The following is a 56,554-nucleotide window of genomic DNA, read 5'->3' on the forward strand; positions in this document are numbered from 1 at the left end:
GTGGGTCGGCTGCTCGCGCCGGGGGGGGGCGTGGTGGAGCACTTTGATCGGTTCGTGCTGCCGAGCATTACCGAGGTTGAGTATCGGCTGGGTGATCGTAGCCATATTTGTACGGTTAGCGCGCTGACGCCGATCACCGACACTCGGACTCGGCTGACGGCGGTGATCAGCTTTCGGTTGCCGTTGCCTTCGGTGGTGGTCTCGCCCGTGCTTGGGCCGCTGGCGCGGGCGATCTTCAAGCAGGACGCGCGGGTGTTGGAGCGACAGGCGCGGAATGTGGCGGTGTTTGGGGGGGAGAGCTTTGCGTCGAGTGAGGTTGATGCGCTGGGGCCTCAGATCATGAGGTTGCTGCGGAACGCTGAGCGGGGGGATCGGGCCGAGCTGGCGGAGCCGCATGAGCATCGGTTTTTCATGTCGGTCTAGTGGTGGCTGGACTGATGGAGCTGTCGCTGTTTTTCTGTTCACGCTGAACGGATATGGATGTACAGGACCTTCGGGCAGGGGGCAGCTTCCGCGCTAAATAGGCCACCTGTTCAGTCTGAACACATGTATAGTTCCGGGCCGCTAGCAGGTATCTGAACGTTGTTAAAGAAGGTCAAACTATACAAACAAGCAGGTACAGGACCTTCGGGCAGGGGTCAGCCGCCGGGGGCGACGATCAGTGGCGGTCCCGGGCGCGGATTCGTGTGGCTCGCGCCAAAGTGCTTCACAGCCCAGTAGACCCGCGCCGCCCGCAGCTTGCTCATGCCGTCCTCGCAGCACATCCGCTCGAGCAGCCGGTCCGCGTCATCGCGGTGACTCCGGGGCAGCAAGTTCTCGCGCATGAGCTGATACAGCGCGTCATGAACCAGCGACCCACGCATGAAGTCCAGCGTATCCCGGGTCGGCCCGCTCGGTCCGTCCCACGCGTACTGGGCCTTGATGTAGATGCGCCCGTCGGCGTCGAGCACCACGTAGTCGTCCGCGACCGCCAGCCGCCGCGGCGGCACGATCCCGGTGTCGACGTCATAAGGCCGGTGGAGCTTGTACTTGTACCGACGGTGATGCTCGGGCTTTCTCAGATCCCACAGGTGAATGGCATTTATCCGACGCTGACTGGCCATGGCCCCGAGTCTAATACGTCCGCGTGATTCGTGGATAGCTCGATCTGTCATCAGCTCGGGTCAGGCTTCTGACCCGCTTGCAAGAGCTGTTATCAGCTCGGGTCAGGCTTCTGACCCGCTTGCAGGCGGCATTCGTAGACTGGTTCAGCGTGGGCAGCGGGCTGTTTCAGCTCGGGTCAGGCTTCTGATCCGCTTGCAGGCAGCGAACTGTCACCGCGCCTCGCGGGCCACGCTGATCAGCTGCTCGCGCAACCACGCGTGGCCAGGGTCGCTGCGATGCAGCTCATGCCACCCTAGGTGCAGCACGACGGGGGGCAGCTCGATCGGCGGCTCGAGCACGCGCAGCGGATGGACCTCGACAAACCGGGCCGCGATCCGCGACGGCAAGGTCGCCACGCGCTGGGTCCCAACCAGCAAGTACGGCACGCTCGAGAACGTCGGCACTTGCACGCTCACCCGTCGGCTCAGCCCCTGCTCGGCGAGCGTGCGATCCACGACGCCGCCCGGTCGCTCGCCCGGGGCGACCAACACATGTTCGAGCTTCACGTAGCGCGACAGCGACAGCCGACGACTCGCGTGCTCCGCCCAGACCACACAGGAGTAGGTGTCCTCGTGGAGCGGCGTCCAGACCACCCCCGCGGCGCTGCGAAACCGCGGCGAGACGTACAGATCCAGGCTCCCCGCCTCGAGCTCGCGCCGGCTCTGGACCGACAGCTGCCGCACGACCACGTCGACCCCCGGCGCTCGCTCGGCCAGGCCCCCCATCCACGGCCCGAGCAGCGTCAGCTGGCTGTAGTCCATGGCCGCGATCTGAAAGCTCCGCTGCGCGGTCAGGGGATCAAAGCGCGCGCGCGGCTCGAGCAGCCCGCCGAGATCGCCCAGCGCTCGGCGCAGCGGGGCGGCCAGCTCGCGCGCGCGGCGAGTTGGACGCATGCCCCGCCCGGTGCGCACGAACAGCTCGTCGTCAAACAGCTCGCGCAGCTTGGCCAGCGAGCGACTGACCGCCGACTGACTCAGTCGCAGGCGCCGTGCAGCCGCGCTCACGCTCTCCTCGGTGAGCAACAGATCGAGGATCACGAGCAGGTTGAGGTCGATCTGGGTGAGTTGCGTCTGAGTCATGGTCACTATGATAGTAATGCATTGGACGCACGACGCGTCGGCGCCAGACTCGGGGACATGCCCAACACCCTCTCGCTGATTCGCACCGCCAACGGATTGCTCTCACCGGTGGTCCCCCGGGTCTCGGCCAGGATCGCCGCGCACTTGTTCACGACCCCGCGGCGCCACGCGCCTCCGGTGCGCGAGTTGATCAGCGAGCAACAGGGCGAGCGGCTGACCATCGCTGGCGGACCCGACTTCGAGCAGCTCTCGGCGCTGCGCTTTGGTCGGGGCCCGCGGATCCTCGCGATCCACGGCTGGGAGGGGCGGGCGACCCAGTGGGGCCCGCTCGCCGAGCAGCTCGATCGCGCGGGCTTCGAGCTGGTCGCGATCGACGGGCCAGCCCACGGGCAGTCGCCGGGTCGCCACGCACACCCGATCGCGTTCGCCAACGCGCTGCTCGCCGCGGATCGGCAGCTCGGTCCGTTCGCCGCGGTAATCGGACACTCGATGGGCGTGCCTGCGGTCGCGGTCGCGCTCAGTCGCGGGCTTCGGGCCGAGCAGGCCGTGCTGATCGCGGGCCCCTCCAACGTCGAGGGCGTACTCGGTCGGTTCGCGGCGATGTTGGGTCTGGCTCCGGCGGCGACGCGGCAGTTCGAGACCCGCATCCAGGGCATCGTCGGCGCGCCAGCCGAGCAGCTCTCGATCGCCACGCTCGGTCGGCAGCTGCGTCAGCCGGCGTTGGTGATTCACAGCAAGGACGATCGGGAGATCCCGTTCGCCGACGCGCTGGACCACGCTCGACACTGGCAAAACGCGACGCTGCACGCCGTCAATGGGCTGGGCCATCGTCGGATCGTCCGCGACGAGGGCGTGATCGAGGCGATCGTCGCCACGGTCGCGGCGGCCCAGCGGGTTCGCAGCTCAGCGCGCTGCTGATCCGTCCTCGAAGATCTCCACCCACCGCGAGCGCATCAGGCCCATGCGCAAGATGTCCAGGCGCTCCGCCGCGCCCTGCAGCTCCTGCAAGAACACGCCCTCCAGCGCAAACCCAAACTGACTGTTCAAGTTCAGGTTCCGCACGTTGACATCAGTTGAATAGATATAGACCTTCTCGTACGCCAAGATCTTGAACGCGTAATACAAGAACGCAAACGTCGCCCGCTTGCCGATCCCCATGCCCTGCAGCTCGCGGTGACCCACGAGCTTGCGCATCTCGAGCCGCCGCGCGTGCTCGTCGAGGTTCTCGGCGCCAATGATCCCGACCGGCTCGCCCTCGTACTCGATACAAAAGTACCGACACGCCGCGCTGGCAAAGTGAGCCGCGAGCCGCTCGGTCCCCGCGGGTCCGTCGGGGCCTGCCGTGGTCGTGGGGTAGGGCGTCACAAAGCTCGATCGAACCCCCGGCTCGGCCAACCACTCGCTGACGCGATCGAGCAGGCCGTCGTCGAGCGGGCGCAGCACCACGCTGCGATCGACCTGCAGCAGCTGCTCGTCGGCCCAGCGATCGCTGATGTTGCTGACGTCGAAGATCCGGCTGTAGAAGTGGTCCTGCTTGCTGGGTTGGTTCTCCTGGTGCGACACGTGGCCGAGCAGGTGCGTGGCGATCGTCACGATGTCGCCCTTGGGCACGCCATAGTTGACCAGCTCGTTGAAGAAGCCCTTGGTCACCAGCTTGAGCATCTGCTCTTGCTGGCGCCGCTCGACGTGCTCGAGATCCGATTTGTCCGTGGTCATGGTCCCCCCGCAGCGGAGCCACGATAACACCCCCGGTCTCTCAGTCGTGCGCGGTGACGCGCTTGGCGAGGGCGAGCAGCGTGTCGACCGGCGCGTTGTCGTGATAGTCGTCGTTGACCCACGCGTAGTGCAGCACGCCGCCGGGCCCGATCACATGGGTGGCCCCAAACTTGAATGGATTGGGCCCGGTCTTGCCCTGGCGCGCGCCGTAGATCCTGGCCTTCAGCGCCGCCCACAAGACCCTGGGTCGGAGGATGCCAAACCACTGGCCCTGCTTGACGCGGATGACCTCGTGGCTGGCCATGGTCTTGTCGACCAGCACCAGGTAGGGGATTTTTCGCTCGGCCACGAACTCGCGCGCGTACTGGCGGCCCCCGGTGCCAATCGCGATCAGCCGCGCGCCTGTAGCCTCGAAGTCGCCGTAGAAGTCCCGCAGCGCGCCGGCGTAGTGGCGGCACAAAATGCACCCGAAGTGACGCAGGTGGATGAGCACGACCGGACGCTCGGACCAGAGCTCGCCGAGCGTGTAGGTGTTGTCGTCCGCGTCGACCAGCGTGATGCTGGCCAGCGCGCTGGGCACCTCGGGCCTGCGGTCGACCTCCGCCACGAGCGCACGCTAGCACGCGGTGTCCGGCGAGCGACAGATGCCAGAGTTTGCGGTCCGCCGGTCAGCGAGGGGCCTAAATCAAAGGCCTGAATCAAGCGCCTAAATCACAGGATAGTGCAGGCGCATGGACAGCGCCCCAAGCTCGATCGACACCCCGTCGTCGAGCTGCACGGGCTCGGTGATGGCTCGGCCGCCAACCCGACACAGCCCCGCTTCGACCGGCGTGAGCACAGCTGGAGCCCCCGGCCCGAGCCAGTCGAGCTTGGCCACGATCCGCGCCTCGCCCCACGCTGCCCCGCCGCCGATCCCGGCCAGCGCGACGGTGCCGGTCTGCTCGCCGATCGTGTGACTGCCCGGTACGATGATCTCGCTGCTGCGCTCGAGATCGAGGGTCGCGGCGACCGGCAGCTCGTACTCGTTGTGAAGGATCTCGGCCAGCATCCGCGCTGCGACGCCGCCGGTCGCGGGTCGCTGCTCGGGGTCCTTGGCCAACATGGCGTGGACGACGGCGCGGGCGTCGTCGCTGAGCATGCGCCCCTGCGGGTGCTCCTGAATCGGGACCAGGTCCTTCTTGACGTGGGCCCCCAACCACCGGATCGGCTTTTGTGACAAGCGCAGGACCACGCTGGCCCAGGGCTCGTCGGGGAAGTAGGGCACGCGCCCGGTCAGCAGCTCGTAGAGCACCACGCCGAGGCTGTAGACGTCGCTCGCGGGGGTCAGGATCCCGGACTCGACCTGCTCGGGCTGGGCGTAGTGCGGGGTGCCGATCAGCATGTGGCCGATGGTGGCCTGCTCGCCCACGGTCACGCTGGGATCCCAGGCCCGCGCGAGCCCAAAGTCGATGACCTTGAGCTGCTCGGTGCGGCGCGTGGCCCCAGCGCGGCGCCGACAGATCCACAGGTTCTCGGGCTTGACGTCGCGGTGCACGATGCCCTGTCGGTGCGCCTCGTCGAGACCGACGCAGGCCTGGTAGATCAGGCCAAGCGCGCGCTCGGGCAACATGGGCTCGTCGAAGTCGTGCAGCTGCAGCAGCGTGCTGCCGTCGAGCAGCTCCATGACCATGTACCAGCGCTCGTCGGAGCCCATCCCGTGATCGAGGATGTGGACGACGTTGGGGTTGTGCAGCGACTGCAGCGCCCGGATCTCACGCAGCGCCCGGATCGCGGTGGTCTCCGAGCTGAGCGGCACCCGCGAGATCTTGAGCGCGATCACTCGATCGCCGTAGCTGGGGTGCTGGGCCGCGAACACCCGCGCGTAGCTGCCCCGACCGAGCACGGCGAGGATCTCGAAGTCGTCGTAGCGGTCCCCGGCGCGGAGCTCGAGCTCTTCAATGATCACTTGAGCCATGGCGGGGAATTCGATCAGTCAGTCAGGTGAGCGGGCGTCGGGGGATAGTCGAGCCCCATGCGCGTGCCGGCCACGTCGAAGTAGGTGCCCGGCACCAGCAGCACCGGACGCTCGAGCAGGTGGCCGTTGACCCACACGGTCCCGTGTGGCTCGGTCGGAGATAGCACAGCGTGGTGGCCAGGCCCGAGCCAGCGCAGCGTGGCGTGGACCCGGGCCGGCCCGCCGGCGGGGATCTCGATCGCGCAAGCCTTGGTGTTGCCGAGCTCGTAGCCGCCGGGGATCAACAGCTGGCTGGGGTTGGACCCGTCGGGCCGGGCGGTGCGGAGCAGCGTGGCGACCGGCGTGGCGTAGATCGTGTGCAGGATCCAGGCGAGGTGCTCGGCCGCGACCCCACCTCGGGCGGGCCGATGCTCGGGCTGCTTGGCCAGCATCCAGTGCAGCGTGGCGCGGACCGGCTCGGGCAGCTGCTGGCCGATCGGGTAGTGATCGATCGGGACCAGCTCGCGCTTGACATGGGCCGCCAGCCAACCGAGTGGATCATCGCGCAGACGCTCGCGCGCGTGGTCGAGCGGCTCATCGGCGAACAGGTGACTGTGCGCGCACAGCAGCTCGTAGAGGATCGTGCCGAGGCTGTAGATGTCGCTGGCGGGGACCAGCACACCAGACGCGACCTGCTCCGGCTGGGCGTAGTGCGGGGTGCCGATCAGCATGTGACCGACGGTGGCGTCGGTGCCCATGGTCGAGCCGGGGTCCCACGCGCGGGCGAGCCCGAAGTCGATGACCTTGCAGGTGTGCGTGCCCGCGCTGATCCACATGTTCTCGGGCTTGAGATCGCGGTGCACGATGCCCATCTCGTGGGCCTCGTCGAGCCCGACGCAGGCCTCGTAGATCATGCGGATCGCCCGGGCGGGGTGCATGGGCTCGGCGAAGTCATAGTGGTCGAGCAGGGTCTGACCCTCGAGCAGCTCCATGACCATGAACCACCGCTCGTCCTCGCCCATGCCGTTGTCGAGGATGTGCACGACGTAGGGATTGCGCAGGTTCTGGAGGATCCTGATCTCGCGCAGCGCCCGGATCGCCATGGCCTCCTCGGTGATCGGCGTGCGCGACAGCTTGAGCGCGATCGGTTCCGGGAACTGCGGCGAGCGGGCCGCGAACACCCGGGCGAAGCCGCCGCGACCAAGGACCTTCAGGATCTCGAATTCACCGTAGCGATCGCCCGGTTGCAGCTCGAGTTCGTCGATGATCGCGTTCATCACACAGACGCAGGGCGCCTGCGCGACAATACCCCAGCTCCGATCAGATCGGCCCCAGCTTTTGATATTCGCTGGGTGTCATGCCCATGTGCCGCGCGAACGCCCGCGAGAACGAGGGGTGATCCGCAAACCCGACGCTGAGCGCGACCTCGAGGATTGGGAGCTCGGTGGTCCGCAGCTTCCGCGCGGCGTGGCACAGCCGCAGGGTCCGCAGATACGCCCCGGGCGTCATCCCAACCACCTGCGAGAACTGCCGCAAGAAGTGGTACTTCGACAGGCCCGCGACCTCCGCGAGCTCGTCGAGGGTCACGTTCGCCGCGCCCTCGCTGGTCTCGAGGTTGCGGATGAACTCGACCGAGCGGGCGATCTTGCGGTGGCCGACGCGGTTGGTCGAGCGCAACATCGGCTGGCGAAGATTGGAGAATTCCTCGAACGCGAGCAGCACGACCTCGTGCAGGGCCGAGTCGATCGAGAGATCGGGCGGAGCCGCTGGCGCGGGCGCGTGCACGTGCGCGGTGGCGTCGTCGGGCAGCTCGATCTCGGGATCCGCCGGGGTGCCCGGGTGAGGGTACAGGCGGCTGCCGTGGTGCTCGCGGACCAGGCCCAGCAAGTCCACGAGCCGGGCGATCAGCTCGGCGTGGGGGCCGGCCTTGATCACGGTGAACTCGGGCGTGGCGGTGGGCGCCCCGAGCTCGGCGGCGAGCTGCTCGACGACCTCACGGTCGACGTACAGGCTGAGGTACTCGAGCTCCTGGTTGCCGGTCTGGTTGCCGGTGTGAACCTGCTGCGGGTTGATGAGCACGACCTCACCCGCGGAGAAGCGCTCGGTCTTGCCGCTGACCTGGCACTCTTCTTCGCCCTGGAGCTGCGCGCAGATCAGGTACTCGTCGTGAAAGTGAGGGCTCAGCGGCAGCGCCGAGTTTGGCCCCCACGCGTGGTAGAGCGTGAACCCGGCGCCACCATAGAACGCAGCGCGAAGGTCGAGGCGGGACATCGACCCTACCTTTACCCAAATCGCGGGCAGCGACCAGATGGTCCAACCGCCCCACCGTCGGAGCCCACCAGACCCGCGATGTCCGCGCGAATTCGGCAAGACGCCGCAATCGGCGACATGTCCGTGGCTGCGGCGCCCTCGTACACTTGGGGCGTGAGCCGAGATCCCCAGCATTCCCGCGCGCTCGAGTTGCTCGAAATCCTCCACCGCGAGGAGTCCCCAGCGCCGGGGGCACCGGTCCGGCGCGAGACCTCTCGCGTGCGAATTCCCAAGCAAGGGGCGCTGCCGCAGTCGGCGGCGTGGCTCGAGCGGCTGTACCACGGCGAGCTGGTCCCGCGTGAGCGCAAGCCCCAGGTCATCGACACGCGCCGCAGCTGCGGACCCTACATGGTGTCGGTCGACGAGCCACCCATGGTCCTGCTCGACGCGTGCAGTCAGATCGCGACCTTGAACGAGGGCTTCGCGAATCCGGGTATCTTGCAGGGCCTGCACGAAGGTCGGTTTGACCGCTGCTTGTGGGCCAACCCCGACAACACCATCGCAGCCGTGCCGGAGCTCGACGAGTACGCGGCGTTCTTGCTGGGCCAGGCCCCCGCCGGGCTCGCCCACGCGAGCTTCGTGTGCGCGGGCGGGGCCGAGGCCAACGAGAAGGCCCTGCGCCTCGCACGGCTGCACGGGCCCGACCCCGCCCGGCGCCGGGTGTTGGCGTTCGACGGCTCGTTTCATGGCCGGACCCTGGTGACCCTCGGCGCGACCTCCAACCCGGCCAAGCGCAAAGGGGTGGACATGCCCGGGTTCGAGGCGGTGTTTTGTCCGCGGGATCTCAGCGCGCTCGAGGCCACGCTGCGCGAGCGCGGCGACGAGCTCTACGCGGTCATCGTCGAGCCAATGATGGCCGAGGGCGGCGACATCCACCTCACCCGCGAGTTCTTGCTGGGGGTCCGCGAGCTCAGCCGCGCCCACGGCTTGCCGCTGATCGTCGACGAGGTCCAGACCGGGTTCGGGACCTCTGGCTCGTTCTTTTGGTGGACGAAGCTGGGGCTCGGCGACAGCCCCGAGACCGCGCCCGATCTGCTGACCTGCGCCAAGAAGGCCGGGCTCGGCGTGGTGTTGTCGCGCTGGGCCGACGAAGAGCCGGCGCCGGTCAACGTCGCCTCGGCGCTGCGTGGGTTGATCCAGGCCGAGACCGCGCACCTGCAGGCCGCGCTCGAGGCCCCGATCCGCGAGCGACTGCACCTGCTGGTCGCCGAGTTCCCCGGCCTCGTCAGCGAGCCGCGCGTGGCGGGGACGGCGTTCGCGTTCGACCTGCCCTCGGCCCGCGAGCGCGACGCGTTCATCAACCAACGGTTCGCGCGGGGCTTCATGACCTACCACGCGGGCGAGCAGACCATCCGGTTTCGGCTGGGCGCGTGCTGGGAGCTGGCCCACCTCGACGATCTGTTCGCGCGGGTCTCGACGGCGCTGCGTCGGCTCGACGATCCCACCGCGCAGACCTGCGCGCGCGAGGGCGCCCCGCATCGGCGCACACGGTGGTTCGAGATCCGCGAGATCAGCGAGGACGACTGGGCCGAGGTCATGGCCCTCGAGCAGCGCGCGTACGAGCCCGAGCGCAGCGACAGCGAGGAGTTCCTGCGCGAGACCGCGGCCGCTGGCGTCGCTTTGGTCGCGCGCGACGTCGAGACCGGCGAGCTGCTGGGGTTCGTGTTCGCGGCGCCGCTCGAGCACTATCCCGACGTCTCGGGTCCCGACGGCGATCGGTTTCGCGGGGTCGGTCACACCCTCTATGCAGCGGATCTGACCGTGTCCGATCAGGCCCGCGGCAACGGGGTCGGGCGCGCGCTCAAGACCGAGCAGATCCGCTGGGCCCGGGCGAATGGCTACACCTTCGTCTCGGGTCGCAATCGCGTGGGGCTGACCACGAGCATGGCCGGGCTCGCGCGATCACTCGGGGCCTACACGGCCAAGGTGCTCGACAACCAATACGGCGGCGACGCCCAGGCCGAGTACTACCGGATCCCGTTGCGCAGCCCGGCGCCGCTTGAGCAGCAGGGTCCACACGGGCATGATCTCGCGAGCGGAGTCCAGGCGCCGTTTGGCCCGCGGCCCGCGTTCATGGCCACGCGGGAGCTGGTCGGGCCGACCGCCTCGCGCCTGAACCTGAGCAACTGGGCCACGCCGGACTCGATTCAGTTCATCGAGCACCTGCGGGCGATCTTGCCGCGCGGCACCGGGCATCTCTACACGACGAGCTCGCGCGACGAGCTGCTCGACAAGTCGCTGCGCTGCATCAAGATGACCCGGCCCGCGGCCACGATCGCGGTCGGCTTCGAGGGCGGGTACCTCGGCCACACCACCGCCTCCGCCCGCTCGTTGAGTGATCCCGCTGGGTTTGGCCCCGGGTTTGCGATGTTCGACTGGCCGTTGCTCCCACACCCGGCCGACGTCGGCGCGGAGGCTTGCGTCGCGGCTCTGGCTGCGCTGATCGAGGCGCACGGCGCCGACGCGGTGATCGGCTTGTTCGTCGAGGTCGTCGGTGAGCGATCGGGCAAGGTCCTGAGCAGCGCGGCCGCGCTGGCGCTGAGCAAGCTGTGCTCGGCCCACGGGATCCCGCTGGCGGTGGTCGAGACCGCGTCGGGTGGGTACCGGAGCGGGGCAGGGGCGTGGGGCCTCGACGGGCTCGACCCCAGCTTCTGTCCCAACCTGGTGCTCTGGTACCCGGGCGGGCAGCTCGGACAGATCTTCATCGACTCGCGCTGGTGGGTCGGGACCCCGCTGATGTTGATCAGCACCTGGGACGGCGACGAGCTCTCGCAGATCCGCACCCACGAGCACCTGCGCGCGGCGCATCGGCTCGAGCTCGGACCTGCGATCAACGCCCTGGACGATCTCGTGCGCGAGGCCGCGACCGCGGCTGGCGACGGGGCTCGCGTGGGCGGGCAGGGGCTGTACCGCACGCTCTCGCTCGCGGGCGCCGAGCAGGCCGAGACGGTCCAGGCGAGGTGTCGCGCCAAGGGCCTGCTGCTTGCACGGGGGCTGCCCGACACGCTGTGCTTCGTGCCCGCGCTCGACATTGCGCCAGCCGCGTTGCGCGGTCCGGTGCGGACGATCTTGCTCGACGCGATCGGCGCGGGATCTGGGCTCGACCTGGGAGCTCGCGAGCGGCATGAGTACGCGTGAGCCCGAGCCCGGTGGCGCCGATCCAGCGCTGATCCGCGAGCTCCTCGAGGGCCGCGCCGAGCTGCTCGCGCGCGCGGGTGTCGAGCTCGCCGCGCTGCAGGTCCACGCCGACCGCCTGCTCGCGCACGCGCCGGATGAGGCCGCCCAGCTCAGCGCGGTGGCGGCCGCGTGCGACCGGCCGCTGTCTGAATTGCTGCTGCTCGATGGCGGCCTGGTCGAGCTGCTGACCGGCGCCGAGGTCGAGCGCTCGCTCGGGCTCTACGTCGACGGACCCAACGGCCCAGTGCTGGCGGGCGCGTGGGCGATGTCGCCGCTCGAGGCCGAGCACGTGGCGCTGCGACAGGTGTCGGTTGGCTCTGCATCATCGCGCTTGGCGTGGGTCTACGGGTTGCCGGGGAGTCTCGGGCTCGCGGGGATCTCGGCGTCGGGACACGCGGTGCTGGGCAACGTGCTGCGACCCGAGCGCTGCGGGCCTGGGATCATCGGCTCGGCGCTGCTGCGGCGGTTGCTGGCCGCGCCGCGGCTCGAGCAAGCCTGCGCCCAGATCGCTGCGACGGACCTGGCCGATGGGCGCAACTGGATGCTGGCCGACGGCCCCAGCTTCTTTGGCTATGAGCAGCTCGGCGCCGAGCGGATCCTGACTCGGATCGGCCGTAAGACCGGTCACGTGCACGCCAACCATTGCTTTGATCCTTCGCTGCGCCAGCGCGAGGCCCGGCCCCGCAGCCCTCGCAGCTTTCGTCGGCTCGAGCTGGCCTCCACCATGTACGTCCAGCGGCGCCCCGACACCGCGGCGTCGGTCCTGGCGTTCTTCGCCGAGGTCGAGGCCGCCGCGTTCCCCCGGGCTGACTTGCGCGCGAACAGCATGTGGGCCGCCGAGCTCGGCACTGGTCGTGCGCTGTGGCGCCGCGGCGCGGCCGACACGATCCACGAGACCCGCTTCGAGACCCCGCTGCTCGTCGACAAGACGAGCGAGGAGCCATCATGAACCTGACCCAGCGACAGCGAGCGCACCTGTTCTTCACCTGGTCGGCCCAAGACCGCGCACGCACGATGGAGATCATCAACGCCGATCGAGCCAGGTTCGAGGTCGCTGGCAAGGGCTGGGTGTGGGATCTCGAGAGCCAGGTCTACAACGTCAACGTCGGTCACAAGCACCCGCACGTGCAGGCGCGGATGATCGAGCAGATCGGCGAGCTGCCAGCGTGTGCGCCCAACGGCGTGCTGAAGATCCGCGCGACCTTGGGTGAGCTGCTCGCGGAGCACACGGGCATGGCCAAGGCGTTCTTGACCACCGGCGGGGCCGAGGCGGTCGAGAACGCGATCAAGATCGCCCGGCTCGCGACCGGTCGGACCAAGGTGATCGCGCGGCGCAGCTCGTACCACGGCGCGACCCTGGCGGTGCTCGAGATCGCTGGTGATCCACGCAAGCAGCCGTTCGCCGCGACCATGCGCGCGCCGCTGCATATCGAAGATCCACACCCGGCTCGCGCGCCCACGGCTAGGCGCGCGTCGGACTGGCTCGAGAGCTTGCACGAGCTGCTCGCGCGCGAGGGCGCCGAGACCATCGCGGCGATCCTGCTCGAGGGCTTCACCGGCACCAACGGCATGCAGCACCCACCCAACGACTTTTGGCCGGGGGTGCGGGCGGTCTGCGATGCGCACGGGATCCTGCTGATCGACGATGAGATCTTCTCTGGCTTTGGCCGGACCGGGCGGTGGTTCGCCCGCGATCGCTGGGGCGTCGAGGTCGACATGATGACGATCGGCAAGGGGCTGACCTCCGGGTACGCGCCGCTGGCTGGGGTGATGGTCAGCGACGCGCTGGCCCAGCGGTTTGACGATGAGGTGCTGTGGTGCGGGCTGACCCACTACGCGCACCCGGTCAGCTGCGCGGCCGCGGTCGGGAGCGTGGAGGTGCTGGCGAGCGAGCAGCTGCCCGAGAACGCCGAGCGGGTCGGGCAGGTGTTCGAGCGGCGGTTTGCCGAGATGATCGAGCGGCACGCGTGCGTGGTCGGGCAGCGTGGGTTTGGGTTGATGCGGGCGCTGGAGCTGGATCGCGGCGCCGAGGCTGTGGTTGCGAAGGCTTGGGAACTGGGGGTGTTCTTGCCTTCGCGTGGGGGGATGATCTGGGTGTGTCCGCCGCTGTGCCTGCGGGGGGATGAGGCGGAGACGATCGCGGATCTGATCGAGGCTGCGATTGTTGGGGCTTGAGGTTTTGTGTTCGCGGTGGTCTGTGGGTCCGACGTGGCAACGCGCACGGGCTGGACGAGGTCCCAGCCCGAAGATTGGCTGAAGATCGTGGGCCGATTCCTCTCGGGTTAATGTGGACTTCGGGAGGGCCGGGGCTTCGCTGGGACTTTCCGCCGCGCCAGAACGTTCGGGCTGGGACCTCGTCCGGCCTTTGTGCGCTCCTCGGTTTGCCGCGATCGTCTCCGCTGCGTGGAGGTGGTTGGTCGTCAGCGCTGTGAGGTGGGCATGCCGCGTCTACGCGAGCTTGACCTTGCGGAAGGTCAGCGAGATCCGGCGCTTGCGGATCCTTCCACCGGGTTCGGTTTTCCGCGAGGGAATCTCATGGGTCCAGTCGTAGCGGGCTGGGCCAGTCATGATTGCGAGGCTGCACACCTCGAGTTCGATGTCGACTTTTTGCTTGCTCTTGGGCGGTCGGAAGCGCATGTGCCACGGCTCGACCAGGCTGATCATGGCGATCTCGGCCTCGAAGCAGGGGACACAGTCGATGTGCTTCGAGATGCCCTGAGTCTCGACATACTCATTGACGATCATTTGATCCGCGATCCACGGGAGGAGCTTGGCCTTTGCCATGCGCTCGGCAATCTCCTTGGCCCATGCGGGCAGGGGACCAATCTTCATGTCGCGGGTTACCTCGCGAGCACGATAATTGTATTTCCATCCGTAGTGCTGAACACGGCGCTTGAGCTCATTGAGCCACGGCGCACGATCAATGTGCTCGACGATCTCCTCCGACTCGCGCTGCGTCAAGAACTCCGAGACGTAGAAGAGACCCGGGACCTCGCCGACTGCTCGTCGGGCACTCGTTAGGGGCAGGGCCGCCCGGTCGATACCCACATCGCTGACGTGGATCTCGGGGATGTCGAGCACGTCGTAGGTGAGCGCGGGCACCAGGGGGGGCTCACGCAAGTCGCCCCCTTGCGTCACGAGCGAGCGCCGAAACGCGACATGATCAACCGAATCCTGGATCTCGACGTCTCGCGGGATGCTCAAGCGTACGTGGCCAGCTGTCCGAAGCTCCGACTCGGTGACCTCCAGCGAGCCACCACCGCGGATGCCGAGCACTTGATCGCGCAGCACCAGCTCACGAACGACGCACGGCCAGCCGAGCTGCTTGACCAGCGCGAGCGCAGCCGCGTGGTTGCGCTCATTATCGAGACTCGCGTTGTACCAGTGGCTGCGAGCCGTGCGCGGCTTGGTCGTGAAGGTTTGGCCGTTGGCGAGGAAGTGGATGCGGTCGTTGGAGAAAGTCCAGCTGAGGCGTGCAGCGGCTCCCTCGGGCTCGAGCAGCTTGTGCGCCAGAAACTCACGCAGGCTCTGGTTGCCGCGGAACGTGGTCGCCAGATCTCGGTATCCGCACAAGAGCCCCGAGAGCAGCGCGCCAGTCCACCAAACGGCTGGAGGAATAGCTCGATGATCCCTCGCCCACGTCTTGTAGCGCTCGGGCGCGCTGCGAGTCAGAACCAGCTGCAACGCCGCACCAACCGCAAATCCAGCGTCAGTGTCCAGGTCGCGCTCGGCCCGGAGGATGGAGCGAGTGTCCCGACCCCACGCGAGCAGCGGGTCAGTGAGCTCGGGCGCCGCGGCGATCGATGCCTCGGTGATCGCGGCGACCAGCGCTGTCGAGGCACGGTCGGTCCACGTCTGCGCGACACGACAGGCGGCTGACCACAAGACTGTATCCGGGTCCCTGCGAGCCAGACGCTCCGAGTCCGGAACCCTCCAGGGAAGCTCCGCCAACCAGGGCGCCTCGACGAGCTCGAGCGCGTCGGTGAAGGCGTCAGGGGCTCCGTTGAACGACGCGACCATCAGGTCGAACCAGGGCTCTGTCCGGGGCAACGCCCACCAGCCCATGGCCGCCGCCCCGCGGACGCGGTCATGGAATGCGGAGCCACGAGGCGCGGCTCCCGAGACCGGCGGAGCAGGGAGCGTCTCCGCCATGAAATTGGGGTGCGAGACACTGACAGGGGGAACGTTGAGGTTGGAGACTTGCCGTGCGATCCCGACGAGCCGGGCCCGCTCTTCGTCTGTCGCGACCTCGAGCAAGGTGAGACCGTGAGTGGACAGCGGACCGGGCCACCACAGCACGCCATCTCGCTGGTCGAGCTCGCGCAGGCTCAGCTCGACCCATGCACCCTCACGCAGCGACCAAACTCGGTGGTCGGCGTCCGCACGAAGCTCGACGTGTGCCCGAACCAGGATCAGGTTGGCGGAGCGTTCCTCGTACGCTTCGGCTGGCCTTGCAAACTCGCCACGCACGAGCAGATGACCGTGTTGACTGGGCTCGAGCCACTCGCTTGCGAGGCCATCGAACAACGCTCGATGATCGAGGCAGAGCCCGAACGAACCCACGGCACGATCCTGCGAGCCCATGAACTGAGCAGATTGCGTGCTAGGCGCCAGGTCGAGCGCGAGTTGGGAGCGGGTGGACATCAGACTCGTTCGAGCACGTCAGGGCCGGGGAGGACGGCGAGGGCCGCGGCAGAGAGAGCGCTGGGTACTGATACCATGAACAGGTAGTCTCGCGGGCGCGAGCAGATCATGTACATGATCTGCCTCTGAACTGCTGCCGAGCATGGCAAAAACTGCTCGAGCTCCAGCACGAACAGCGTGTCGAACTCCTGGCCCTTGATCGAGCGGTGGTTGAGGATCGTGATCCCCGGCGTGAACAGCTCGATCCTACCCTCGTTGGGATGCTTGCTGTCGTACATGTCCACGCGGCCATCGACACGCGCACGGAGCGACCGATGCAGCTGCCACCCGGTCGAGTTGCGCTCGACGACGACACCGATCGAGCCGCCCGTTGTCGTGAACCACCGCGCGATCATTGCGCACGTCTGTCCGAGGTCGCTGTGGTGCACGAGCCTGGGCCGGTCACCACCTGGACGTCGGACGCGCAGCGTGGGCAGGCGACCCGCGTGGAAATGGTTGGCGACCGCGACGATCTCTGGGGTGTTGCGGTGGTTGTCGACCAGCATGATCGCAGGCGGCAACGCGCCCGCGCGCCTGATCTGTTGGAGTGTCGAGCTCTGGCGGGTGATGGCCTGGTTCTCGTCCGCGAACACGGACACGACCGGCGCCAGGTGCAGCCGCGCGTATCTGAAGAACTCTGAAGGGAGGTCTTGCGCCTCGTCCACGATGAGGTGGTCATGGCTAGGTCCTGCCTCCGGGTGTCCATCGAGCATGGCGAGGGCCTCGCCCCATATCCAATCGTACCCGCGATTGGGCGGCGCGGGGATGAGTGCGCCTGTTCGCCTCGTGAAGTCGCGGCCAACGTGAGCGTGCATGGTCTCGACCTCCAGCGCTCGTGTGCCCTCGAGAAGTCCGATGGCGCGACGCAGCATGCGGTTGAACGTGATCATCAAGACCCGTTGTCCAGTGTCCGCGACCATGTGTGCGCGCCGAATGGCGAGCGCTGTCTTGCCCGACCCTGGCGGACCTGCGACCAGCAGGGACTGATCGAGCGGGGTCTCGAGAACCTCGCGTGGGCCCCCAGTGATCTCGGTCCAACTTGGCAGTCGCATCAGTCTTCGAGTGTTCGGCCAGCTTGGCGGAAGAACAGAGCATAGCGGAGCCTCCGCTCGTTTTGACCCCCGCCCGTCGAGATACGTCCCTCGTTGTCATCGATCAGCTCGAAGCCGTGGTCTTCGATGAGACAGTCTCGAAAGCGCGGTAGTTGGTGGTTGACTTCGAGGCGAACAGAGTTTGTGTAGAGCACCGCCACGTCACCGCGGCCGATCTTCCTGACCTGCTCCATCGCACCGTTGACGAGCGCCCGTGCGTCGACGGTGGGGCTCGCAAGCAGGTAGCTGGCGATGATGATGACGGGCCGCCATGAGATGGGCTCGCGCCAATTGAGCTCGCCCGTGTCGCGGAGCCAAAAGCGCTCCACTGAAGTCATCCAGCCCAGCGTCTGGGCTGCCTGCATCAAGCGTTCCCCGAGCTCGGCCATGGAGGCGGCGCGATCAACCCCTACGTAGGTGAATTGAGCGTCGCGTCCCAGCGCGTTGGCGAGCGCGAGCCCGCCCGTGCCGGGCCCGCAACCGAGGTCGAGCACGACCGGATCCCAGATCTCCGCGCGATCCGTGAGCATGTCGAAGGCCGCGGTGAGTTCTTGCAGGTGCCCCTTGAGGATGAGGAGACCGTAGAGCAACGCTCGGTCAGCGCCGCTCAGCTTCCCACGCGGACCATGCCACGCTTCGTCGAACTCGGCCTGTCCGCCTCCGAGTACGTCGTTGAAGACGATTCTCGTGGGGACACCGAGCGGATCCTCGTAGGGATCGAGCGTCCGAGGATCATCGCGGATCGGTGCGACGATGAGCTCGCGTCGAATCGTGTCGATCCAGCTAGGTAGGCCCATGGGTCTCCTCGACCACGGTGATCGGATGAACCCGGCTGACAGAGGGTCGCACAACGTGATCGTCGAGCGCCAAGCAAGAGTAGCGGAGACCGGTCAACACACCGGAGCATAGACGATACCCGTCCCCAATGTCGCGCTCAGCGTCGGATCGGATCCAACCACCAAAGATATTGATTCGCCCGAGTCGACAGCCCGTCGGCGACCCGCTCGCGCCTGCGGATCGCAAACACCCCCGCGACCAGCTGCTCGACCAACACGGGCGGCATGTCGAACGGCGGCCCGCCTTCGTCCCCATGATTCCACAGCAGCGCGATCATGCTGCCCGAGGGTCGCAGGATCGTCGCCATCGCCTCGAGGTAAGCCCGGCGATCATCGGGCGGCAGCGCGCACAGGCAGGTCTGCTCCCAGACCAGATCGATCACGCCTCGCAGCTGCTCGGGCGGCGCGGTCACGTCGGCCTCGAGCACCTCGACGCTGACGCCGAGCTCGCTGGCGCGGGCGCGCATGGACTCGACGGCGAGCGGGGCGAAGTCGAGGGCGACGACCTCGTGACCGGCGCGGGCCCACGCGAACGCGTCGTGGCCAACCCCGGCGCCTGGGATCAGGACGCGGTGACGCTCGCGCTGGATCGCGATCAGCTGCTCGAGCACCGCGGGGACGCGCTCGAGCGTCCACCTGTCGCTGCCTTCGGCGTACCTCTGGTTCCACGAGCTCGACTCGAACATGGCCAGATCGTCCTACCTCCGGCCCTCCCGTCGCGCCAATCGGCCGAACAGACAGGCGCGGCGATCTGGGCTAGCGTCCCGGCCCTCACATGTCCGCGGACCCGACTGATTCGCGCGAGAGGCGCAAGCTCACGCAGCTCCCCGCGATCGCGCTGGTGGTCGGTTCGATGCTCGGCATCGGCATCTTCATCATGCCGCCGCAGGTGGCGGCGAACGTGGCGGGGCCGTGGTCCTTCCTGGCGATGTGGATCGTCGGCGGGCTCGCGGCGCTGTTCGGGGCGCTGTGTCTGGCCGAGCTCGGCGCGATGCGACCCCGGTCGGGCGGCGACTACGAGTTCCTGCACGTCGGCTGGGGCTCGGGGATCGCGTTCGCGGCCGGGTGGCTGCAGCTGCTGGTGATCTTTCCGGGCTCGCTGGCGAGCGTGGCCGTGGCAACCGCGAAGTTTCAGTTCCCGGTGTTGCTGGGCGGCTGGGCCGGGGGCGACGTGGCGCTGCTGGGTCTGACGATCCCGGCGCCGCGGCTGACGGCGGCGGCGCTGGTGTTGGTGCTGACGCTGATCAATCACTACGGGGTCCGCATCGCGGGCTGGCTGCAGGTCCTGGTCACGGTCGTGCCGATCCTGGTGCTGTTGATCGTGTCGGTCTACGTGCTGGGCGACAGCAGCGGCGGCGAGGCGCTGCGCGAGGGGACCACGGCGACGCCCAAGGGGGCGAGCGGCGGCGGTCTGTCGGCCCTGGGCCACGCCTATCTCAAGGTCTACTTCGCGTACTCGGGCTGGAACGCGGCGCTGTACGTGGCCGGCGAGATCGACCGCCCAGGCCGCAACATTCCGCGCGCGTTGGTCGGGGGCACAGGGCTCGTGACCGCGCTCTATGTGCTGCTGTGCCTGGGGTTCTTGTCGGTGTTTGGGTTCGCGGGGCTGCCGGGCGTGGGCGAGGCCGGAACCGCCGCGGCCGTGCAGCTGTTTGGTCCCGCGGCGGTCACCGGGATGGCCGTGTTGATCCTGCTGGCGATGATCGGCTCGCTCAACGGCACCGTGCTGATCGGCTCGCGCATCGCGTTTGCGATGGCCCGGCGGGGGGACTGCGTGGAGGCAGCGGCGCACCTGCACCCGCGCCACGGGACCCCGCACGTCGCGCTGTGGCTGCAGGCTGCGATCGCGGTGGTGCTGATCTTCAGCCCCTTCAACCTCGACCAGATGATCAACTACACGTCCAGCGCGATGCTGATCACGGGCACGCTGACGGTGCTGAGCGTGGTCGTGCTGCGGCGCAAGATGCCGGACGCGCCGCGGCCCTACAAGACCACCTTGTACCCGCTGCCCGCGATCGGCTACGCGCTGTCGAGCTTGATCGTGTTGGTGCTGGTCGTGCTCGACCGGGATCCTTCGGTGCTGGTCGCCGTCGCATGGTTCGCGGCGGCGCTGGTGTTCTGGCGGCTGTTCGTCAAGCACCGCGAGCACCCGCCGCGCGATCCCGGCTGACACGTGGTGGCATGATTCGCAATTGACTCTGCGTGTCATTGCGAATGGGCCATTAAAGTGAAATCGGCACAGGGGCGCTCACCGACTCCCATCATGGCGCTTCGTGACACCATTGGCAGTAAGTACAAACGTCGTGGGTATCACGAATTATATTGCGATCAATGAACTCAGCGACGAGAGTGCCGCGCATGGGCTCTATCGGACGACGAAAATTCATGTTGACCGGTGGCTCGGCCGCCGTCGCGTTCGCGCTCGCCAGTCTTGGCCAGCGCCGCGAGGTCGCCGCGCTCGGGCAATTGGGCGATCTGATCCCGGATCCCGACGACATCCTGGATCTGCCAGAGGGCTTCACATACGAGATCCTCGAGGCCAAGGGTGACGACATGGACGACGGCTATCGGGTCCCGGGCCGGCCCAGCGGCATGGTCTGCGTCGCGTATTCGAGCGACACGCTCGTGCTCATGCGCAATCACGAGGTCGAGCTGGGGGACGAGGGCAACGGGCCGTACGTGGGTGATCAAGACCCGGCCGCGCAAGCCTATGACGCGGCGGGCATGGGCGGAGTGACCCGGGTCGTGGTCGACGCAGGCAGCCTCACGCGGATCTCCAGCAACCTCATGCTGGTCGGCACCGCTCGCAACGCTGGCGGCGGCGCGAGCCCGTGGGGGTGGTTGTCGTGCGAGGCGGAAGTCGACATCGTCGACGGGGTCCGGCACGGCTACGTGTTCCTGTGCCCGCTCGACGCCCACAAAGTGCAGACACCAAAGCGCTTGGACGGGTGCGGCCGCTTTCGGCACGCCGCGGCCTGCGTCGACCCCTCGAACAACTATGTGTACCTGACCGAAGATCGCAACGACTCGTGCCTGTATCGGTTCGTGCCCGACGACATGGGGGATCCCTCGGTCGGGAGCCTGCAGGCGCTGGCGGTCGTCAACGTCGACCAGTACGACACCGAAGCCATGAGTGAGGACCAAGTCCTCGTGGTCGAGTGGGTGCCGATCGACGATCCGGATCCCGACACCGACACCGTCCGCGACCAAGCCCACAGCAAGGGCGCGGCGAGGATCGTGCGTGGCGAGGGGATATGGTTTGACGAGGGGCAGATCTACTTCTGCGCGCGCCGGGGTGGGCCGATCGGCGCCGGTCAGATCTTTCGCTTGATCGACGGTGAGACCGCGACCCTGGAGCTGATCGTGGCCTCGGTAGACATGAGCGTGCTCGACAGTCCCGCCACGCTCACGGTCGCGCCCTGGGGCGATCTGTTCATCGGCGAGGCCGGCGACGGCGACCAGTACATCCGCTGGATCGACGAGCTCGGACAGGTCCGCGACTTCGCTCGCAACGCCAAGAGCAGCAGTGAATTGTCGGGGGTCTGTCTGTCACCCGACGGCAAGGCGCTGTTCGTCAACATGAAGATCGACGGCCTCACGCTGGTGATCACCGGTCCATTTCCAATGGTCGTTCCCGAGCCGGGCGACGGCGACGGCGACGGCGATGGCGACGGAGACGGAGACGAGGGCGACGGTGAGGGCGGCGGCGAAGGGCACGGCGACGGCGACGGAGACGAGGGGGACGACGCGGGCGACGGCGGCAACCACGAGAGCGGTGACGGTGGCGACGAGGTCGGCGATGACGGCGGACCTGCGATCGACTACGACAGCGTGAGGCTGACCTATCTCGACGACTGCGCGTGCTCGACCCAGGGCGCGAGCGAGCCAGCGCTGGCGGCCGCGGCGACGGTCGCGGCCGCAGCGGCGCTCCGCAGCCACCTCGTCGGGGACTGAGCGGCGGCTGTGGGCGCGAGCCCGCGGATCACTCTTCGATCGTGATCTCGACGCGCCGAACCGCCCAGGCGTGCTCGTTGGCGGGTTGATCGGCTGGGGCGGTCACTTCTGCGGCCGTGGCCGGCAGGGCGTCGGGGCGTCCAACGGCGAGCGCGATCGCATAGCGACCAGGCGCGAGGCCGAGCTGCCCGATCGTCCCGGAGACCCGAACCACCCCGCTCTCGGCGATCTGCGTCAGAGCGTCGAGTTGCAAGGGCTGGCCCACGTCGCCCCCGTTCACGAACGCGAACCCGCGCACCGCGACCTCGCCGCTTGCGTCGACGGACGGCCGCAGGATCCAATCGAAGGGCGTGTGGAGTCGATAGCGGTGCTCGCTGGCAGGACTGGGATCTCCCGTGTCCCCGCGCAGCTGCGTGAGGCCACCGTCGGTCTCGAGCGTGTAGCTGGGCAGCGCGTCGCGCTGGGCGAGCTTGGGTCCGTCATCGCCGCCGCCGCCGTCGAGCGAACCCTGGCCCGGAACCACCCACCACAGCAGGACGGCCGCGGCCGCGGCCACGATCAGGGCGACCGGGAGCCACCGGGACGTGCGTGAGTCGGAGTCGGAGTCGGGCGCGCTGGGCTCGGGCGCGGGCGCTGGCTTCACGAGCGGAATGACGTTGCTGGGCTCGCCCTCATCCTCGCCCTCATCCTCATTGGGATCCGCGGCGTGGCCGTCGAGCCCGGCCATGAGCGCACCGACCAGCGCGGAGGTCTCGTCGGCATCGAACGGCCGGAAGTACTCGGCGGCTCGCCCAGGGTGATCGTCCCCGGCAGCCTCGCGGCGGGCGATCGCGGCATCGACGCTGAGCTTCCCGCTCGCGACTGCCTCCCACTCGGGGGCCCGCGCGGCGACCCGCGCCTGCTCGCGCTCGCGCAGGTACTCGCCGAGCGCGGTCGGCAGCTCGTCATCGAGCTCGTTCGGGGGCGCTTCGCTCATGACGACACCACTTTAACCCTTGTGTCCGAGACCCGCAGATCCAACGCCATCAATGGCGCGTGCAAGCGGGCCAGAAGCCGGACCCGAGCTGAAAACAGCTCGCTGCCCACGGTGAACCAGTCTACGAATGGCGCCCGCAAGCGGGCGAGGAGCCTCGCCCGAGCTGATAACAGCTCCTGCAAGCGGGTCAGAAGCCTGACCCGCGCTGAAAACAGCTCGCTGCCCACGGTGAACCAGTGCATTACGCTCGGGCCTCCGCTGGCTCGGCGAGGGTTGCGACGCGCTTTCGGAACCGGGACCGCCACGCGTAGACGGCGTCACGGGTCATGTCGGCGGACGCCATGACCTCCTCGACGCTGCACTCCTCGACGTAGAGCATGCGGAACAGCAGCCTGCCGCGCTCGTCGAGGTGCTCGTCGAGCCGCGCGAGCAGGCGCTCGAGCTGTTCGGCGGACTCGACCCGCCGGTCGGTCGCGGGGTCGCCGAGGCCAAATCCGCGCTCGCCCTCGAGCTCGTCGCTGGCCACCGGCTTGTCGGCCCACGGACTTCGGCGCCCGCTCGCGAGGATCGCCGCGACCTGGCGCCGGGCGACCAGGCGCACGAAGCTGTCGAGCGAGCGCCCGCGCTCGGGATCCCAGCTGCGCAAGACCTTGCCCTGCTTGGCCAGCAGCTGGACGAACACATCCTGGACGAAGTCGCGGACGTCTTGGCGAGGATCACGACTCTCGATCCTGGCGCCGGGCACCAGCGCATACCCGACCTCGGCCTGGACCACGGGCAGCAAGCGCTCGACCAAGCGCTGCATGGCTTGGCGATCGCCGTCGAGCGCTCGCGCGACCTGTGTCGGGTCCAATGTCTGGTCCGCTCCCTCGCAGCCCGCCCGGACCGAGTGACTCGGCTCGCGTCGCGCTGGTGGCTGGAAGCATAGGATGTTTTGCGCCGCCCTCCGAGCGGCCGGGGTCGCGGAGTGCCTGTGAGCATTGGCTCGCGAAGATTTCCACGCCGCCTGCATGTGGATCCCCCCTTGGGAGCGGGGCCGCGCGACCTGACGCGCGGGCGCGAATTACTCGGCGTACATGGTGATGTCGGTCGCGGCCGCGAAGCACATGCGCTTGCACTCGTCCCAGTCCGGGTGGCGGATCATCAGATAGCCGTCGCTGACCAGAGTGGCCTTCCAGTCACGCCGCGCCGTGCCAGGGCGCAGCAGCTCGTCCTCGATCACGAAGCCCCGGTGCTGGCGCTTGAAGGTCTCGAGCCCGTCGATCCGGGTGATGCGCCCCCGACCCTTGGCGCGCTTGAACACGATCCCAGTGTTGTACTTGCGCGCGGTCGGGGCCTCGAAGGCCTTCCAGCAGCTGGCCCGGGCCCACTCGCGAAACAGGTCGACGTCGCCGGTGTAGTTCATCTGGTCGACCAGCCGCGCGCCGCCGGGCCGGCAGCCGATCTCGCCGAACACCGCCTCGCCCTTGGGCGTGTAGAACCACTCCATGTGGGTGAAGCCGTCGCCCATGCCGAGCGCCTTCAACACCTGGCGACCGAGCGCGACGCCGTTTTGGATCTTGGCCTGGTGCATGTCCCGGACCGTGATGATCACCGGGCTGATCCACTCGTGGCTGCGGGCCTCGAGCGGCTTGGGTAGGTACTGGGCGACGTTCTCGTAGACTGGCTGGCCGTCGACGCAGATCGTGTCGTAGGTGAACTCTTCGCCCTCGATGTACTCCTCGACGCTGAGGTCCTGGACGTGGCGGGTGGCCTCGATCGCGGCGTCGAGCTGGGCTTGGTCGCGGCAGCTGTAGGTGTCGGCGCTGCCAGCCCCGGCGATCGGCTTGATGATCAGCGGCAGGCCGATCCGACTGGCGGCCGCGCGGACGCTGTCGGTGTCAGCCGCCGACTGCCGGACGACTCGCTCGGACTTGGGCACCCGCACGCCCGCGGCCGCGACCCGCTCTTTCATGAGCTGCTTGTCGCGGAACCCCGTGACCGCGTCGACGCTCATGCCCGGCACGCCCCAGCGCTCGCGCAGGCGGGCGGCGAGCAGCACGGTCGGCTCCCAGTTGGTCAGCACCCGATCGATCTGGCGGCCGCGCAGCCACGCGCTGGCCCGCTCGATCACCGCGTCCTCGTCGAGGATCCGGGGGACCTCCAGGTAGTCCTCGAGGTGCGGCCTGACCGACGCGGGCAGGGCCCGACGCGGGCTGTCGCCGACCCCATAGACCTTGGCGCCGACTTCAGCGAGCCCGCGGGTGAACTGCAGCATCTCTTGGGGATAGGTCGGGCCGAGAAAGAGCACGCGCATGCACGCGACGCTACCGGGACGGCCCGCGGCGCGATAGCTTTCTCGCGCATGCGCACCGTCGTTTTCGTCGCTCCGTTTCCGCTCGGGACAACCATGCGCTTTGCACGCGCCGTCGCCTCGCTGCCGGGCGTGCGCCTGTGCGGCGTGATGCAGGAGCCGCCGCACGGAGCCGACCGCCGGCTGTTCGCGGATGTCGTGCAGATCGACGACGGGCTCTCGACCCGCGACATCGTCAGCGGCATCGACCTGATCCGCCGCCGCCATGGCCACCCGCATCGGATCATTGGCGTGCTCGAGCCGCTGCAGGTCCAGCTCGCCCAGGCCCGCGCGCACTTCAGCGTGCCCGGGACCGACATCGAGACCGCGGACGTGTTTCGCGACAAGGCCAAGATGAAAGATCGCCTGCGCGCCGCCGGCCTCCCGGTCGCGCGCCACATGTTGGTGACCTGCCTCGAGGACGCGCTCGCGTTCGAGGCCAAGGTCGGGTTCCCGATGGTGCTCAAGCCGCCCGCGGGGATGGGGGCCAAGGCCACGTTCCGGGTCCGGTCCCGCGAAGAGCTGCTCAGCGGCGTGCGGGGGCTCGGCGCCAGCCCAGCGCAGCCGGTGCTCGCCGAAGAATTCTTGCAGGGCCAAGAGGGCAGCTGCGACACCCTGACGCTCGGCGGCGAGCCGCGCCTGGTCTCGGTCTCGTGGTACCGACCCAGCTGCCTGACGGTGCTCGAGAACCCGTGGATCCAGTGGTGCTGCGTGCTCCCCCGCGAGAACGAGGGACCCGGGTTCGACGACGTCAAGCTCATGGCGATCCGGGCGGCGAAGGTGCTCGGGCTCGACACCGGCTTCACCCACATGGAGTGGTTTCGGCGGCCCGACGGCAGCCTGGCGATCGGCGAGATCGCCCAGCGACCGCCCGGGGCCCACATCACCAAGATGATCGGCCTGGCCTACGACACCGACCCCTACCGGATGTGGGCGCGGGCCGTCGCCGACGAAGCCTTCGATGGCCCGTGGCCGCGCAGCTACGCGGTTGGCTGCGCGTACCTGCGGGGGATCGGGCGCGGGCGCGTGGCCTCGATCAGCGGCGCCGACGAAGCCAACGAGGCGGTCGGGCAGGTGGTCGTGGAGGCCAAGCTGCCGACCCCCGGCGCGCCGAAGAACGACAGCTACGAGGGTGACGGGTACGCGATCGTTCGCAGCCAGCGGACCGAGGTGGTCGAGCGCGCGCTGGGCATCATCATTGGCAAGGTGCGGGTTCACTACGCCTGACCGTCGACGGGGTCGCGCGAGTGGGGGACCATGCAGCGGTGGCCAGCGACGCGACCAATTGGCGCAACCTCCAGGCGACCGAGCAGCTGGTCGCCGAGCTCGCGGCTGGTCGGTTTGACTCGGTCTCGACGCGGCGGCTGATCGCCAGCGCGCCAACCTTCACCCGCCTGCTGCGGGCCTGCTTCCTGGCCGAGAACGGTCAGCTCGCGCGCGCGCGGGCGGACGTCGACGCCGCGCTCGCGCGCGGGGGTGACAACCCGGTGATCGAGCTGGTCGCCGGGCAGCTGTTGTTTGTCACCCACGACTACCAGCGCGCGCTCGACCAGTTCGCGCGGGCCGGGGCGCGGCCGGGCGCGGCCGGTCGCCGCGGCCGACAGCGGGTGATCAGCGCCGCGCTGGCGCTGGGCTGGAAGCACGACGTTCGCGAGTGGCTCGAGCGATCGATCGCGGAGGATCCCGAGCACCCCAGCTTGCACGCCCAGGCGGTCCGGTTTTACTCGCGCGGGCACTGGTGGCAGCGGGCCCTCGACCACGCCCAGCCCGCGCTCGCGCAGACGCCCGAGAGCCCGTCGCTGTGGATGGAGGTCAGCAGCCTGCACGCGGCCCTGGATCAGCGTGACCAGGCGATCGCTGCGGCCGAGCGCGCGCTCGAGCTGGCGCCAGCGGACCAACGCCTCACGTACCTGCGCGCGGCCGGGCGCGTGGCGATCGACGCGAGCCGGTTTGATCTGGCCCGGACTTGGTTTGATCAGGCGCTGCTGCTCGACCCTGATCAGCGTGACGTACACGTGTGGCTGGCCGAGCTCGCCGCGTGGTCGGATCAGGTCGAGCTGGCCCGCGCGCACGCCGAGCAGGCGTTGGCTTCGCACTCTGACTTCGCCCCGGCGCTGCGTCTGCTCGGTGGCCTCGCGGTCGCGGCCGAGCAGTGGGACGCCGCGCGCGAGCTGCTGGCTCGGGCGGTGGCGATCGACCCGCGCGAGTATCAGGCCCACGTGTGGCTGAGCGAGGTCTACCTGCGGACCGGCGAGCCCGAGCGGGCCCACGCGCACCTGCAGCACGCGACCACCCACGCCGACGGGTTCTTGCTGGTGGCGTGGCTGCTGCGCTTCTTGCTGGTCGTCAGCGAGGACGCCGAGATCGGCGAGACAGTGGTTCACAACCGCACCGAGGAGTTCGAGCACGCGCTGCCCGAGCTGGTCCCCGAGCTCGCCCGCCAAGCTCTAAACACGCGCGCCCGAGCCGACATGATCGCGGCGGTCGAGGCCGCGCTCGCGGCCTTGCGTGGCAACCGATCGATCCACGCCACCCATCTAGTCGAGGGCGAGCTGGCTCGACTCCACGCGGGTCCGGGCTGCCGTCAGCGCTCGCGCTCGGCCTTGCAGCTGCTCGGCGTCGCCAGCCCGAACCACTGCCTGGCCGCGTTCGACGAGGTCGTGCGTGCGTATTCAGACTCGTCGCTGCCGGTCTGTCACCGCGGCGAGCTGCACCTGTGGCTGGGCAACCTGGACGCGGCGCGGGTCGATCTCGAGCTGGCGATCGACCGGGTCACCGGGACCCGCTGGGCGTACATGGGCCTGTCGACCCTGGACCTGCTCGCGGGCTTGCCCACGCGCGCGCTCGAGACCAACGCGCGCGGCGTCGAGGTCATGCGCGGCACCGAGGGTCCGGCGATCCACGTGTTCCGTGGCGAGGCGCTGCGGATGCTCGGGCGCACCGAAGCGGCGATCGTCGAGCTCGAGCAGGCGGTGGCTTCCCACCCCGCGCGGGCCGGCGCGACGATCAACCTGGGCCTGGCCTACGCCGAGCAGGGCGAGCTCGAGTCGCTGCGGGAGCTGTGGACCCGGCTGACGATCGAGCAGGCGCCTGGCCTCATGTCCGACGCCGCGCGCGAGCGCGAGCACGTGATCGTTGGCGATAGCGACTGGCAGCCGAGCGTCGAGGTGATGGTCACCGTGCTCGAGCGCGCGCTCGAGATGATGGGCGGCAACCGGTCTTCGGGGCTGATCACCTACTGGACCGCTGACGGAAAGCTGCGCTTCGTCCGACTGTGGCCGAACGATAGCGGAGGCCCGCACGCGCGCGATCACCTGCGGATCGCCCGGGCCAAGCAGCTGCTGGTGAAGGCGCTGGCTAGCTATCGTTGGTCGTGACGCGGGCTGCCTCGAGCAGGGCGTCGAGCAGCGGATCGAGGAGCTCGCGGCCACGCAGCTCCCGACGCCAGCGCGCAGGGATCCCCGCGGTTCCAGACCGGATCCCCGCGAGCCCGCCCGCGACCGCTGCTGTCGTGTCGGTGTCGTTGCCGATCGCGACCGCGGCCTTGACCACCGCTTCGAAGCTGTCGTGCTCGAGCGCCAGCCGGGCCGAGTGGAGGCAGTCGACGACGTAGCCGCTGCCGCTGCCAGCGGGGGCGCGGCGTAGATCGATCGCCGCGAGCTCGGCCTGTAATTGGTCGGGATCAGCGTGCGCCAGGGCGAGCTCACCGAGCAGATCGACCGCGGCGTTCCAGGCCGCGTGTTGTTCGACCCCCTCGAGCATCCGCCGGGCCCACAGGCAGTAGATCGCGCAGCACAGCTGGCTGCGCAGGTGGCCGTGGGTTGGCAGCGATGATCGCATGGCATCGCGGACCAGCGCTCGGTCGTCGCCCCGGTGCCAAAGCGCCAGCGGCAGCACCCGCATCAGCGAGCCGTTGCCGTTGTCGTACTCGCCGCTCGGCCCAGACTGCTCGGGATCCTGACCGGCAGCCAGCCGCGCCAGCGCGGTCCGAGTCTGAATGCCGACATCGAACACTGCCGCGTCGACGGCCAGGTAGCCACTGTCGAACCACCGGACCATGCGTTGGCCAAAGTCGCGGAGCTCGAGCTGGCCGCGCTCGAGCAGCGACGCCAGCAGGCACAGCGCCTGGGCGCCGTCGTCCGACCAGGTCCCGGGGGCCACGCTGGCGTGGGCCCGGCGAAACTCGGTGGGCGGGCGCATCTCGATCTGCTCGTGCGCGGGGATGTCGGCGGGGCCGTGAAATTCGTAGGGCACGCCGAGCGCGTCGCCGATCAACAGGCCCAGGAGACCGCCCTCGATCCGATGGTCTCGATCGTCGCGCGTGAGCATGGCCGCAGTATCGCTCAGTCCGCGCGCGGTGGCTGAGGCCGCTCGCGGCCGCCGTGGAGGTGCAGGTACAGCGGTCGCTCGCGATGCACCAGATGCCCGCGGACCTGCTCGTGCAGGGCTGGGAGCGCGTGCCAAGGGACGGCCGGCCACGCGTGGTGCTCGGCGTGGTAGGGCATGTTCCAGATCAACCAGCGCAGCCAGGCCGGGGTCACCAGCGAGCGCGTGCGCGCGAGGATCGACGGCTGGCCCTCGCCAGCTGACCCCAGCGCGGGCAGCCCCCGATGTTCACACGTGGTGTACCAGCCCAGCAACATGTGGCCGATCAGCAGGCCCGCGTACACCCGCCACAGCGTAGGAACGATCGTGCACGCCGCCGCGATCGCCAGGCCGTGGATCAGCATCAGCAACCGAGCCTCCCACGCGATTCGCAAGCGTCGCTCGGGCCGCACGAACGGCAGCACCCGCGTCCACAACCCGTCGGCCTGGCGGGGCACCAGCGCCGCGAACAACGACCAGCCGACCCGCGCGACCACCAGCGGGATCCCTGTCATCGTCACCACCCACATCAGACCCCGCGGCCACGGGATCATGAACGCCAAGCCGCCGAGCTCGGGGTCGTGCTCGAGCTCGTGGGTGTGGCGGTGATGCGTGAAGTGGAACGCCCGCATCAAGGCCGGGCTCATGGGCTGGGCGAGCGCGGCGATCCACCCGGCGAGCTCGCTCAGCCATGGCCGGGCGAACGCGGTCTTGTGGCAGGCCTCGTGCAACATGCCGAACATCGCGAACTGAGCCACGCCGTTGATGAGCAGCGAGGTGACGATCGCCGCGGGATCATCGAGGAGCACCAACGCGACCGCGCTGCCGACATAGAGCAGCGTCTGAGCCAGCAGCCGGCGCAGGCTCGCGGCGTCGCTGCGTTGGCTGAGCTGCTTTAGCCGCTCACTGGCGAGGAGCGGCTCGTCGATCAGGATGGCGTCCATGAGTGGTCCTCGCTCCGGTGTGCATCAGGCGATCGGCCTGTCCTGGAGGTGTTATCGTGCAACGATGGCGACGCGCCACCACGTTTTTGCCGTGTCGCTGGCCTGGCTCCTCGCCGGACAGGTCGGCGGGTGCCTGCGCGACCCCTCGAGGGTGACTTCCAGTACTGCCTCGAGGCCTGCGAGCTGAGCCCCGATTCGCTCGCGCTGCTCGAAGCCTCGCTGACCTGCGCCGCGGTCAACTGCGGCGAGGTGTGTGGACCGTAGATCGGACTACCCGATGGGCGGGTACTCCTCGCAGTAGCTCTCTTCGACCGCCCCGACAATCGCGTCGGACAGCGAGATCACCCCAGCCAGCACCTGCCCGATCTCATAGGCCGCGCCGCCGGTCTGCGCGGGGATCGGCGCTTGACCGGCGTAGTCAGTGAAGAACCCCTCTGACACATCATCGGTGCCCGACTGCCCGCCGAGGTGGTCGGCGAACGTGAACATCCGGATCTCCCGTTGCTGCAGCGAGCTGACGGTCTCGGGGTAGTCGTGCAGAATGTTGACCCCGTTGGCCACGGTCGGGCCGTTCCAGAACGTGTCGTCGGTGGTGTGAATGATCATCCGCAGCGTGGAGGACACGGGCCGCCACTGAAACCCACCCGAGGCGGCGAACAGCGCGTCGAGGCTGTTCTCGGTCCAGGTGCTGTTGAACGAGCCGCCGCCGGTCTGCTGATTGCTCGACGTGAAGTTGTTCCAGTACTCGAAGTCGGCCTTGAGCGCGTTGATGTCCGTGTAGGGCGCGCCCGCGTTGACGAGCGTGAAGTCGTCGACGAACACGGCCAGGCCATAGTGCGGCGGGTTGGGCAGATCGAAGGCCGCGAGCGCGTCGTGGACCGCCAGGATGTCGCTCTCGAGCTTGTCGAAGAACGGGCCCATCGTGGTCGACACGTCCATCACGAACACGATGTCGACGTCCTCGATGCAGTCCTCGGGATCGGGGCCGTCATCGGCGGTCTCGGCCGGGAGCGTGTCGAGCTTGAGACCGCCGCTCTCACCGGTGTCGTCATCGGTGCTGGCGTCGGCGGTGCTGGTGTCGTCGGTGGTGCTGTCGCTGCTCAGCGTGTCGCTGGCGGTGGCGAGCGTGGTCGCGGCGTCGGCGGTGTCACCCGTGAGCTGGCGATCACCTCCGTCCGACACACACGCGAGCAGGGGGGTGATGGACAGTGCAAACAGCGAGATACGACGCATGGCTAACTCCGAGCTACCCCGACACGATACCCCGACTCGCTGCCCGTGGTTTGATCCCTGATCAGACGAGACCAGACGAGCGCCCAGACGAACGTAGAGACGAGATCTGCCCGACCTACGGCAGCAGCAAAGCCGCGTCCTCGCGGGTCAGCGTCTCGACGACGTCCCCCGTCAAGACCACCAGCTCCACGGTCTTGCCGTCGACCACCACCACCTTGAACTGCGCCTTCTCGACCCCCGGCGCCAGCGTGATGTCGCGATCGGGCAGATGCAGCAGGTTGATCGCCGGCGGCTCTGCCGAGAGCGAGACCCGCATGCTGCCGTCGGACACCGTCATCTCGCGCGGCGTGCCCGGGGTGATCGTCGCCTCGAGCTCGGGCAGCGGATGCAGCCGCTTTTGGCGAAGCTGCTCGTCTTGCTCTCGCAGCGCCCGGGTGTGCGTGACGAACACCGTGCCGCCGACGATCACCGCCAAACCCAGGGCCACGCCCACGAACAGGCGCACCTGCCGAGCCGCCCGCCACCCGGCAAACCGGCCGAGGTGGTGGTCGGTCTCGGGTGGATCATCGAGCAGCTCGTCGTCGCGCGCGCTCGGGTCCCGGTCGCTGGCGGGCTCGGGTTCCGCACTGTCGGGATCGAGCTTGGCCTGGGCCGCGAGCTCGGCCATCGTCAGCTCGCGGTCTGACCCCGAAGGCTTCACCACAACCTCTACCGGTTGGCCTCGTCGATCAGCCGCGCGCCCTCCATGAGCAGGCTGGTCGTCGACGTCTTGACGAGGTCTTCCATCTCGATGTCCATGGCCGTGAAGTGAAACCGGCCCTTGTCCCACAGCAGCATGTGATAGACGCAGTGCGCCCCGTCGCGGCTGGCGGTGTCTTTTTCGATGCGGGCCTGAATGACTTGGCCCTTGCGGATGAAGATGCGCCCGACCTTCTTGTCGGCGGAGTGCTGCAGCTGCAGCACGCCGTCTTTGCGCTCCATCTCCATCATGACCAGCAGGCTCGACAGCCCGAGCTGCTCGAGCCGACCGGACAGACCCGTCCGCTTGATCGCACCAGAGAACGAGCCCGAGGCGCTGGGATCGACCTGCTGCGGTGGGGTGGACTCTGGCTCGGGCGCTGGCTGGCTCCGCGGCTGGCTCACGCTCGGGTTTTGTTGGCCCGGTTGGCCCTGCGGGGGTTGGCCCTGCTGTGGGTAGCCCTGCTGCTGGCCCTGCTGTGGGTAGCCACCGGCCCCGGGGTGCGGCCCGGGAGGCCCGTAGTGGCCGCCCTGCTGCGGATACTGTTGTTGTTGGCCCTGCTGCGGGTAGCCCTGCTGGGGGTAGCCCTGCTGCTGGCCTTGCTGCGGATAGCCTTGCTGGGGAAACCCACCTTGCTGGGGGAACCCACCTTGCTGGGGGAACCCACCTTGCTGAGGAAACCCGCCCTGCTGGGGAAAGCCCGACTGGCCTGGCGGCGACCCGAACCCGCCCGGCGAGGGGTAGCCACCCGACTGACCGCCGACCGGAGGCCCGAAGCTGCCCGGCGCGAACCCACCCGCAGGTCCCTGCGAGGGCGTGGGACCGTAGCCGTGCTGGCCAAACCCTGGCTGCGGCTGACCGTACCCCGGAGTGGGATCCTCGGCCTTGCCACGCTTGGCGAGGGCCTTGAGCACGCGCCGCTCGAGATCGTCGAACCGAAACGGCTTGGACACGTAGTCGTCGGGCTTGAGCCCGAGCGCGTGCAGGCGATCTTCATCTTTGCCCAGGGCGGTCAGGAACAGCACCGGGACGTCGGCGAGCATCGGATCCGCGCGCAGCTGCTGGACCAGCGCCCAGCCATCCATGACCGGCATCATCACGTCGCTGATGATCATGTCCGGCTTTTGGGCCTGGGCTTTTAGCAACGCCTGTTGACCGTCGCGCGCGGTGTCGACCGCGTACGTGCCCTTCTTCTCCAGGCTCGATGAGACCATGCGGAGAATCCAGGGGTCGTCGTCGACCACGAGAACCCGAATCTGGCTCACTTGCGCAGCCTAGGGGGGCCCGACCGGCGTGTCAACGAACCCGACTAGAACGGTCGCAGTTGTGACCAGGCGACCTGAGCGACCACACCCACCTTGGTCCCAGCGAGCCCAACCGCGCCCTGGACCTGGCGCAGGCGATCACTCACGGGAAAATGCAGCGCGTGGCGAGGTGCAAAACTGGACGCGAGCACGTGGTGGGCGGTCTTGAGGTACTCTGCGAGGAAGATCCGGGGCCGGCGCTCGGCGCAGGCGAGCAGGGCCAGCGAGCGGACCCGCTGGCGCTCACCACTGCGCCAGTACCTGAACAGCGCGCGACGAATTCCGCGCGCTCCCTCACCCTCGCCCCGAAAGGCCTCGAAGATCGAGTCGGCGAGGGCCTGACGGGTGGGCACGTAGCGGTCGTGCTCGATCCGGTAGCGGCGCAGGCTGCCGTCGTCGAGCCAGGGCTGATCCGCGCTGACATCGGCCCGGCGCCGGGCTTCGCGGGCCAAGTACTTGGCGTCGAGCAGGCCCATCGTCATGCCGCTCGCGGTGATCGGGTGAGAGCAGCCCGCGGCGTCACCGACCAGCGCCAGGCCCGGGGCCGTGGCCGGGGGCGCGGGGAGGTTGAAGGTCGGAGCCAGCTCGAGCGGTCCTTTGTGGCGATGCAGCGCGTCGGCGACAGACTCGGCCAGCGGCCCGGGCAGATACGGCAAGAACGCGTCGATCAGATAGCGGGAGAGATCCGCCCCTTTGGCGGGGAGCGCGTGGGGTAGGTCAAAGGTCAGGCGAAAGCTGAGCTGACCGTCGTCGCGGGAGATCGGGTAGCAGAGCATCGGCCCGGGCCCGCCCAGGATCACGTTGGCGTGCAAGGGGTGGCGCAGCTTGGCGCCCGTCACCTCCAGGCCAGCCGTGAAGCCGAGGGTCTGCCGGCCATCGGGCACGCCAGCGAGCTTTCGCACGGTGCTGGCCTTGCCGTCGGCGGCGACGACGAGATCGCAGCGGATCCGCAGCTCGCCCTCGGTCCCGGTCAGGACCACGCCGCAGGTGCGCTCGCCGTCACGCAGGAGGTCGACGACCCGCCAGCCCTCGAGCAGCGTGACCTGCTCGCGGTCGCGCAGGGTCTGACGCATGACGCGAACCAGGGTCTTGTGGTGGACCGACAGCCCGCGCGGGCGCTCGCCGGGGATCGACGCGTAGTCCAGGACCACCGGGTCGTCTTGCTCGCCGCTCTGCGTGACCACGAAGCCGTCGACATCGACCGCACCCGCGGCGACCAGCCGATTGTAGAAGCCCAGGTCATCGAGCACCTGCGCGCCGCGGGGGTGGATGAACTCGCCAGAGAAACGCGGCGACACGCCGCGGTGCAGATCGACCACGAGGATCGAGCGACGGCGGCGTTGGTCGGCCCGCGCGAGCGCCTGGGCCAGCGCGCAGCCAGCCAGCCCGGCGCCGACGATGACGACGTCGTAGCGGTCCGCGATCGCGGGGTGCCCCTCGGCGTTCATGCGAGCTGACCGACCTCACGGCGAAAGCTGGACAGGGCCGCGTGGATCGCCCGTGCCCCCGCGCTGGGGTCTCGCAGCCGCGGCGACAGGCCGTAGCCTGGCAGCTCGGTGTCGGGCAGGTTCGGACCGTCGCTGGCGATCGCGCCGACCCGGCCAACCAGGTTACGCGCGGCTCGCTGGGCCTGCGCACACGGATCGCCCACGGCGATCAACGCGAGCAGGGCGCGGGCGGTCGAGAGCTCGTCGCCGAAGCTGCCGTCCTCCCGCTGCTTGGTCCGCAGCTGCTGCTCGCAGGCCTTGCGCAGCGGGTGATCGGCGACGCACTGGACCACCGTCGCGCGCACGACCTCGGCCAGCGTCGCGACCGACCACGCGTGACCGTGGCGCGCGTGGGTTCGCTCGAGCCACGCACACGCGGCGGCGATCCGATCGTCCTCGCGGCGCCAGCCGAGCACGGCCAGCTCACGCAGGACCATGGCCGTCAGGACCACGCGGGCCTCGTCGTCGGTGCCGCCGAGGTTGAGCTGCTCGGCGTCGCGCCACGGCAGCTGGGACAGCGGGACCGTGGCCTCGCCTCGCTCGAACCGGGCGAACGAGCCATCGGGCTCTTGCATCGCAAGCACGATCTCGGCCGCGCGGCGGAGGCTGGCTCGGGTCGCGGGGGTCCGCGTACCGCGGAGCGCGTGCAAGATGGTGCAGGTCGTGCGCAGATCGAGGTGCGCGTCGGCGTCGGCCTCGGCCGACCAGCCCCCGATCGGGGCGTCGGCGCGGCGCTGCCAGGGGCCGGCGCTGGTGAGCTCGGCGGCGAGCAGTCGCTCGTGCACGCCCGCGATCCCAGCCGCGACACCGAGGCCGGCGACCTTCGCGAGCGGACGCCCGGTCAGGCCTTGCGCGAGCACTCGCCCGGACGCGGAGACCTCGACGGTTCCCCGAGCGCGGCGCAGGTAGTCGAGCCCCGAGCGAACCCGGGGATCGTCGCTGGTGACCCCGGCCACGCGCAGCGCCATCAGGCTGTAGATCGTGGGTCGGGTCGAGAACCACCCGCCGTGGGCCTGCTGCGCGTCCTCGATCCATCGCCGCGCCCGCCCGAGCGAGCGCCGACGAACGACGCCGCGCGGCAGCTTGCGCCCCAGTCGGATCGAGGTGTCGAAGGCCTGCAACAGATCTCCGGCCAACCCCGGGCGCGTGAGCCTAGGCGGGATCGCTGCGTCGTCGCGGTTGTAGAGCAGCAGCTCGGCGGCGTCGTACAGGTGGATCCGGGCCGGGCCCGACGCCAGCAAGTGCAGCGCGGTGACCATCTGCCGGGCCCACGGCGACAGCCGGGCCGGCGACAGCCGGGCGAACTCCGGGAGCAAGTACAGCTCCGAGGGGACCGAGGGGACCCAGTCCCACTCGACCGTGCCGGCCATCGCGAGCCACAGCCGCACGCTCAGGTTGGCCTGTCGGGCGCCACCGAGCTCGTGGATCACGCGCAGCGCGCGGACGAGGTCCTCGGCGTCGGGATCATCACCAGCTTGAACTCGGGCCCAGTAGCCCAGGCAGGTGAGCGAGACGTCGGGCTCACCCTTGGCGTCGCGCCAGCTGCCATCTTGGTGCTGTTGGCTACGGATCCACGCGAGCAAGCCCTGGCGCTCGACCTCGGTCAGATCGTGGAACAGCGCGTCGGCCAGCAGGACTTCGCAGCTCGGCCCGACGTCGGGGATCTCGGCCAGCCACGGCTGCGGCTGGTGCAGGCGGGCCCACCACGTCTGACACCACGCTTGGCTGCGGGCGAGGGCGGCGTCGAGCGGACCCCCAGCGGTCACTGGCTCACACCGCCAGCGTGGGGCGCTACGGACACGTGGCGTCGCCCGACGAACGGTGTCGAGCACCTGGGAAGTAGAGGTCTGATCAAGCATGTCTGCAACGGCGTAGTGCGCGCTAATTGCAGACGAGCATACACGTGTGGACCTCCCGTCCCGGTGACGCCAGTCACAGCTCCGGTGTGTCAAAAGTGCCACAGATGCCCGCGTAAGGCCATCTAGATGCGTTTTTCAATTTGCAGTGCCAGCCCTTGCGCACCTATTTGGAAGGTTGGGGTTGGGCTTGCTCGATGCGTGTGCCCTCTGCCACACTCCCACAAATGCGTCGCACGAAGACCGCGCTCACGTTCGCTGCCGCCCTGCTGGGCCTGACCACGCTCGGGAGTTGCACAGAGCCAGAGCCCGAGAACTTCGCCACGATCCGAATCGAGATGTCGCCGACCAACGGCACCACCGAACTGTTCGCTGGGACCACGGAGATCACGGCGACCGTGCAGTACGAGACCTGCCTGCAAGACTTCTACCTGGTGCGCCAACCCACCTTTCAAAAGGACGGCACCGACGGCGCGCCCGTGTTCGCCGACTTCGAGGATCGCCTGTGCAGCGACTTCATGGACATCCCCGATTGCGAGGTCACCGAGATCAAGCAGAACTTGATCGACGCGAACCAGGTGTACAGCTTGGCGGTCACCTTCAAGATCAACGACCCGTCGACCTTGCCCTACCGCGAGCTGCACATCGGTCCGCTCCCGGTCGAGGCCTTCGCGGGTTGCGACTCTGGCCAGGGCCCAAGCGTCGAGCTGCGGCAGTCCGGGCTGATCGGCAAGAACTCGGCCGGCACCCAGATCTGGCGGATCGGCGCGCTGCCGGGCACCAATATCGCGGTCGCCAACCAGGGTGCGCCGCTACGCGTCGACCTCGTCGCCAACTGACGCTGCTCGCCCTGCTGCTGACCGGGTGCTTGTCACGGCAGACCGGTGATCAGCAGGAGGTCGCGCCAGATACCACCCAGACCGAGGCCGCGCGTGGGCCTCGGTGTGAGGGGAGTTCGGAGCAGGCGATCGCGCAGCTGAGCGCGCGACCGGAAGCGGGGGACTGCGGCCTGGTGCTCGAGCACGACGCCGAGGGCGAGCGGCAGCTGATCGTCCGAGCGCTCCCGCGCGAAGGCGAGGCCGAGCAGGCCCCGCTCGCTCGCGGTCTCGCGCCCGAGGCCTGCGGATCCGCGCTCGAGCTGTGCGAGCTGTCTGGCATCAGCGACGAGCTCGGCCCGATCGTGCTCGCCAGCGTGCGCGGCCACGAGAGCGAGATGCCGATCCAGGTCTATCTCGGGTGGGTCGCCGACGATCGCCTCGTGTTCGCGCAGACCTGGTACGGCCTGAGCTCGGTCATGGATCACACCCGGATCGGACCCCCATGGGTGCTGGCCCCGTTCGACTGCGAAGGCCAGCTCATGTTGCTGCCCGCCGGCCGCCTCCCCGAGGCCAAGGTCGAGGCCCCCGCCGCCGGCCTCGTCGCGATCGCCGGCCAATGGACGATCAGCGAGGACGGCCACGCCACGCCACCGACCGAGGCGGCGACCCAAGATCCCACCAACTGCCGCCCACTGATCCCCGCGCTACCCTGAGCGGCTATCACCCGCCGCAGCGCAGCACCATCTCCGTCGGGTTTAGCCCCCTCCCAGGGGGCCAATCACACCATCGCGCACAAATTAACCAGCCCATCGAGGGAGCGCGAGCGACCGACCGGCCGCAAGGCCGTGCATGGCAAAGTGCAGGACGCCTGTGGGGGTCTATTATAGCCCCAGCCCATCGAGGGAGCGCGAGCGACCGACCGGCCGCAAGGCCGTGCATGGCAAAGTGCAGGACGCCTGTGGGGGTCTATTATAGCCCCAGCCCATCGAGGGAGCGCGAGCGACCGACCGGCCGCGAGGCCGTGCATGGCAAAGTGCAGGACGCCTGTGGGGGTCTATTATAGCCCCCAGCCCATCGAGGGAGCGAGAGCGACCGACCGGCCGCGAGGCCGTGCATGGCAAAGTGCAGGACGCCTGTGGGGGTCTATTATTGCGGGACGTAGCAGGCGCCCACGTTCTCGAGGCCCGGCTGGGGATCGAGGGGGATCTCGCCGCAGACCATCGGCGACTGGCACGTGTCGGCGTCGGCGAGGTCGCAAAGGGCGGTGCAGCAGCTGGGCTCGGTGCAGTCCGGGATGATGCCGCCGGTCTCGCACACGAAGCCCTCGGCGCAGCCCGAGTCGTTGACGCTGTTGCAGGGCTCGGAGGTCGAGCCGACGTCGCCCATGCCCGGGTACTGACACACGAAGTTGGACTGGCGGACCCGCTGGCACACCTGCAGGTCGGGGCACAGGGGCGCGAGCGGATCGCAGATCGCAGCGCACACGGGGACCTGCAAGCCCGGCGGAGTGCCGCACAGGGCAAACTCGCAGTCGTCGTCCACGCCACACAGCTCGAGGCACAGACCCATCGGGCTGTCGGGGGTGTTGGGGATGCAGGTGTGCCCGGCCGGACATTGGTCTTGACCGGTGCCGGGCGCGGGCGTGCACGGATCGAAGGGGAGCAGCGCGCCGTCGTCGGGGACGCAGTCGTAGATCGGCACGCTGGTCGACGTGAGCACCGTGCACTTTTGACCGTCGGGGCAGGGGGCGGGCTCGCTCGGATCGCAGTTGAACGTGGGGTCGCCGGTGGTGTTGGTGTTGGTGTCGCTGGTCGGGTCGCCGTCGCCAGGATCGCCGTCGCCGTCGCCGTCGCCCGCGCTGCCGGTCTCGGGTTGCTCGTCGCCGGCCTCGCTGCCCGTGGTCTGGCACCCGAACGAGACGGTGAGGAGCGAGAGCAGCAAGAACGGGGCGGAGGTCGAGCGGAGCATCGGTGAGGCCAACGGCGTCGGGGAACGACGCTTTCGTCGGCAGCTTAGCAGGCCGGCGGCCCTGCGTGCCGGGCCGAGCTGGTAGCCTGTGCGCGTGATCGAAGCGGGCCGCCTCGGTGTTTGCGCGGGGATGCTGCCCGTGTGGTGCTGCGTGTTGCTCGCCTGTGGTGGGCGCGAGCGTCCGGACGAGCGAGCGAGCGAGCGGACCGCGAGCAACCCGGCGTCCTCGAGCGCGGCGCCCGTGCCCCCGTCGCTCGCCGTTGGCGAGCTCGCGGTCATCGCCGAAGAGGCCGACCTGTTCGCGGGCCCGGATGACCGCGGGCTGCGGTTCGCGGTGCCGCTCAATCGCTCCTCGGATCTCACAGCTGGGCACGTCGTCGAAGTCGTCGAGATCCGGGGCGAGTTCATCGGCGTCCGGACTCACGACGGCGCGCTCGCGCGTCAGTGCGCGGGGAGCTTTGGGATCGAGGCCGAGCTCGAGCTGCGATTTTGGGTCACGCGCGGCTCGCTGCGCACGGTGCTGCGCCGTGCGGCGCGGGTCGACTTCGACGATGGAACCAGCGTCGCGCTGGTCGCTGGGGTGCCGCTCAGTCGCTTCGAAGATCGGATCAGCGCCCACGTCGGCGGGCTCAAGCTGCCGATCGAGCTCGACGCGGACCTGCTCGGGCTCGGCTTCTCTCCGACGGCGGCGGCGGGCGCACCGTCGAGCAGTTGGGCGCACGGGACGATCCCCTGGCCCGCGCTGGCCGAGCTTCGCTACGGCGAGCACAGCGTCCAAGCTCGCGGCGGCGCGTTCACCTGGGCCGTCGCGCAGCGGACCGCTGGCGACGCCGTGCTGCTGAGCTTCGCCAACCCCTGCGGCCGGTTCGAGCTGCGCTCGCAACCCCAGGCGCAGGTGCCCGAGCCGCCGCGCCCCGAGGTGATCGATCTCGACAAGGCGCGTCGGGCTGCCGGGATCAGCTTGTTGCAAGCGGGGGTCCCAGCGGATCCGTGCGAGCGCTGGGAGCTGGCCGCCGACACCCCGCTCGAGTGGACCGACGGCAGCGAGGCCGGCCGTGCGCGCGCGCAGCTCAGCATGTCGCGGGCGCCCGTGGTGCTGGCGCCCGATGATCCGCGGCTGTGTTTTGACGCGGTCCCCGGGCTCGCGGTGTGCAGCGCCGCCGCGGCCGTGACTCGCGGCGTCGACCCCAATTGCGAGTGAGACTCAGGCTTGGATGACAGCCGCGCACGCGCGCACGAGCTCGGTCGCGGTGTCCAGGGCCACGCCCGCGGCCTCGTCTTTGCTGCGCGCGAGCCGAACCAACCCCGTGGGCGGCATCACCGAGATCTGCAGCAGCGCGCGGCAACGCTGGCGCTGCTCGAGCTCGAACGGCTCCCCGGCGTCTGGGTCTGACTCATCCACGCTCGTCGCGAGGGCGCGAAGGTGATCGATGTAGCTGCGCCCCCACGCCGTCTCGCAGCGCTCGCGCGACCAGCCGCGGCTGGCGAGCGCGACCAACGTGGCGTTGAGGGCCATGCCCGCGGCCCGGCGCGCGTGGGTGACCGCGGTTCGCCGCGAGCCGAGCTGCGCGCGACCCTGCTCGAGCTCGTGATCGGCCGCCGCGAGCCAGCCGTCCGCGTCGAGCCGCCACAGCCAGTGCTTGGGGTCTCGCGCGCTCATGGAAGTCGCGGAGATCGAGTAATTAGAGGCTGTCGAGCGCCGGTCGACGAGGGCATTGCCCGCCAACCTATACAACAACGCGAGCGCGCGCGGCAGCGCTAGAATTCCACCGTGGCCGCCGCCCTCAGTCCTTGGCGAGCCAGTCGGAGAACGGCCGCAGCTCGATCTGTTCGTCCCGGACCAGCGCCACGTGCTCCGCGTCGTGCTCATAGCTGACGAGGCCGAGCTCCGGGAACCGACCGCGGTCGCCGACCCGCCGGTCCCCGCCCTGCAGGTACACGAGATCCACGTCTGATGTGTTGCGAACCAGGTGCGCGGGTCCGTTCGGAGGAAATCCCACGAAGTCTCCCGCCCGCAGGTCGAGCTCCCGATCGTCGATCTGGACCTTGCCCTGGCCCGACAGCACGAAGATCCACTCCTCCTGCACGCTGTGCACGTGAAGCGCGAAGCTCTCTTTGCCGGGCGGGACCCGGGCCAGCGACACGCCGAGGTGCGACAGACCGGTCTGGTCGCTGAGCCTGGTCATGAAGATCTCGGAGCGCTCGTTCAGCGGGTGGCTCACGTGCATCTCATCGCTGGCACCGAGCTTCGAGGTGTGTACGACGTAGTCCGTTGGCTGGCGATCGGCGGGCACGGGGCGGAGTGTAGCAACCTCCACGACCAACCCCCGCGGCTTGGTCTATGGTTTCGGGCATGAACGGGTTCTCTCAGCGATCTCTGCCGACCCCACCGGGCGCGAAGGGGCTGCCGTTCGTAGGTGAGACGCTGGAGTTCCTGCGATCGCCCGGCGCGTTCGTGGACGCGCGGCGGGGCAAGTATGGGCCCGTGTTCTCCTCGCGGGTGCTGGGCAAGCCGACCGTGTACTTGAGCGGCGCCGAGGCGAACCATTGGGTCTACGCGGGCGAGGACAAGTACCTGAAGAACGAGTGGTCCCCGGCGATCGTCGAGCTGCTCGGTGATGATTGCCTGGCGTTGATCAACGGCGAGGCGCACCGGGCCCGGCGCAAGCTGCTCGCACCCCACTTTCGACGGGTGGGGATGGACGCGTCGATCCCCTCGATCCTGACCGTCGCGCGCAAGCACCTGCGGCGCTGGCAGACTGACGCCGAGCTGGGTCCGGTCGCCATGGTCCCGCGGATGCGCGCGCTGGCGTTCGAGATCGCTGCGACCTACCTGGTCGGGGAGGTCACGGAGCTCGGCGTGCCGCTCGGCGAGTTCAGCAGCGACTTCAACACCTTCACGGCCGGCATGTTCACCCCGCTCGCCGTCGAGCTGCCGGGCACCAAGTTTGCGCGGGCGATGGCGGCACGTCGGCGGATGCACACGATCCTCGATGATCTAGTCATGCGCCGCGACGCCGGGAGCCGCCGCGGGCCCGATGTGCTGTCGACCCTGCTCGAGGTCCGCGACGAGGCGGGTGAGATGCTCCCGCGTGACACGATCGTCGACGAGCTGCAGCTGCTCTTGTTTGCGGGCCACGACACGACCGTCACCTCGATGTCGAACGTGGTCTATCACCTGGCGATGCATCCAGACGTCGCGCTCGAGGCTCGGGCCGAGCAGGACCAGCTGCGCGGCGGGAGCTTCACGCTCGAGTCGGTGCGAGGGATGCCGTATCTGAGCGCGCTCATCAAGGAGAGCATGCGGGTGATCCCGCCGATCGGCGCCGCGTTTCGGGTGATGACCCGCGAGGGCGAATTCGGTGGGTTTCGGATCCCCGTAGGTTGGCGGGTTGCCGTGACCCCGCGGCTCGTCCACTTGGATCCGCAGTACTACCCGGACCCGGACCGGTTTGATCCGCAGCGGTGGTTGGTGCCGACCGAGCGTCCGCCGTTTGCGTATATTCCGTTCGGTGGCGGGCCGCGGATGTGCATTGGTCAACACTTTGCGGAGCTGGAGATGCACATCGTGCTGGCGATGATGCTGCGCGAGTTTGTGTGGACGCTGGTGCCTGATCAGGATCTGAGCTTCACGGAGATACCGACGCCGCTGCCACGTGGGGGGTTGGTGCTGGAGCTTGCGCGACAGCTCGGTGCACGCTGACGACCCACGCGAGCCCCAGGCCGCACGATCTCCGTCGACCACACCCACTCCCCGCGAAACGCCCACCGAGGCACCGCTAGGGTTTGCGCCGCAGGCTCGCCACGGCATACTGCCGCGGTGAGCCAGACCAGTCAGACCCGCAAGCTCGAGGCGCGCGATGGCACCAAGCTCCACAGCGAGCTGTGGGAGCCGCAGGGGGAGGTTTCATTTGTCGTGTGCATCGTTCACGGGCAGAGCGAGCACGTCTCCCGCTACGACCAGATCGCGGCCGAGCTCAACGAGCTCGGTGGCCTGGTGTTTGGTGCCGATCATCGCGGCGAGGGCCGCAGCGGTGGGATCCCTGGGCACGCGGTGCGCTTCGAGCAGTACGCCGACGACCTGCTCGACGTGCTGCGCGACTACCAGGCCCACCTCGGTGAGGCGCGCGGGCCCGATCGGGTCCCATGGTTCATCTGGGCCCACTCCATGGGCGGGTTGATCGCCCTGACGTACCTGCTCGATCATGAGCAAGACGTGCAGCTGCGTGGCGCGGTGATCAGCGCGCCGCTGTTGAAGGTGGCGATCGAGGTCGGGCCGGTCAAAGAGCTCCTGGTTCGGGCGCTCGCCAAGCTGTTCCCGCGCATGGCCGTGCCCGTGGCGATCGATCCCAACACGATCTGTCGTGACCCCGAGCAGGTGCAGCGCTACGACTTGGATCCTCGCCGCACTCGCAAGGTCACGACCGGCTGGGTCATCGCCATGGAGGCGGCGAGCGAGCGCGTGCAGCAAGAAGCCCAAAAGCTGACGCTGCCCATGCACTGGTACGTCGGCACGGGCGATCAGATCGTCAATTCCTCGGTGACCCAGCAGACCTTCGCCGGGCTGTCACAGGCCCAGGCGCGCGACCAGTCGATCGAGGTGTGGCCGGGCTACTTCCACGAGCTGCACAACGAGCCGACCGAGCTGCGCGCGCCAGTGATCGCCAAGGTCCACGCGTGGATCCGGGATCGACTGCCCACCGCGAACTGAGCTTGTCAGCGCGGCGCGGCGGTGGGAGGATCGCCAGACCATGCGTGATCGCCAGACCGAACCCATTTGACCTCCAGCTTCGAGCTCAGCCTCCAAGGGGTGGCGCAGCGCGACGCTGCGGGGCTCTGCGGCAGCGCTGGCGCTGGTGTATGTCGACTTCCTCGACGAGCTTGGCTCCGGCGTCGCACCGCTCAGCGCCGCGGACATTCGTGATGATCTAGGCGTCGCCTACGGCGGCATCGCGCTGATCTTGCTGGTCGCGCCGCTGCTGCTCTCGATGCTGGTCGAGGGCCCACTGTTGTTGCTGTCGGATCGCTGGCGACGCGACAGGGTCGCTGCGATCTGCGTTGGCTTGATGGGCGTGTTCATGGTCTCGGCCGCGTGCGCGCGCTCGGCCTGGCTCCTGGCGCTCGCGTTTGGTGCGTGGGGCAGCGCCGGGGGCCTGGGCTGCGGGCTGAGCCAGGCCTTGCTGATGGACGCCCACCCCGACGCGCGCGAGCGCTGGATGACCCGCTGGACGCTAATGGGCGCGCTCGGAGACATGGCGACGCCGCTGTTGATCCTCGGCGTCGCGAGCCTGGGGTGGGGCTGGCGTGCGGGTCTGGGGCTCGCTGGCGGGCTGCACCTGGTCCACGCCGTCGTCCTCGCTCGGGTGCGCATGCAGCCGGTCAGCGCCTGCGAACCCGAGGGCGCCGAGCCAGCCGAGCGCCCGTTGCTCGAGCGCCTGCGCGCCGGACTGCGCGACCGCGAGCTGTTGATGTGGCTCGGCGCGTGCTCGCTGTGTTGCCTGCTCGATGAGATCCTCGTCGCGTTTGGGGTGCTGTTCTTGCGCGACGAGCTCGGCGCGCCGATCGAGACGCAGGCGATAGCGTTCGCCGCGTGCGGGGTCGGTGGCGTGTTGGGCCTGGCGGTGACCGAGTGGTTGCTGCGGCGGGTCGATGGGCTGCGGTTGTTGGTGGTCTCGTCGATCGCCTGCGTGGTCGTGTACGTACTCTGGCTGCAGCTCCACACGATCCCGGTTAGCCTCGTCGCGCTGTTCTTGGTCGGCGTGTGTGTCGCTCCGCTGTATCCGATCTGCGCGGCCCGGGCCTACGCGGCGCGACCGGGGCAGGCTGGGTTGGTCGCCGCGATCGATCAATTGTTCGCGCCGGTCAGCCTGCTCGCGCCACTTCTGATCGGGTTGGTCGCCGACGGGATCGGGATCGTGGTCGCGCTCGCGTTGTTGTTGCTGCAGCCGGTTGGTGTCGGGCTCGTCGCGGTGGTCGGGCTCTGGCGGCAGCGCGGAGGGGGGCGAGCCTAGCCGTTGTGGCTACGGTACCTGGTTTTCGAAACGCACTCGCGGCGTCAGATCCCGAGCGTGGGTCTGCAATGGGGTTGACGTCAAATCAGCGCGTACCGGCGGACTCACCGTCGGTCGTCAACCACTCACCACGCAAGGAAGTCCAGTCATGCCAGAGCTCAGCAAGTCAGCCCAAGTCAAGTCCGTTGCCACAGAGGAATTCGTCGAGGTGCTCGGCGGCGATGGTGGCTCCACGCCCACCCAGGCCCGCCTAATTTGCAATCCGCAGGGCACCAACGACTACTACCAGGATACGCGCACCGCCGAAGGCAAGCTCGAGATCGGGCGCAAGCTCGACATGGAGTAGGGCGCGAGGACCTTCGCGGGGTCGCTTCGATCCCGTGGAGGTCCCGTCTTTTTGTGTGCCCGAGGAGTGACCCGCCATGATCCTGATCTTCGCCGCCGCCGCCGACGTGACCGCGCGCGAGGTCTGTCGTTGGCTCGGGCGCATGGGCCAATCCGTCGTGCGGATCGACAGCGATGACCCGGTGGTCGAGCTCGAGGTTCAGATCGACTCCGCGTGCGAGGAGGCGCGCGTGCGCACCCGCAGCGGTCGCTACTTTCAGCTCTCGGAGGTGCGCGCCTTCTGGTATCGCCGCGGCGAGCTCGAGCTCGACGACGCGTTGACCACTAGCCCCACGCCCGCGCTGGCCCGCGCGCGTCAGCGAGAGTGGGCCGTGCTGCGCGACTGGTTGCTGAGCCGGCTCGAGGCCAAGCGCTCGCTCGGCTCGTGGGAGCGGGAGAACGCGTGCACGAAGCTGGTCCAGCTCTCGACCGCTCGGGCGCTGGGCTTGCCGATCCCCGCGACTCACGTGGGCACCTCGCGGGCCCGCTTGGTCGAGGCGATCGGGCGCTGGGGGCCGGCGATTCAAAAGGCCATTCAATGGGGTGCGGCGGGCGAGGAAGAGTCGCCAGACGACCGCGCCGTCGCGGGTACGACTCGCTCGCTGGAACCCGAGCGGCTCGCTCGCGCGCCTGAGCGTGTGTTTCCCCGGTTGGTTCAGCCCCACCTCGACAAGCAACTCGAGCTGCGGATCTTTGGCCTCGCCGGCCGGTTTTGGGCGATGGCCCTGGTCCCGCGCACGCCGGGCGAGGTCCCGGTCGATGCTCGGCTCGGTGATCTCGACGCGTATTTTCACCTGGTCCCCTATGACCTGCCCGCGTTGGTCGAGGCCCAGCTGCGCGCGCTGATGGAGGGGCTGCGGCTCGACACTGGATCGATCGACATGGTCGTGGATCGCGAGGGGGTGCACACTTTGCTGGAGGTCAACCCCAGCGGGCAGCTCGACTGGTTGGCGCGGGCCTGCAACGCGCCGATCGAGCGAGCGATCGCCGAGCACTTGGTCGTCCTCGCGGGCGCGAGCGTCAGTCAGTCCGCCTCGTTCGATCCTGGCGCGAAACGAGCTGACGTGCCGGATCCAGACTTTGCTACGGCCTCGCATCGCTTCGCCTGGGTCCACGGTCAACGCACGCTGGTCCGGCCCCTGGGTAAGCCGATCGTTCGGCGCTTCGAGATCGAGGCGCCGGCCCAGCAGCGCGCCGCCGTTAGTCGCAGCGCGCCGTCTGTGACACCGCCGCGCCCGCCTGGAACGCCGCGGCTCGCCGCGACCTCGATGCTCGTCGAGGGGCCTCAGCGCACGCTCCTCTATGATCTTCAGCGAGGCAAGGCGCTCAGCGTGCCGCCGAGCTTCATCGAGTCGCTCCGCGCGGGCGACGACGAGGACGGGCTCGCAGCCAGCGATCGCGCCAAGGTCCTCGCCTGGGTCCGAGATCCGCAGCGCTTCCCCGCGCGGTCGATGGCGTGGGAGCACCCGGCGCTGATCACCAACGCGGTGATCGACGTGGACGCCCACTCGGAGCACGACTATGTCGCGCTGTTCGCCGAGCTCGCGGAGCTCGGGTGCGAGCATGCGCTAGTCCGTGTCGATCGAGCGGACGCGCTCGACGTGCTCGACCGCGTCCACTCGCTGCTCGAGGACGGCCCGGCGATGTTCGTCGAGTGGTGGGTGTCGAGCGGCCCGGGACGGAGTGCTGCGGCGGTGATCGATCGGGTCCAGCGCTGGGCGCGGATCGTCAATGTCGTGATGTTCGGCGCGAGCGAGACCAAGTCGTGGCTGCGCACTCGGGCTGGGATCGGTGACGTGGTTGCCGTGACCCACGCCCTGCGCTTCGACGAGGTGCCGACGCCAGCGCTGACGGCGATGTTCGTGAGTGACTCGCTGGTTCGTGAGTCACTGCGGTACAACCCCTTCTTTCATCGCAAGCTGGCGATCGATGCCAGGGGGCAGCTGCGCAACGCACCCCACGTCGCGCGGAGCTTTGGGCGGCTTGGGGATCGGCCGCTGCGTGAGGTCGTCGCTGCGCCGAGCTTTGCCGCGCTGGGGATGATCCACAAAGGTGTGATCGAAGGGTGCCGCGACTGCGAGCTTCGGCATGCTTGCATGGATGGACGCGTGCCGGTCACTGCGGATGAGGGTGGGTATCGGCACACGTCGGCCTGCGGTTTGAACGGCGCGCAGGGCTAGCAGCCCTTTCGACTATGTCAGGATCAGCCGCGTACAGGGGTATGGGGTACCGATTTTGAGATCGGCCGCTCTTGTGGTCCGCTCTTGTGCTGCAACTGTGCAGCGTCGCGGACCGGGGCGAGGCGACGGATCAGATCGTCGCCGATCCCGTGGGCAAGGTGGGCGTAGCGCATCGTCACGACGATGCTGCCGTGGCCGAGCCACTCTTGGACCTGGCGCATCGGGATCCCACGCATGACTGCTTGCGAGGCGAAGCTGTGCCTTAGCAGGTGGTTGTGGATGCGGCGCATGTCGATCGCTTCGGTGATCTTCTCGAGCGCGTTGTTGGTGGTCTCGCCTTGAAGCACTTCGCCGTCGCTACCCGGGAACACCAGCTCGCCGTCGACGCGCTCACGCTGGATCTTCAGCGCTTCGATCGCGTCCCAGGTGAGCGGGAGCTCGCGGATCTTGTCGTTCTTCGTCGACATGAACCCGTTCAGCTTGTTGTAGGACCGCTGCACTCGCAGCCGACCTCGCTCGAGGTCGATGTCCTCGCGCCAACGTAGGGCGACCAACTCACCGATCCGTAGGCCGGTGCGCATGGCGACGACCACGAACGGGTGCCACTCGTTGGAGTGTTTGGCAGCTCCGGCGATCAACGCCTCGGCTTCGTCGAAGTCGAGGAAGTCGAAGTCGGGCTTGCGGAGCTTGAGCAAGCCGATCTCGGGGACCTCGCTGATCAACTTCCACTTGCGAGCAACCCGGAACATGCGCCCGAGCAGCTTGAGGTGGTGGTTGATCGTCTTCGGGTTGAGCGGCTTGCCGCGGACCGAAGGCTGCTCGAGCTTCACGACCTTGTAGGCGTCGATCATTCGCTCGTCGATCTGATCGAGCCTGCGGTTGCCGAACGCGGGGAGCAGGTGGACGCGCAGGATCATCTGCTTGGCCGCCAGCTCGGTGGGTTTGTTGAGGGTGGCTTGGTACGCGAGGAATTCCTCAGCGAAGCCTTCCAGGGTTGGTGTCTGCTTGTTGGCGTGCTCCTTCCAGGTGCCGGACGCGAGCTGCTTGCGGACCTCGCGTTCGTACTGCTCCGCGTCGCGCTTGGTCTGCGCGGGTGCGACCTTGCGGATGGTCTGCTTGCGGCCGTCAGGCCAGGTGTGCTCGACGTGGATCATCCAGCGGGTTTGTAGGCGCCCTTGTTTGTCGCGCCACTGTCGTTTCCTAGTGCTCATCGGTAGGTATCTCCTCCGATGGCACGGCTTGGCGGAGCCAACGTAACACAGATCCCCGCTCGAAGATCAGGCGACGGCCCAATCGACAGTGGGGGATCTCGTTTCGGCTCGCGGCCTCGTAGATCGTCTTGCGGTTGACGCCGAGGAACTCCGCGAGTTCGTCGGCTGTGAGAATTTGGATCGCTTCGTCGTCGCCTCGCATCGGGAACCTGAGCGCCTCCCTCAGCACCACTGAGCTGGGGGAGCGCATCTCCATTGCTATGGGTTCGGCGTAGCACCGTGGCGCGGGGATTCACGTCGATACGCGCGTGGGGCGGACGGGGATCGTGACCTCAAAATTCCTCGTGGGGACTTAGCGGACTGTCTCCCATTCCGTGTTAACTACCGATCTACACGGAATGGGGACTCCCCACCGGGTTTCCCACGGCGTGCCCACACGTGTCACCCACGGACGTTCCGATCACGCGAATTCAGCCTTCGACGTATGGCCCACGTGCGTGAGAGCCACTTCATCGATGATCGCCGCAAAAAAACTTCGTGGGAACCGAGAAAGTCTCGCTCCCCACGAAAACCCCATCGCCGCCGTCTGGCGGCAGACCGAACTTGGGTTGTGGCTCGAGTCGTCAGTGCCAGATGGGCAGGCGGCGCGAGCGAGGATTCGCCTCGTGAACGCCAACCCTGGGCGGTGCTCGAGCACCACTCGACCTCGGGGGAGATCCTGCGCCATCGACAGTTCATCCGCGCCGAGGCCAAGGCCTGCGCGCGCTCGATCCCCCGTCGCCCGGCAACCCCATGCCCAAACCGACCGCGGGGTTCGGCACGATAGGCGGCGAGACGGACCCGGATCTACCTGTGCACGTCGAACTACCCCGATCCCGCCCAGGAGCCGGCGCTGCGCCTGCACGTGGCCGTCGCCGGCCCGCGTGGGGCCTCAGTGGACCTCGAGCCCGTCGCCGACGAACCCTGGCGCATCGACCGGGCAGCAGGTGCCCGAGTCTGGTTGCTGACCGATCGGCACGGGCGTCATGGTTTTGCCTTCCTTGCCCGGCGCCGCCAGGCGGTGAGCGTCGAGCGAGGCACGCTGAGCACCTTCGCCGCGTTGCGAACCGAGCCCGCGTCATTGATGAGCTGATCGAGCAAGTCGGTCTGCATGCGCTCCCAACTATCGAGCTGGACCGTGTAGGAGTCGGATACCTCGGGCGGGTCGATCGCGTTGTCACCGTCGATTGCTCCCCGCTCGACGGCTTCTGCCAGGTCGAGATACGCCGCGGCCTGGGGCCTATCGCCAACCGGAGCGACGGGCCAGCGTGAACTCGCCGCGTACGACGACCCACCGGACACCAGCCAGCGGACCCACGTGGTCAACGTATCGAGCGGCACGGCGAGGACCGTCGACGCGCGCTCGATCGAGCCTGCGTCCGCGACGACCTGGCCGAGAAGATCGGCGACCATGGAGAGCCACGGCACTCGGTCGATCGTGTAGCGGTTGCGCAGTCGCGCCGGGTCGAGAGCGCCATCGCCCGCGAGCGCCAGGCCCCCCACGGCGTCAGCGAGGTCGAGGTACTCATCACCTCGGAGGGGTCGCACACGGGGCAGGAGCGTGATGCGTCGCAACGTCTCGGGCGGTCGAGCCGCGAACCACATCGCGGTGGCATCGGTCCCGACGATCGGGCCCTGGCCCCACGCACCAAGCAATTCCACTGGGACGCCGAGCAGGATCAGTGCTTTCCGAGGCGAGCCAGCATCCGCGGCGAGTTGGCCGAGTAGATCGTCGAGCATGACCGGCCACGAGCCCAGCCTGATCGTGTAGCGAGCACGCAGGCCATCCGGCTTGAGTCCGCCGTCGCCCCGGACCGCGCCCCGCTCGATGGCTTCAGCGAGGTCGAGATAGTCGTCGCCGGTCAGCCCTCACCCCATTCGAGCCCGCGCGCCGAGTTGTCCTTGGTTGATCGGGATTCGGCGATCCCCGAATTTGTGGTGATGCAGGTCGCCGTGTGCCCCGTGCCCCGCAGCAACCACCGAGCCCGGCGCACGCGACCGCGCAGCGCCGACTTCCGCAGGCCGAGCACCGCCGCAGCGCTGGCGAGCGACGACGCCTCGTCGATCACCGCGAGCAGCATCCGGGCCAACATCCGCTTCCAACTGTCCGGCTCGACCTCGATGCGCACGACCGCGTAGAACTTGCGCAGGTTCGCCGCGCGGGCGTCAGCGACCGTGCGTCGCATGGTCGCCTCGCTCATGCCCATGGTCTCGGCCGCGCGGGCGAGGTCGCCATCGCAGCGATCGACGACCGCGAACAACAGCTCGATCGTCATGCGCTCCCAAGCGCCGATTCCAACGAAGTAGCTGCTTGTAGCCATGCGCCGTCGCCTAGTTCTCGTCACAGTGGAACCGCCGCCGCAACACAGCGATGAACTGAAGCAGCGCTTGCTCTTCCTCCGGGGTGATGAAGGCGAGCGCGTCGATCAGCTCGCGCGGTCCATCGCGCTCGCCGAGTTCGAAGCTCTCGAAGAGGGTGGAGAGCAGTATGTCAAAGCCCGCGCACAGCTTGCGAAGGGTGTCGAGCGAGGGGGAGAAGCTGCCGTGCTCCAGCCGTCGAATCGTGTCCGGCGACAGGCCGCTGGCGTCGGCGAGGGCATCCTGCGTCAGGCCACGGGCGCGCCGGCAAGAGCGAATATGACGGCCGAAGCCTGCCACATTCATCGCCTACGCTCCTGAACCGGTTCGCACTGGTTGGAGAGGACTGCGAACCGAACCGAGACTTGGGCCAGGGGTTCTTGCGTCCGGCCGCGAATCCGGCGGAGCCGTCGGGGCCGCGCATGCGAGGGTGCGCGCGGCTTTGCGATCTGGTTGTCAGCCGCTTGGTGATCGTTTGGCGAGTTTCGTCGATCCATGCCCAAAGTGTCGGGATAGGGCGCTTCGACCAACAGGGCAGCGAAGTGGTATTTCGGACCAGCTGGAGGCCAAACCGCGTTTTCCCCGTCGCGTCCCAACGTTCCATCCAGCCGTGGGCCGTCCCCTTCACGAACTGGTCGAGGCCAACGTTCGCGGCATCACCATCAGAGGCGACGCCGCTCGCGGTTGCACGCGCACCAGCTTTCGGCCTCACGCCCTGCGGGCTTGTTGGCATGGCTGACGCAGCTGCGCCGCGAGTGCGATCGCGTCAACATCGATCATGCCGTCGGCCTCTACAGTCGGATCGAGGTCGGAGATAGTCCGCGCGACCCGGCGTATGCGATCGACCTCGCGCATGCTCAGGCTCTCTTGCCCGGCCAGGTCGAGAAGTCGGCTCTCGGCCGCAGGCGTCATTCGACACAGCTCCAAGATCGCCTGACCACCGGCCGGGATCTCGGCGTTGCTGGACCAGGGCGTGTCGCAGAGCCGCTCGCGCTGCCGCTCGCGGGCTGCGAAGATCCTCGCTCGGATCATCGCGCTGGTCTCGGGCTCGCTACCGGCGAGCTCTTCGCGGGAGGGCGGCGTGACGGGGACGATCAAATCCATGCGTTCGAGGACAGATCCAGGCACCCGACCTTGGTAGCGCTGGATCGCCGAGGGACTGCAGGTGCAGATGCGCTCCGGGTCGCCGAGCGCCCCGCACGGACACAGATTCATCGCCGCCAGCAGCTGGATGCGCGCAGGGAAGTGCAGCGCGTAGCCGGCTCGAACGATCGCCACCATGCCGTCCTCCAGCGGCTCGCGCAGGCCATCGACGCAAGCGCGGAGGAACTCGGGTAGATCGTCGAGGAACAGCACGCCACAGTGGGCCAGGCTGACCTCTCCGGGTCGCGGCGGGTTGCCGCCGCCGAGTAGACCCGTGACTGACACCGTGTGGTGCGGCATGCGGATCGGCGGGCGACGGATCAATCCCTCGGGCGAGCGGCGATGGGCGACACCGTGGATCTTGCTGACCTCGAGCGCCTGCTGGTCGTCGAGCTCCGGCAGCAATCCGGCGACCCGCCGCGCCAGCATGGTCTTGCCGACCCCTGCTGGCCCACGCAGCAGCAGGTTGTGGCCGCCGGCGATCATGATCTCGATCGCTCGCCGAGGCACCGCCAGCCCCCGAATGTCGGCCATGTCGGGCGCGTCCGCGAGGTTGCCCGTGGACCGAACGTGCCTCCGCGCGGCAACGCCGATCGTCGACTCGCCACGAAGGTGAGCGATCAGGCCAGGTAGATCGTTGACCGGAAGCACCTCGATCCCGGGGATCAACACCGCCTCATCGACGCTGCCCGCGGCCAGTACGAGCCGTCGGAAACCTTGACGGCGAGCGAGGTCGGCGACGACCAGCGTGCCGAGGGCTGGCCGCAGCGTGCCATCGAGCGCCAATTCGCCCCACAGCAACGTGCCGTCGAGCGAGTCGGCAGGGATCAGTCCGTGGCTGGCGAGCAACGCACAGGCGATCGCCAGATCGACACCGGGGCTGTCCTTGCGTTGTTCGGCCGGCGCGAGGCTGACGATCTGCTTGCGCGGTGGGATTGCGTGTCCACATCGACTGAGCGCGCTACGGACCCGCTCACGAGCCTCGTCGTGCGCTCCGCTGACCTGACCGACGATCGTGAGGCCGGGAAAACCGAGGTCGACGTCTGCCTCGATCGTGATGACAAAGCCGTCGATGCCGAGCAGCCCAGCCGAAAACGTGCGTGCGATCATGGAGGCTCCGCGAAGGGCGAGCCGTCCCGATTCGGATAGCGATCCTGATCGACGGCCCACATTGCAAGTCTCGGGATCGATCCCCATGGCGAACAGGGCAGCGAAGTGGACTTCCGTACCAGGACGAGGCCACTCGTCTTGCGCCGTCCATGACGCCCTGCTACGTTCGCCGAACGGGCCTGTGCAAAGGGCTCGGGCACAAAACATCTTTTTGCCCCTCGCAGCCTGCCCGGCTGCTTGGTGGCCTGCCGAGCAAAAGTCGGGGCTCGGTATGTAGCGGGGTAGTTGCACCTGCTTCGCACCCGCATGCCCGTGCAAGGGCAGGGCTGCCATGTACCAGCGTCATCATCGTCCACACTCTCGATCTCGATCTCCCAGTTGGCTCGACGGGAGGTGCCGGTGCTGAACGCCAAGGAGATCGGCAAACGTCTCCTCGGCCGTCGGCACGCTCTGGGCCTCTCGCAAGAAGCACTCGCGGCCGTCGCTCGGGTGTCGCACGAGACGGTCCGCCGCCTCGAACACGGGGCCATCAACCCGAACCTCGTCACATTCGGCAAGATCGCCGAGGGCCTTCAGACAACCGTGCCAGCCCTGCTCGCGGAGAAGGTCAGCGAAGAGGTGATCGAGCTGGTCGTCGGACTGCCCGAGCACGAGCAGGAGATCGTGGTCGTGATGCTCCGCGCCCTGTCGAACCACGTCGCCGCGGGTTGCTGATGCTCAGTTGAGCTCGGGCTCGGTGAGCAGCTGCGCCGCTGTGAGCCCGACCGACTCGGCGATCCTGCCGACGAGCTGAAGGTCCGGGGACCAGTCGCCGCAGAAGATCGCGAGCAGCCGCTCGATCGTGATGCCGGCAGCGCGAGCGATGTCGTCGAGGGACATGCCCCTCACGTACGCCTCGCGTCGGAGGTTCACCTCGATCAGTTCGTGGAAGGGCCGGGGCACGCGGCCGCGATTGTACTCGTCGGCGTGCCGGATGCTTAGCTCGGGCCGCTTCGTGCGACTGCGACCACGCGCGAGCAGCCCAGCAGTGTTTGACACCCCGCTCGGCTGGCTGGTACCCGGCCTCACCAGCGCCGGTGTCGGTGGCAGAGATCGACTTCGCACTGGGCGCTCGGACCTGGTGGTCGCGTGGGCCGGTGAGGCGGGCGAGGAGCGGCAGCTGAGCTGTGGCGCTCGGACCTGGTCTCGGAGGTCGGCGGGTGCGACGTTGCTTGGGAGAGACTCGAGGGGAGCCGCTTCGAGGGACCGACGAGCAGGTCGAGATCGTCATGGTCCGCGAGGGACATCGCCTCATGCCCGACGAGATCGAGGGTAGCGATCAGCGTGGCTGCCTTGGCATCATGGAGGCTCGGTACGCCGTCATAGACCTCAGCGGTATCATGGACTCGCTTGGGATTGGCCCGGAACACCGCGACTCCTGCTCGATCGAGAGCAGCGCGGATCGCGTCTCCGAAAACAGCGCTGGGCTCCATCACGACCTCGACGCGCTTGGGGCCGCCCCGCCCAGCGGCGCAACAACCGTGGGCCACGGCTACCTCCCGGACGCGCGGATCCAGCTCTTCGCTACCGGGAAGGACGGAAAGGCGTATAGCTCCTGGAAGCAGACGCCCGATCCGAATGCCGGCTGGACCGACTGGATCAGCTTCTAGTTTTTAGCCGTCGAAGACGCGGATATGGGTTGACCCCATTCTGGGCCGGCCAAGGATTGTACCCGCCCCGCGCTATTTGCGAGATTTCGTCCCACGTTGGCCGCGTGATGTGTCGACCCCGTGTATTCTTGCGAGACCGTGGACCGGCCGAACTGCAGCTCCTCGCACGCGTCGAGCATCACGTGCTCATCAACGAAGGTTCAGTCCCGCCCATGCGCGAGCACCAAGCTCGGTTCGCGCAGCGGAAGATCAAGATATCCACCGTCGCGCTGGCGAGACCATCGAGCAGCGTGCGCCGCTCGTGGACGTGGAGCCGCGATGCGCCAGCTTCCGCCGACTCCATACCTCACCGACGTCCGCGCAAGGATCAGCAACAAGCACGGGGGGCGGCACGCTGATCGCTGCCGACATCGTCACTGACGAGCAGCACGCGGCGGCCGTCGCCAACCCACCAGCTCAACCGGGTAGACACATGATCGTGTCTGGATCGCAGCCGAACTCGCACTCATCGAATACACCAATAGG

At 68.4% G+C, this 56,554-nt stretch carries 51 protein-coding genes and 1 pseudogene (1 of these 52 cut by a window edge); 20 read left to right on the forward strand and 32 right to left on the reverse strand.

Features of this window, described 5'->3' with window-relative positions; genetic code table 11:
* Positions 1-423 (forward strand): annotated as a pseudogene (locus ENSA7_RS23770) (aromatic ring-hydroxylating oxygenase subunit alpha); the annotation flags it as partial.
* Positions 424-638: 215 nt separating this feature from the next.
* Here ENSA7_RS23770 and ENSA7_RS23775 read toward each other — a convergent pair.
* Entirely contained in the window at positions 639-1,103 is a 465-nt protein-coding gene (locus ENSA7_RS23775) for a DUF1353 domain-containing protein (protein ID WP_106091626.1), read from the reverse strand.
* Between the two features lie 210 nt (positions 1,104-1,313).
* The gene (locus ENSA7_RS23780) at positions 1,314-2,222 is read right to left on the reverse strand and encodes a LysR family transcriptional regulator (protein WP_106091627.1); all 909 of its coding nucleotides are present in this window, start codon (positions 2,220-2,222) and stop codon (positions 1,314-1,316) included.
* Positions 2,223-2,279: 57 nt separating this feature from the next.
* Between ENSA7_RS23780 and ENSA7_RS23785 the strand changes: the two genes are divergently transcribed.
* Entirely contained in the window at positions 2,280-3,140 is an 861-nt protein-coding gene (locus ENSA7_RS23785; protein WP_106091628.1) for an alpha/beta fold hydrolase, read from the forward strand.
* Here the strand turns inward: ENSA7_RS23785 and ENSA7_RS23790 are convergent.
* From ENSA7_RS23790 to ENSA7_RS23810, 5 genes are all read right to left on the reverse strand, one after another.
* Complete coding sequence (locus ENSA7_RS23790) at positions 3,126-3,938, reverse strand: GNAT family N-acetyltransferase (protein WP_106091629.1); 813 nt, start codon at positions 3,936-3,938, stop codon at positions 3,126-3,128. The two genes, ENSA7_RS23785 and ENSA7_RS23790, sit on opposite strands and share 15 nt — an antisense overlap.
* A gap of 40 nt (positions 3,939-3,978) precedes the next feature.
* Complete coding sequence (locus tag ENSA7_RS23795; protein ID WP_106091630.1) at positions 3,979-4,545, reverse strand: peroxiredoxin-like family protein; 567 nt, start codon at positions 4,543-4,545, stop codon at positions 3,979-3,981.
* A gap of 99 nt (positions 4,546-4,644) precedes the next feature.
* Entirely contained in the window at positions 4,645-5,892 is a 1,248-nt protein-coding gene (locus tag ENSA7_RS23800; RefSeq protein ID WP_106091631.1) for a serine/threonine-protein kinase, read from the reverse strand.
* Between the two features lie 14 nt (positions 5,893-5,906).
* Complete coding sequence (locus ENSA7_RS23805; RefSeq protein ID WP_106091632.1) at positions 5,907-7,148, reverse strand: FHA domain-containing serine/threonine-protein kinase; 1,242 nt, start codon at positions 7,146-7,148, stop codon at positions 5,907-5,909.
* Positions 7,149-7,191: 43 nt separating this feature from the next.
* On the reverse strand, positions 7,192-8,142 hold the full coding sequence (locus ENSA7_RS23810; protein WP_181234040.1) for an AraC family transcriptional regulator: 951 nt from the start codon (positions 8,140-8,142) through the stop codon (positions 7,192-7,194).
* A gap of 153 nt (positions 8,143-8,295) precedes the next feature.
* Here ENSA7_RS23810 and ENSA7_RS23815 point away from each other — a divergent pair, with 153 nt between their 5' ends.
* Genes ENSA7_RS23815 through ENSA7_RS23825 form a run of 3 tightly spaced genes read left to right on the forward strand, consistent with a single transcriptional unit; the run spans position 8,296 to position 13,533 of the window.
* A complete protein-coding gene (locus ENSA7_RS23815; protein ID WP_181234041.1) occupies positions 8,296-11,319 on the forward strand; it encodes an aminotransferase class III-fold pyridoxal phosphate-dependent enzyme in 3,024 nt (1,007 codons plus the stop codon).
* Entirely contained in the window at positions 11,306-12,307 is a 1,002-nt protein-coding gene (locus ENSA7_RS23820) for a hypothetical protein (protein WP_106091635.1), read from the forward strand. The genes ENSA7_RS23815 and ENSA7_RS23820 overlap by 14 nt, the downstream gene beginning before the upstream one ends.
* Complete coding sequence (locus ENSA7_RS23825; RefSeq protein WP_106091636.1) at positions 12,304-13,533, forward strand: aminotransferase class III-fold pyridoxal phosphate-dependent enzyme; 1,230 nt, start codon at positions 12,304-12,306, stop codon at positions 13,531-13,533. The genes ENSA7_RS23820 and ENSA7_RS23825 overlap by 4 nt, the downstream gene beginning before the upstream one ends.
* Positions 13,534-13,806: 273 nt before the next feature.
* On the opposite strand, the gene ENSA7_RS23830 is transcribed toward ENSA7_RS23825, so the two are convergent.
* From ENSA7_RS23830 to ENSA7_RS23845, 4 genes are all read right to left on the reverse strand, one after another.
* Positions 13,807-16,002, reverse strand: coding sequence for an alpha-ketoglutarate-dependent dioxygenase AlkB (locus ENSA7_RS23830; protein ID WP_106091637.1), 2,196 nt, complete (start codon positions 16,000-16,002; stop codon positions 13,807-13,809).
* Positions 16,002-17,093, reverse strand: coding sequence for an AAA family ATPase (locus ENSA7_RS23835; protein WP_106091638.1), 1,092 nt, complete (start codon positions 17,091-17,093; stop codon positions 16,002-16,004). Before ENSA7_RS23835 ends, ENSA7_RS23830 begins: the two co-directional genes overlap by 1 nt.
* On the reverse strand, positions 17,093-17,929 hold the full coding sequence (locus tag ENSA7_RS23840; RefSeq protein ID WP_106091639.1) for a class I SAM-dependent methyltransferase: 837 nt from the start codon (positions 17,927-17,929) through the stop codon (positions 17,093-17,095). Before ENSA7_RS23840 ends, ENSA7_RS23835 begins: the two co-directional genes overlap by 1 nt.
* A 137-nt stretch (positions 17,930-18,066) precedes the next feature.
* Complete coding sequence (locus ENSA7_RS23845; RefSeq protein ID WP_106091640.1) at positions 18,067-18,654, reverse strand: methyltransferase domain-containing protein; 588 nt, start codon at positions 18,652-18,654, stop codon at positions 18,067-18,069.
* A gap of 89 nt (positions 18,655-18,743) precedes the next feature.
* Between ENSA7_RS23845 and ENSA7_RS23850 the strand changes: the two genes are divergently transcribed.
* Complete coding sequence (locus ENSA7_RS23850) at positions 18,744-20,138, forward strand: APC family permease (protein WP_106091641.1); 1,395 nt, start codon at positions 18,744-18,746, stop codon at positions 20,136-20,138.
* A 188-nt stretch (positions 20,139-20,326) separates the two neighbouring features.
* Entirely contained in the window at positions 20,327-21,922 is a 1,596-nt protein-coding gene (locus tag ENSA7_RS23855; RefSeq protein ID WP_244923886.1) for an alkaline phosphatase PhoX, read from the forward strand.
* A 28-nt stretch (positions 21,923-21,950) separates the two neighbouring features.
* Here the strand turns inward: ENSA7_RS23855 and ENSA7_RS23860 are convergent, their stop codons facing one another.
* The 3 genes from ENSA7_RS23860 to ENSA7_RS23875 all read right to left on the reverse strand — a co-directional run bounded on the left by ENSA7_RS23860 (position 21,951) and on the right by ENSA7_RS23875 (position 25,194).
* Positions 21,951-22,898, reverse strand: a complete 948-nt coding sequence (locus ENSA7_RS23860; protein ID WP_106091643.1) for a hypothetical protein — start codon at positions 22,896-22,898, stop codon at positions 21,951-21,953.
* Between the two features lie 241 nt (positions 22,899-23,139).
* On the reverse strand, positions 23,140-23,751 hold the full coding sequence (locus ENSA7_RS23870; protein WP_106091645.1) for an RNA polymerase sigma factor: 612 nt from the start codon (positions 23,749-23,751) through the stop codon (positions 23,140-23,142).
* Between the two features lie 210 nt (positions 23,752-23,961).
* A complete protein-coding gene (locus ENSA7_RS23875) occupies positions 23,962-25,194 on the reverse strand; it encodes an ATP-grasp domain-containing protein (RefSeq protein ID WP_106091646.1) in 1,233 nt (410 codons plus the stop codon).
* A 48-nt stretch (positions 25,195-25,242) separates the two neighbouring features.
* On the opposite strand from ENSA7_RS23875, the gene ENSA7_RS23880 reads away from it, so the two are divergent.
* Positions 25,243-26,457 carry an ATP-grasp domain-containing protein gene (locus tag ENSA7_RS23880; protein ID WP_106091647.1) on the forward strand — a complete coding sequence of 405 codons (1,215 nt, stop codon included), beginning with the start codon at positions 25,243-25,245 and terminating at the stop codon, positions 26,455-26,457.
* A 38-nt stretch (positions 26,458-26,495) separates the two neighbouring features.
* The gene (locus ENSA7_RS23885) at positions 26,496-28,607 is read left to right on the forward strand and encodes a tetratricopeptide repeat protein (protein WP_106091648.1); all 2,112 of its coding nucleotides are present in this window, start codon (positions 26,496-26,498) and stop codon (positions 28,605-28,607) included.
* Here ENSA7_RS23885 and ENSA7_RS23890 read toward each other — a convergent pair.
* On the reverse strand, positions 28,588-29,559 hold the full coding sequence (locus ENSA7_RS23890) for an ADP-ribosylglycohydrolase family protein (RefSeq protein WP_106091649.1): 972 nt from the start codon (positions 29,557-29,559) through the stop codon (positions 28,588-28,590). The two genes, ENSA7_RS23885 and ENSA7_RS23890, sit on opposite strands and share 20 nt — an antisense overlap.
* A 14-nt stretch (positions 29,560-29,573) precedes the next feature.
* The gene (locus tag ENSA7_RS23895; RefSeq protein ID WP_106091650.1) at positions 29,574-30,539 is read right to left on the reverse strand and encodes a fatty acid desaturase; all 966 of its coding nucleotides are present in this window, start codon (positions 30,537-30,539) and stop codon (positions 29,574-29,576) included.
* 129 nt (positions 30,540-30,668) lie between these two features.
* Here ENSA7_RS23895 and ENSA7_RS45850 point away from each other — a divergent pair, with 129 nt between their 5' ends.
* Complete coding sequence (locus ENSA7_RS45850) at positions 30,669-30,803, forward strand: hypothetical protein (protein WP_280524031.1); 135 nt, start codon at positions 30,669-30,671, stop codon at positions 30,801-30,803.
* A gap of 6 nt (positions 30,804-30,809) precedes the next feature.
* On the opposite strand, the gene ENSA7_RS23900 is transcribed toward ENSA7_RS45850, so the two are convergent.
* The 5 genes from ENSA7_RS23900 to ENSA7_RS23920 form a co-directional block, all read right to left on the reverse strand.
* Positions 30,810-31,772 carry a vWA domain-containing protein gene (locus ENSA7_RS23900; protein ID WP_106091651.1) on the reverse strand — a complete coding sequence of 321 codons (963 nt, stop codon included), beginning with the start codon at positions 31,770-31,772 and terminating at the stop codon, positions 30,810-30,812.
* Between the two features lie 115 nt (positions 31,773-31,887).
* Positions 31,888-32,472, reverse strand: coding sequence for a hypothetical protein (locus tag ENSA7_RS23905; protein WP_106091652.1), 585 nt, complete (start codon positions 32,470-32,472; stop codon positions 31,888-31,890).
* Between the two features lie 8 nt (positions 32,473-32,480).
* On the reverse strand, positions 32,481-33,776 hold the full coding sequence (locus tag ENSA7_RS23910; RefSeq protein ID WP_106091653.1) for a response regulator: 1,296 nt from the start codon (positions 33,774-33,776) through the stop codon (positions 32,481-32,483).
* 44 nt (positions 33,777-33,820) lie between these two features.
* Positions 33,821-35,263: an FAD-dependent monooxygenase gene (locus ENSA7_RS23915; protein ID WP_106091654.1), complete on the reverse strand. Its 1,443-nt coding sequence runs from the start codon at positions 35,261-35,263 to the stop codon at positions 33,821-33,823.
* Complete coding sequence (locus ENSA7_RS23920; protein ID WP_181234042.1) at positions 35,260-37,068, reverse strand: prenyltransferase/squalene oxidase repeat-containing protein; 1,809 nt, start codon at positions 37,066-37,068, stop codon at positions 35,260-35,262. The genes ENSA7_RS23915 and ENSA7_RS23920 overlap by 4 nt, the downstream gene beginning before the upstream one ends.
* A gap of 317 nt (positions 37,069-37,385) precedes the next feature.
* Here ENSA7_RS23920 and ENSA7_RS23925 point away from each other — a divergent pair, with 317 nt between their 5' ends.
* Complete coding sequence (locus tag ENSA7_RS23925; RefSeq protein WP_106091656.1) at positions 37,386-37,997, forward strand: hypothetical protein; 612 nt, start codon at positions 37,386-37,388, stop codon at positions 37,995-37,997.
* Positions 37,998-38,026: 29 nt separating this feature from the next.
* Positions 38,027-38,689 (forward strand): hypothetical protein, encoded by a 663-nt coding sequence (locus ENSA7_RS23930; protein WP_106091657.1) that lies wholly within the window; start codon positions 38,027-38,029, stop codon positions 38,687-38,689.
* Positions 38,690-39,122: 433 nt separating this feature from the next.
* On the opposite strand, the gene ENSA7_RS23935 is transcribed toward ENSA7_RS23930, so the two are convergent.
* Entirely contained in the window at positions 39,123-39,944 is an 822-nt protein-coding gene (locus tag ENSA7_RS23935) for a hypothetical protein (RefSeq protein WP_106091658.1), read from the reverse strand.
* Positions 39,945-40,038: 94 nt separating this feature from the next.
* On the opposite strand from ENSA7_RS23935, the gene ENSA7_RS23940 reads away from it, so the two are divergent.
* Entirely contained in the window at positions 40,039-41,145 is a 1,107-nt protein-coding gene (locus ENSA7_RS23940) for a hypothetical protein (RefSeq protein ID WP_146158064.1), read from the forward strand.
* 3 nt (positions 41,146-41,148) lie between these two features.
* Here the strand turns inward: ENSA7_RS23940 and ENSA7_RS23945 are convergent, their stop codons facing one another.
* Positions 41,149-41,604, reverse strand: coding sequence for a hypothetical protein (locus ENSA7_RS23945; protein WP_106091660.1), 456 nt, complete (start codon positions 41,602-41,604; stop codon positions 41,149-41,151).
* A 124-nt stretch (positions 41,605-41,728) separates the two neighbouring features.
* The gene (locus ENSA7_RS23950) at positions 41,729-42,238 is read right to left on the reverse strand and encodes a cupin domain-containing protein (protein ID WP_106091661.1); all 510 of its coding nucleotides are present in this window, start codon (positions 42,236-42,238) and stop codon (positions 41,729-41,731) included.
* A 59-nt stretch (positions 42,239-42,297) separates the two neighbouring features.
* Between ENSA7_RS23950 and ENSA7_RS23955 the strand changes: the two genes are divergently transcribed.
* The 5 genes from ENSA7_RS23955 (at position 42,298) to ENSA7_RS23975 (ending at position 48,519) form a co-directional block, all read left to right on the forward strand.
* Positions 42,298-43,647: a cytochrome P450 gene (locus tag ENSA7_RS23955; protein WP_181234043.1), complete on the forward strand. Its 1,350-nt coding sequence runs from the start codon at positions 42,298-42,300 to the stop codon at positions 43,645-43,647.
* A 117-nt stretch (positions 43,648-43,764) separates the two neighbouring features.
* Entirely contained in the window at positions 43,765-44,655 is an 891-nt protein-coding gene (locus ENSA7_RS23960) for an alpha/beta hydrolase (protein ID WP_181234044.1), read from the forward strand.
* Between the two features lie 145 nt (positions 44,656-44,800).
* A complete protein-coding gene (locus tag ENSA7_RS23965; protein ID WP_181234045.1) occupies positions 44,801-45,955 on the forward strand; it encodes an MFS transporter in 1,155 nt (384 codons plus the stop codon).
* A gap of 148 nt (positions 45,956-46,103) precedes the next feature.
* Positions 46,104-46,301 (forward strand): hypothetical protein, encoded by a 198-nt coding sequence (locus ENSA7_RS23970; protein WP_106091665.1) that lies wholly within the window; start codon positions 46,104-46,106, stop codon positions 46,299-46,301.
* A 76-nt stretch (positions 46,302-46,377) separates the two neighbouring features.
* On the forward strand, positions 46,378-48,519 hold the full coding sequence (locus tag ENSA7_RS23975) for an MvdC/MvdD family ATP grasp protein (RefSeq protein WP_106091666.1): 2,142 nt from the start codon (positions 46,378-46,380) through the stop codon (positions 48,517-48,519).
* 23 nt (positions 48,520-48,542) lie between these two features.
* On the opposite strand, the gene ENSA7_RS23980 is transcribed toward ENSA7_RS23975, so the two are convergent.
* The 6 genes from ENSA7_RS23980 to ENSA7_RS24005 form a co-directional block, all read right to left on the reverse strand.
* Entirely contained in the window at positions 48,543-49,673 is a 1,131-nt protein-coding gene (locus ENSA7_RS23980; protein ID WP_244923887.1) for a tyrosine-type recombinase/integrase, read from the reverse strand.
* A gap of 46 nt (positions 49,674-49,719) precedes the next feature.
* Positions 49,720-49,986, reverse strand: a complete 267-nt coding sequence (locus ENSA7_RS23985) for a helix-turn-helix domain-containing protein (RefSeq protein ID WP_106091668.1) — start codon at positions 49,984-49,986, stop codon at positions 49,720-49,722.
* A gap of 767 nt (positions 49,987-50,753) precedes the next feature.
* Positions 50,754-51,317, reverse strand: coding sequence for a hypothetical protein (locus tag ENSA7_RS45435; protein ID WP_244923888.1), 564 nt, complete (start codon positions 51,315-51,317; stop codon positions 50,754-50,756).
* Positions 51,318-51,631: 314 nt separating this feature from the next.
* Complete coding sequence (locus ENSA7_RS23995) at positions 51,632-52,090, reverse strand: hypothetical protein (protein WP_146158065.1); 459 nt, start codon at positions 52,088-52,090, stop codon at positions 51,632-51,634.
* Positions 52,091-52,100: 10 nt separating this feature from the next.
* Complete coding sequence (locus ENSA7_RS24000) at positions 52,101-52,433, reverse strand: helix-turn-helix domain-containing protein (protein ID WP_106091670.1); 333 nt, start codon at positions 52,431-52,433, stop codon at positions 52,101-52,103.
* 402 nt (positions 52,434-52,835) lie between these two features.
* Positions 52,836-54,380 carry a YifB family Mg chelatase-like AAA ATPase gene (locus ENSA7_RS24005; RefSeq protein WP_181234046.1) on the reverse strand — a complete coding sequence of 515 codons (1,545 nt, stop codon included), beginning with the start codon at positions 54,378-54,380 and terminating at the stop codon, positions 52,836-52,838.
* Positions 54,381-54,773: 393 nt separating this feature from the next.
* Here ENSA7_RS24005 and ENSA7_RS24010 point away from each other — a divergent pair, with 393 nt between their 5' ends.
* The gene (locus ENSA7_RS24010) at positions 54,774-55,094 is read left to right on the forward strand and encodes a helix-turn-helix domain-containing protein (protein ID WP_244923889.1); all 321 of its coding nucleotides are present in this window, start codon (positions 54,774-54,776) and stop codon (positions 55,092-55,094) included.
* 3 nt (positions 55,095-55,097) lie between these two features.
* Here ENSA7_RS24010 and ENSA7_RS42465 read toward each other — a convergent pair whose 3' ends face one another.
* Complete coding sequence (locus tag ENSA7_RS42465) at positions 55,098-55,322, reverse strand: helix-turn-helix domain-containing protein (protein WP_146158066.1); 225 nt, start codon at positions 55,320-55,322, stop codon at positions 55,098-55,100.
* A 350-nt stretch (positions 55,323-55,672) separates the two neighbouring features.
* On the opposite strand from ENSA7_RS42465, the gene ENSA7_RS44070 reads away from it, so the two are divergent.
* Positions 55,673-56,029: a hypothetical protein gene (locus ENSA7_RS44070; RefSeq protein ID WP_181234047.1), complete on the forward strand. Its 357-nt coding sequence runs from the start codon at positions 55,673-55,675 to the stop codon at positions 56,027-56,029.
* 456 nt (positions 56,030-56,485) lie between these two features.
* Here ENSA7_RS44070 and ENSA7_RS24025 read toward each other — a convergent pair whose 3' ends face one another.
* Positions 56,486-56,554 carry the 3' portion of a hypothetical protein gene (locus tag ENSA7_RS24025; RefSeq protein WP_146158067.1) on the reverse strand. 780 nt of this gene lie beyond the right edge of the window, so the window shows 69 of its 849 coding nt (coding positions 781-849); its start codon lies beyond the right edge, outside the window; the stop codon is at positions 56,486-56,488.

This window comes from Enhygromyxa salina, assembly GCF_002994635.1.
In the GTDB taxonomy this organism is placed as follows: Bacteria; Myxococcota_A; Polyangia; order Nannocystales; family Nannocystaceae; genus Plesiocystis; species Plesiocystis salina_B.

Bases quoted from the DNA above. Each gene is read 5' to 3' on its own strand.
- ENSA7_RS23775 (WP_106091626.1), bottom strand. From the start codon at position 1,103: ATGGCCAGTCAGCGTCGGATAAATGCCATTCACCTGTGGGATCTGAGA.
- ENSA7_RS23780 (WP_106091627.1), bottom strand. From the start codon at position 2,222: ATGACTCAGACGCAACTCACCCAGATCGACCTCAACCTGCTCGTGATC.
- ENSA7_RS23785 (WP_106091628.1), top strand. From the start codon at position 2,280: ATGCCCAACACCCTCTCGCTGATTCGCACCGCCAACGGATTGCTCTCA.
- ENSA7_RS23790 (WP_106091629.1), bottom strand. From the start codon at position 3,938: ATGACCACGGACAAATCGGATCTCGAGCACGTCGAGCGGCGCCAGCAA.
- ENSA7_RS23800 (WP_106091631.1), bottom strand. From the start codon at position 5,892: ATGGCTCAAGTGATCATTGAAGAGCTCGAGCTCCGCGCCGGGGACCGC.
- ENSA7_RS23805 (WP_106091632.1), bottom strand. From the start codon at position 7,148: ATGAACGCGATCATCGACGAACTCGAGCTGCAACCGGGCGATCGCTAC.
- ENSA7_RS23810 (WP_181234040.1), bottom strand. From the start codon at position 8,142: ATGTCCCGCCTCGACCTTCGCGCTGCGTTCTATGGTGGCGCCGGGTTC.
- ENSA7_RS23820 (WP_106091635.1), top strand. From the start codon at position 11,306: ATGAGTACGCGTGAGCCCGAGCCCGGTGGCGCCGATCCAGCGCTGATC.
- ENSA7_RS23825 (WP_106091636.1), top strand. From the start codon at position 12,304: ATGAACCTGACCCAGCGACAGCGAGCGCACCTGTTCTTCACCTGGTCG.
- ENSA7_RS23830 (WP_106091637.1), bottom strand. From the start codon at position 16,002: ATGTCCACCCGCTCCCAACTCGCGCTCGACCTGGCGCCTAGCACGCAA.
- ENSA7_RS23835 (WP_106091638.1), bottom strand. From the start codon at position 17,093: ATGCGACTGCCAAGTTGGACCGAGATCACTGGGGGCCCACGCGAGGTT.
- ENSA7_RS23840 (WP_106091639.1), bottom strand. From the start codon at position 17,929: ATGGGCCTACCTAGCTGGATCGACACGATTCGACGCGAGCTCATCGTC.
- ENSA7_RS23845 (WP_106091640.1), bottom strand. From the start codon at position 18,654: ATGTTCGAGTCGAGCTCGTGGAACCAGAGGTACGCCGAAGGCAGCGAC.
- ENSA7_RS23850 (WP_106091641.1), top strand. From the start codon at position 18,744: ATGTCCGCGGACCCGACTGATTCGCGCGAGAGGCGCAAGCTCACGCAG.
- ENSA7_RS23855 (WP_244923886.1), top strand. From the start codon at position 20,327: ATGGGCTCTATCGGACGACGAAAATTCATGTTGACCGGTGGCTCGGCC.
- ENSA7_RS23860 (WP_106091643.1), bottom strand. From the start codon at position 22,898: ATGAGCGAAGCGCCCCCGAACGAGCTCGATGACGAGCTGCCGACCGCG.
- ENSA7_RS23875 (WP_106091646.1), bottom strand. From the start codon at position 25,194: ATGCGCGTGCTCTTTCTCGGCCCGACCTATCCCCAAGAGATGCTGCAG.
- ENSA7_RS23880 (WP_106091647.1), top strand. From the start codon at position 25,243: ATGCGCACCGTCGTTTTCGTCGCTCCGTTTCCGCTCGGGACAACCATG.
- ENSA7_RS23890 (WP_106091649.1), bottom strand. From the start codon at position 29,559: ATGCTCACGCGCGACGATCGAGACCATCGGATCGAGGGCGGTCTCCTG.
- ENSA7_RS23895 (WP_106091650.1), bottom strand. From the start codon at position 30,539: ATGGACGCCATCCTGATCGACGAGCCGCTCCTCGCCAGTGAGCGGCTA.
- ENSA7_RS23900 (WP_106091651.1), bottom strand. From the start codon at position 31,772: ATGCGTCGTATCTCGCTGTTTGCACTGTCCATCACCCCCCTGCTCGCG.
- ENSA7_RS23915 (WP_106091654.1), bottom strand. From the start codon at position 35,263: ATGAACGCCGAGGGGCACCCCGCGATCGCGGACCGCTACGACGTCGTC.
- ENSA7_RS23925 (WP_106091656.1), top strand. From the start codon at position 37,386: ATGCGTCGCACGAAGACCGCGCTCACGTTCGCTGCCGCCCTGCTGGGC.
- ENSA7_RS23935 (WP_106091658.1), bottom strand. From the start codon at position 39,944: ATGCTCCGCTCGACCTCCGCCCCGTTCTTGCTGCTCTCGCTCCTCACC.
- ENSA7_RS23945 (WP_106091660.1), bottom strand. From the start codon at position 41,604: ATGAGCGCGCGAGACCCCAAGCACTGGCTGTGGCGGCTCGACGCGGAC.
- ENSA7_RS23955 (WP_181234043.1), top strand. From the start codon at position 42,298: ATGAACGGGTTCTCTCAGCGATCTCTGCCGACCCCACCGGGCGCGAAG.
- ENSA7_RS23970 (WP_106091665.1), top strand. From the start codon at position 46,104: ATGCCAGAGCTCAGCAAGTCAGCCCAAGTCAAGTCCGTTGCCACAGAG.
- ENSA7_RS23975 (WP_106091666.1), top strand. From the start codon at position 46,378: ATGATCCTGATCTTCGCCGCCGCCGCCGACGTGACCGCGCGCGAGGTC.
- ENSA7_RS23980 (WP_244923887.1), bottom strand. From the start codon at position 49,673: ATGATCCACGTCGAGCACACCTGGCCTGACGGCCGCAAGCAGACCATC.
- ENSA7_RS23985 (WP_106091668.1), bottom strand. From the start codon at position 49,986: ATGGAGATGCGCTCCCCCAGCTCAGTGGTGCTGAGGGAGGCGCTCAGG.
- ENSA7_RS23995 (WP_146158065.1), bottom strand. From the start codon at position 52,090: ATGGCTACAAGCAGCTACTTCGTTGGAATCGGCGCTTGGGAGCGCATG.
- ENSA7_RS24000 (WP_106091670.1), bottom strand. From the start codon at position 52,433: ATGAATGTGGCAGGCTTCGGCCGTCATATTCGCTCTTGCCGGCGCGCC.
- ENSA7_RS24005 (WP_181234046.1), bottom strand. From the start codon at position 54,380: ATGATCGCACGCACGTTTTCGGCTGGGCTGCTCGGCATCGACGGCTTT.
- ENSA7_RS44070 (WP_181234047.1), top strand. From the start codon at position 55,673: ATGCCCGACGAGATCGAGGGTAGCGATCAGCGTGGCTGCCTTGGCATC.